Raw genomic sequence first — 57501 nt, forward strand, 5'->3', positions numbered from 1 at the left:
CACCATGGCCTACCTGCTGGACCGGTGGCGTACGAAGACGGAGGTGACGATGTGGGACGCAACCCTGCCGGACGAGCCGGTCACGTTCGTCGGCATCGACGCGCCGGAGGGCCTGCCGGACGGCTCGGAGGTCTACACTCTGGATCGGCTCGGGGAGCTGATCCCCGGGTAGGCCCGGGGAGCTGATCCCCGGCTGACGGCCGGCGGCAGCCGAGGCCATGCGGGCGCTTCCTCCTGTTCCGTTCGATTCGGGCACCTCCGCCACGGCGGGGGATCTGGCCTCCAGCACCCGCGCTCTCCTCGGCCCCGCCGGGCCCGGTGCTTCCCTCGGCCCCGCCGCGCCCGGCCGCTCGGCGCTGACCCGCCCCGCCTGCGGCGGGGCGGGTCAGCAGCGCGCCACGTAGCTGGAGTCGTAGACGTAGGTCAACGTGGCGTAGGAGAACCACTCCCGGTGCCAGTACCGGAACGTGGCGGTCGGGGTGATCCCCCGGGTGGGCACCCAGCGTTGCCCGACGTACCGCTCGACGACCGACGAGGACGTCAGGTCGCTGAAGCTGGTGCAGTACGCGGTGCCGGAGGCAGCGGTCGCCGTGAGCGTCGTGCTGGAGACCAGGTCGCTGGCCGAACACTGGGCCACCAGGCTGCTCTGGTAGTACAGGACGGATCCGGTCGCTTCCTGCGCCATCCAGTACCGGTAGCTGTGGCCGCTGTTGCTCCGGCTTCCGATCAACGTCCAGTTCGTGCCGATCAACGGGTTGGCGGGGTTCGGCGCGTAGAACGCGCTGGAGGTGCAGTACGGGGGCGTCTGGACGACGGGTCCGGCGTGCGCGGGGGTCGCCGCCACCGTGGGGACGACCAGCCCAAGGACCAGCCCGAGCACCAGCAGGAGGGCCGGTGGGCGACGGTGCGGACGGGACGCGGACAGGACCTGGTGGGGGGACATGGACCACCTCCATGACGGGGTCGCCGGCTCGGCTTCGGCGATGACGTCGCCCGACCACCTGTCGGAGGTGGCGTCGCCCGCCCGGCCGTCGGCCGGTGACGTCGCCCGGCCGCCGGTCGGCGGCGGACTCCGCCGGCTCGGCTTTCGGCACCGGGATCGCCACCACGAGGGTAGGGATTCCGGCCGCCCCGGCGGGATCCGCTGACGGTGATCCGACAGCCGGCCGGGCGGTACCGGCTGCCCGGTACCGCCCGGTGGACACGCGGGTTCAGACCGCGAAGCAGTTCGGGGTGATCGACCGGTCGGCCAGGGCGTCCTGGACCATCGTGTACGTGGTGCCGTCGAGCACCAGCCCGAGGTGTCCGACGATGCGCAGCGGGCACCAGGTCTGCACCAGCGCGTTGACCGCCCCGTCGGCCAGGGTGGCGTTCTGGGTGGGGCGCACCAGCTCGTCCTGGAGGGTCCGGATCGTGGTGTAGCGGACGCTGCCCGGCGTGTCGTCCCCGGCGTTCAGGTCGTTGAGGAACGCCGAGCCGATGGTCATCTGCTGGCAGGCCACGATGCCGACGCAGTTGCCGAGGCCGAGGAACTTGGCGATGTCGGCGACGTACGTGCCGTAGTGCGGGCTGCCGAGGGTGATCAGCCGGCCGACCGAGCCGGTGCCGCCGAGGTTCTTCAGGTAGTACCGGGAGACCAGACCGCCCTCGGAGTGGGCGACCAGGTCCACTTTGGCCGCGCCGGTGTTCGCCCGCACCTGGGCGACGTACCCGCTGAACGCGCGGGCCGAGGCGGCGATGTCGCCGAGGCCGAGGTTCGGCAGCTGGTAGATGCTGACCCGGTGGCCGTCGCCGCGCAGCCGGGCGGCGAGCGGTTCGTACGCGACCGCGACGCCGGACAGCCCGCCGACCACGATGACCGGGTTGGTGGCGTACGTGCCGACGCCGGCGGCGGCCCGGTCGGCCGGGGCGGCCTGCTCGGCTGGCCCGGCCTTGTCGGCTGTCGCGGCCCGCTCAGGTGCAGGTGCGGGGGCGGCGCTGGCGGCGGTGGCAGTGGCGGCGACCAGCAACGCGGCGGCGGTCGTGGCGGTGACGAGGATCTTTCGGAGCAGCATGGCTGCACCCTCCGGTGGGGGTGGTCCCGGTGGTGGCGGGAGGTGACGGGGGACATCCGATCGATCGTGGACAACATGATGCCCGTCATAATTCGCGCACGTCAATGGCAAGTTACGCCCGGGTAACCGGAGGTTTCAGAACACGACCCACCGTGGGCCCGCCCCACACGGCAGCTCACCCACCAGACGAGCCAGCCGCTACTCGCCCTCTGCGGAACGGATCTCGTCCGCGATTGCCGCCAGTGAACCCCGCCCGGGAACAAACCACCGCGTCGTACCCTGAACAGCTCTCGGCGGGTCTCCCGGTGCAGACCTCAGCATCTGCATGGTCAGCCCGGTCGGCGTGTACTGCTTGCCGTCTGCGGCCCACAGGAGGGGACGACGACGGTCATTGACCCAGGTCGCCTGACCCCGGCGGGGATTCTCGGCGATCCATGGCAGCAGCGTCTTCCGCTCAGGACCCGTCACCGGCCGGAACTCCACCGGCGCCCCCTCGGCAAGAAGGCCGGAGTTGACGATGACGGTCACCGCCGCCGCCTTCCGTTCGCCCTCCTTGGGCGACGAGCTGTACTCCGGGGGCAGGCTGGGCCGCGGTTCGTCGCCGGCGAGGGACCGAAGCGCCAAGGCGACCAACTCCCGACACTTCTGCGGATGCCGGAAGGTGACCAAAGCGGAGCTGCTCGGATACTGTTCGTCAAAGTGGTGGATGAGCCAGGCGAGGGCCGCGTCCGCCAGTTCAGACACCTGCTCCAGCACCCGCTCCCAGTTGACATCCCGTTCGTCGATGGACGGGGTCACGAGACGTTGCATCACTAAATGGGCGACGAGCAGGTCGCCATGCTCGGCGACCTGCGCCGCCCGTCCCTCCCGGCCCCGGTTCCCCTCGGCCAGGTGAGCCTGCACCGTACGGAGCATGAGAACCAACCGCCAGACCCGGTAAGCGCTGGGCTGCGGGTTGAAGATCAGGTGATAGCTGCCGTGCGCCCCGAACTCCCAGAGCAGCTCCTGGTTCTGCTTGGCCCGCATGGCCAGTTCCGGATTGCGGTGAGCGCAGGACATGGCGATGGCGGCCTCCAGCACGGAGCATCCAGCTTCCGGCAGGGGGTCGCCTTCGCCGCGCTTGTAGACGTACGTCTTGTGCAGGGAGAGCGAGAAGTCGTCCCGCAGTCTGGCCTGCCGCTCGTCGAGGGCCGCGTAGTCCCGCGCCTGCACCTGGTTCTGGGTGTTGGTCGCTTGCGTCACCTCGGTGGCGAAGCCGGGTGGGCAGTCCTCCAGCGAGATGACGCGCACCCACACCCGGCCGACACCGGAGACCTCGGGGGTCTGCTGGACGCCCGCATGGATCGCGGCGACCGTCTGCGCCCCGTTCACCACGCTGACGCCGTCCAGCTCGAAGTCTCCGGGACCACCGACGGTGTTGGCGAACTTGGCCGTCCTGCGCACCGCGTCACACAGTACGGTGATGCCGTTGTTGAAATACCAGAAGTTCTGAGGTTGCTTCACCAGGGTCTCGACGATGCTCCGGTTGACGGTGGTCAGGCCGAGAGACGTCCGGAGGTTCTTGCCGAACAGACGGTCACCGTGTTTGTCGTACCAGGCGGCCACCTCGCCGACGTACATCGTCCCGTAGTACGCCTTGAAGGGTTCAGGTACCGAGGCGCAGCCGTCGACCCGGGCCGTGAGGTTGATCTTCGGCTCCCCGATGCCGGCCCGGACGAAATCGTGGAAGTCACCCAGACCGAGCACCTTCAGGTCGGTCATCGGCTTAGTTTCCTCGCACGCCTGCTCGAAGACCAGGTTGACGACATCGGCCAGTACGGGACGACCGAGCAGTGCGACCACCAGGGTGATCTTGACGTCCCCCTTGCTGAAGACCTTGTCCACCCGGTCCGCCAGAGCCTGGAACCGCTTGTTGAACCGCGCGTAGTCCTCCCTCAGCAGCAGGTCGAACCCCTGCTTGAACTTAAGAGCGCTGCCCTGGTCCAACGAGGCGTTCCCGCCGTCACTCCACTTGGCCTGGACCAGCCAGACGTGCGGCACATCCTCGCTGACCGCGACAGCGTCGATTCCCCAGTCGTCGAAGCCGTCGATCACCGACTCGGCAGCCTCCGCGAGTCCCATGCCAGTCAGGTTGTGCACCGCCATCGCGGCCAGGGCACGCGACAGGAACGACTGTTCCCGATGCCGTTCGGGGGCCTTCTCATCGAGATCGCTCAGATCGATGTGCTGCTCGAACTGACGCACGAGTGCTTCTCGAACATGACGTACCTGAAGGGGGTTCACCTCGATGCCTTCCAAGGTCGACAGAGCGCTCTAGACGTCCAGGTCATTGATCAGGAACTTGTCGTGTCTTTGCCGGTGGTGCCGGCGAGCGCCTCGGCGATGGCGGCGAACTCGCGTAGGGCGGCCTGGAGGTCCTCCACGATCTCCTGGGCGATCACCTCGGGCGGCAGCAGCGCGTCGGCGTCCTCCAGGGAGGCGTCCTTGAGCCAGGTGATGTCCAGGTTGACCTTGTCCCGGGCGATCAGCTCGTCGTACGTGAAGGGCTTGAAGCGCTCGGTCTCCACCCGCTCGGCCCGGTCTTTGCCGGGCAGGTAGCAGTCCACGAAGTCCTGGAGATGTTCCCGGCGCAGCGGGTTCTGCTTGAGGGTGAAGTGCTGGTTGGTGCGGAAGTCGTACACCCAGAGCACGCTCGTCCAGGGTTCCTCGCGGGCGCGTTTGCGCTCGAAGAACAGCACGTTGGCCTTGACCCCACCGGCGTAGAAGATCCCGGTGGGCAGCCGCAGCATGGTGTGCAGGTCGTACTGTTTGAGCAGCCGGCGACGGATGGTCTCCCCCGCGCCGCCCTCGAAGAGCACGTTGTCCGGCAGGACGACCGCCGCCCGTCCGTTGATCTCCAGCAGCGACGCGATGTGCTGGACGAAGTTGAGCTGCTTGTTGGCGGTGGTGGTCCAGAAGTCGGGGCGCTCGACCGCGCCGTCGCCCCGGTCGGCGGCCCGACCATCCTGCCCGACCATCCGGATCGAGGAGCTACGACCGAACGGCGGGTTCGCCAACACCAGGGTGTACCGACGGCTCGGCTCCCGGCCGAGCGCGTCCCCCACCGTGATCAGCGAGTCGCCGCCGGGCGTACCGATGCCGTGCAGCAGCATGTTCATCGCCGCCAGCCGGGCCGTCCCCTCGACCAGCTCGGTGCCGGTGATCGCGTCGCGGGCGAGCTTCCGCCGCTGGTCGGGGGTGAGCGCGCTGCCGTGCTGGCTCTGGATGTGGTCGAACGCGGCCAGCAGGAACCCGCCGGTTCCGCAGGCCGGGTCGGTGATGGTGTCGTCCGGGGTGGGCAGCACGCAGTCGACCATCGCGGTGGTCAGCGCGCGCGGAGTGAAGTACTGCCCCGCGCCGGACTTCGCGTCCTCCGCGCCTTTGGCGAGCAGTTCCTCGTAGGCGTCGCCCTTGACGTCGACCCCGGCCTGCGACCAGTTCTCCTTGTCGATCAGGTCCACGATCAGCCGCTTGAGCTTGGCCGGGTCCTGGATCCTGTTCTGTGCCTTCCGGAAGATCGTGCCGAGCGTGCCGCTCTGCTTGCCTAGCTCGGTGAGGATGTGCCGGTACTGCGCCTCCAGGTTGACGCCCTCGGCGTCAAGCAGCGTCTGCCAGCTCAGCTCGTCCGGCACGATCTGCTCGGGGCGGAACTTCCGGTTGGCCCGCTCGTCGGCCATCTTTAGGAACAACAGAAACGTCAACTGCTCGACGTAGTCGATGGTCGAGACGCCGTCGTCGCGCAGCACGTCGCAGTAGTTCCAGAGCTTCTGCACCAAGCGGCGCGAATCCACAGTGCTCACAGCGGCAAGGTCTCCTGCTGGTAGTCGTCGCCGGTCACCCTGGTCGGTGGTGCCGGCAACTCTTTCTTCCTACGCGGGGCGCGGTTCCGCTGCTTCGGTATCCTGACAGCCCGCTCAGCCCTGATCCGCGCCAACAACTCCGACGCCGGCTCGTCGTCCGGATCCTGCGGCACCAACCGCCCAGAGAACGCCTCGGCCAGCAAAGATTTCCGCAGTGCGGCAATGCGCCTTTCCCCGTCTTCGATTTCCTTGCGAAGCCGCTCGACGCCAGCAAGCTGCTCGTTCACCCGCGCAACAATTTCCCTCTGTTCATCGAGGGGAGGCACCGGAAACTCGACGGCCTTGAACCGTCCGGCAGACAGGTGCGCGATGTTCGTGGTGATGCGAAGCTCACGGATGTAGCGCCCGGTGTGCATGTGGCGACGGAACACCAGTAACGCCCACTCGGGATCCACGCCGGGACCAGCTCGGAAACGAAGAAGACTGTTAGTGAAGGCAACTTCTTCGGGCGCCCCCCTGTAGATCGCCGGACGGCCGAGGTATTCGGGACTCTGCCCCTCGTTGAGGAGGATGTCCCCCTCACGCAGGCGAAACTTCTCGAAGACCTCCGGCGGAAAGTCCATCTCCATGACGTCCGAGACGTCGATCCGGCCCTCGAAGACGTTGGCGACCCGCAGATACGGCCGCATGTGCGGGCCGGTGTGCCAGTCAGGGTGGCGCTGCCGCCCCAGATCCACGGCCCCGGCCTCACCCACGGAAACACATCGCCAGTTCCCCGGCAGGTTAAGCGGGATCGCTTCGGCCAGAATCGCCTTCGTCAAAGTTCTCAACCGCCGCCCCGAAAGCAACAGCGCATCAAGGCCGGATTCGAGGCCAGAAAGCTGTCCGTCGAGAAGGGCGACTACCCGGCGCTGCTCGGCGAGGGACGGAAGCGGTATCCTCCAGGAGGACAAGCGACCTGCCCCAATGTGGTGGATTCCAACTCCGCGAGAATGCTCGACGAAGGCACCCCTCATGGCCTCGAACCGGAGAAGATTAAGAAGATACTTCGGATCCGGCCCCCAACTTCGAACCCGCAATAAAGTATTCTGAAAGCAGCAGCCTTCTATCTCATCGTTCCAGAGCGCAGGCTTTCCCACCTCGCCAGGACTTCCAGACGCCTCACTCAAGACGATATCCCCTGGACGCAGGCGATAGACTTCAACCTCTTCATCGGTGAAGTTCATCTCCTTGACATCATCCAGCTTGAGCCCGTTCCAGCCCACATTCGCCGCTCTAAGGTAGGGCCGCATTTGGGTGCCCGTATGGTTCTTTGGCGAGCGCTGACGACCGAGGCGGACTTCGGCTACCTCATCAAGCCGCGCCCACTCCCAGCCGGTTGGAAGGTCGGTCACGCGGTCAGCTCCTGGTTGAGTTCGTCCAGCAACGGCTCGGCGCGATCACCGAAGGTGTGGGCGTACCCGTCGATGCCGCCGCGTTCGGTGAACGGTGCGCCGTCCAGGTCGTCCGGCGTGATCTCCACGCTGACCGCTATCACGTTCTTGATCCTTTCCAGCCACCACACCTGGTCGGCGGTGAAGGTGGCCCCTGACTGTTCCTGTCGCAGCAGCCAGCCCCGGAAACGTTCCTCGACCTGGCTCCGGTATGGACGGAGCTCCTGGTCGAGTCCCAACTCGTACCGCACCAGGGAGACCAGGTCGGTCACACCGCGCGGCCCGGGTGCCTCCGCCGTCCGTCCAAGCTGGACGTAAGCCTGCCACAGCGAATCCGGGGTCCACACCTGCGGGGGTCGGGCGATCCGGGCAGCCAGTTCCTTGATCTGCTGGTAGCCGATCCGGCCCTTGCCCTCGTAGAAGACCTGGAGGGCGGTGATCTCGTCGCGGTGCTGTTCCAGGTACTCCCGGAAGCTGCTCCGGGTCATCCTGGCGCGTTCCTCGGCGGGCACGCCGGCCGCCGAGATCAGCCGGTCCTGGTTCACCTCGTCGTAGGTGATGTCGTGCGAGCGCCGGATCTCCAGGATGCGGTCCCGCAGCCGGGGGTTCGCGGCCAGCGGGCGCAGCGCCCCGGCCAGCAGGTCACGTACGGCTTCCGGCCCGGCCGCCTTCGCCGGGTTCAACTGTTCCGGGGCGACCGCGTCGACCAGGCCGCGCACGATCCCGGTCAGCGGCTGCCCGCCCAGGTCGGCGAGTTCCTGCCGTTCGTCGTCGGTGAGCTGCTGGTTGAGCCGGGCCAGCCGGGCGGCGAGGGTGGCCACCTCGTTGGCGTCGGCGGTGAGCGTGCCGGCCTTGCGGAGCAGGTCCCGCAGCGAGATCTGCTGTTCGGTGTGCCGTTGCAGGGGCACCGCCTCGTCCAGGTCGGCCTCGGTCACGCCGACCGCGTCGACGATGACGAAGCGGTCCTTGACCTGGGCGTCCGGGGTGACCGCCTGGAAGTCGGCGGGGTCGATGGTCCGCGCGCCCCGGCCTTTCATCTGCTCGAAGTAGGTGGCGGTACGCACCGGCCGGAGGAAGAACACGCACTCCAGCGGCTTCACGTCGGTGCCGGTGGCGATCATGTCGACGGTGACCGCGATCCGCAGTTCGGGGCTGTTACGGAACGCCTGGAGCAGCATCTCCGGGTACCGCGCGGAGTAGGTGATCTTCTGTGCGAAGTCGTTGCCCCGGCCGAAGAGCAGCCGGACCATCTGCACGATCTCCTCGGCGTGGTTGTCGTCCCGGGCGAAGATCAGGGTCTTCGGCACCGTGTTCCGACCGGGGAAGATCTCGGTGAACAGCTTGTCCCGGAAGGTCTCCAGCACCAGCTTGAGCTGCCCTTTCGAGATGACCGACTTACCGACCTGCTCCCCGCCGTAGGTGAAGTCGTCCTCCAGCTCCTGGTAGCGCTCGGCCCGGGTGCGCCGGTCCCGCATCGGTACCACCGTGCCGGCCTCGATCTTCTCCCCGCCCTCGGTGATCGCGGTCTTGATCCGGTACACGTCGAAGCCGACGTTGACCCCGTCGGCGACCGCCTCCTCGTAGCTGTACTGCGACACCAGGTTCTGCTGGAAGAAGCCGAGGGTCTGCTTGACCGGCGTGGCGGTCAGCCCGACCACGAAGGCGTCGAAGTACTCGATCACCGCCCGCCACTTGCCGTAGATCGAGCGGTGGCACTCGTCCACCACGATCAGGTCGAACGTCTCCGGCGGGATGCGCGGGTTGTAGGCGACCTCGGCCGGTGCGTCCAGGTCGTAGCTGTCGTACGCGGCGTCGTCGGTGTCCGCTTCCGGCAGCTCGACGCCGCGCAGCGCCCCGTACAGGCGCTGGATCGTGGAGATCACCACCGTGGAGGAGTCGACCAGGCCGGCCCCGGTGAGCCGGTCGACGGGGAACAGTTCGGTGAACTTCCGCCCGTCGTCCGGGGTCTGGTAGCCCGCGTACTCCCGCAGGGTCTGCCGGCCGAGGTTGTTCCGGTCGACCAGGAACAGGATCCGGCCGGCGCGGGCGTGCCGGAGCAGCCGGTAACTGGCGGTCACGGCGGTGAAGGTCTTCCCCGCCCCGGTGGCCATCTGCACCAGCGCACGCGGCCGGTCGTCGGCGAGCGCCCGTTCCAGTCCATCGACCGCGTCGGCCTGGGCCGGGCGCAGGCCGAGCCGGTCCAGCGCCGGCATCCGCCGCAGCCGGGCCCGCAACGTCGGCGCGTCCGGGTCGCCCTCCGCCTCCCGCATCCAGCGCTTGAGGGTCTCCGGCTGGTGGAAGGCGAAGACCTCCCGGGTACGCGGGAACGGGTCGAGCCCGTTGACGAAGGTGGTCTCGGTGCCGGTGGCGACGTACCCGAACGGCAGCGGCCTGTCCCGCAGCCAGGCGTTGAGCTTCTGCTCGCGGGTGAGCCCCTTCTGGTACCGGTCGAGCTGCGCTTCCGCGCCGCGCGGCGCGGTGCCCTCCCGCTTGGCCTCGATCACTCCGACCAGGCGCTGGTCGACGTAGAGCAGGTAGTCGGCCCGGCCGGTCGCCAGGGTCACCTCCCGGACGGCGACGCCCCCACTGTCCGCAAACAGGTTGAGGTCACGCTCGTCCTGCACCTCCCAGCCGGCGGCGCGGAGCTGACGGTCGATCTCCTCGCGGGTCTGCGCCTCGTTCAACGGCTCCCGGGACGCCCGGCGGGCGCGGGCGATGAACTCCTCCCGTCGGGCCGCCGACACCTTCGCCGCCGGCCGGTCCTCGAACGCCCGTTCCGCCGCCTGGGCGGCCGGCTCCAGCTTCGCCACCAGCTCGGCCGCCGCACCCCGACGGGCGTCCGCCTCGCGGACCGCCCGCTGCGCGTCCGCCGTCGCGTCGGCACGGGCCTGCGCCAGCGACGGCTTGTCGGCCAGCAGCAGCTTCGTCTCGGCCAGTTCGCGCTGGTAGCGGTCGAGCTCCGCCTGGAGGCCCTCCGCGACGCTCGCCGGCACCTGCCGGGGCTGCGGCGTGGGCGGGACGAAACCGATCGGGGTACGGTCACCGGTCAGCGCGCGGTGGAACCAGACGCCCAGATCGAAGCAGGTACGCAGCAGTTCCAGCGCCTGACGTACCTCACTGAGGTGGTCGTGGACGGCCTGGTTGCCGGTGTCGCGGAGCCGGTCGAAGGCGGCGTAGACGTTCGGGGTGAGCGTGCCGTCGGCGTACAGCGCCTCCACCCGGTGGTAGAAGCTGCTGCTCTGGGGCTTGGCGGATGTGCGGTGCACCAGGTCACGGGCGAGCACGTCACCGAACGCCCGCGCCTTGAACATCGCCGACTGCGCGTCCAGGTAGACGAGCAGCTCAGCACCTGCTCCGTACCAGACCAGCAGCGGATGATCCGCCAAGAAACCGAAGTTGGCGGACTGTTCCGCCAGACGCCTGACCTGCCGAGGATCCACGACTCTCCACGTCCACTGTGAACGATGAACAGTCCAGACTAGAGAGTTGATCTCGGATCCGCTGTCCCCCGAATGGGGGTCAGAACCGTGCCACCACCCGTGACAGTCATCCCGCCACGGGGCGCACCGCCTGCACCACGGCGGCAAGCTCCTGCGCGTCGACCGCCTCGGGGGCGGCGAGGACGTTCACCCCGACACCCGGTTCGACCAGCCAGTACGCCTCGGTCGCCCCGATCAGGCCGGACAGGTCACCGTGCCGGAACTCGGTCAGCGTCGGGTCGTCGGCGGCCCGCTCGTGGTATCCGGCCAGGAAATCGCCCAGGTCGGCGAGGGTGGCGAGACGGTCACCGCGCAGCACGTGCACCCGCAGGTCGACGCTGGCGCCCTCGGCGGTCTCCCGCTCCCACATCCGGGACGCGAAGCGGACGTCGTCCCACTCGGTGGCGAAGTCCGTCACCAGGTCACCGACGCCGGCCGGCACGTACCCGACCCGGAACCCGTCCAGCTCCCCACCCGACCGCTCCACCACGCCACTCTCCCCGCAGCTCGCCCGACCGCCACGATCGGCTCAAGCCACCACTGTAGACCTTAGGTACTGACCGTCCAGATGGGACGGGAACAGTCCACGATCTGCGGCTGCCTCAGTTCAGCCCGCCGCCTCGGCCCGATCAAGGTAGTTCCACCACTTCTCGTCGTCACGCCGGTTGGATGACAGCAAATCAGCCGCGCAGACGAACGCGAGAATGATGATGTTCTCGGCCGGCACCGCACCCACGAACGGCTCACCACGCACCAGGCGCGACAGGAAGGTTGTCACTTCTGCCAGAGTCGATTCGGCCCAGCCCTCGTCAGCGACGATCTCGTCCGCGACTTCCTGAACGTGCTGCTTTGCCGGGTCGGCACCCTGGACGGCCTCCGCCAACGCCTGGCGTTAGGCGTCAATCGCTCCGACCAACGCGCCGGCACCCGCGCCCTCCCGTGCACCGGCGACAAGAGTCCGAGCCTCGGTGACGTCCTGGGCGGCAGCCGCCGTCTTGGCGCGCGCCTCGTCCAACTTCTGCGAGGCGGTCGACAGTCTCGCGATCATCTCCGCCGCGCTGCTCAGACGCCCTCCCCTGGTTCAGCCGAAATCCAGCCAGGCCCACCCACCACCTTGACCACCACGCAGCGTATGGGATCGATCATCAACAGGCCGCCCGGTGATGGAAGCACGACTTCAGGCGCCAACGTCAGCCGATCGTGGTGGTGAACTGCCTCAAGGGGAGGGCCATTGGCCACCAAGATCAGCCCGCATCCTGCCCATTCAGACGCCGAACGCGACCGGCGAAGGCACTCCAGCCGGTGTGATCAACACGAGGTGCGGGTATCTCGGGGCATCCGCCCCGCACGGATAGGCCGACCTGGCCGCAACTGCGCCGGGCACCAAGAACCCATCCTCCCCGGGCTGAACGAGGAGGCGAGGGGCAGCGAGCAAACGACGCGCAGCCCGGCTAACGCTCAGCCACGTACACGCCTACACCAGGCACGCCGACAACGAGACCTTCCGCTTTCAAGGTCAACATGGCGTTGCGCACGACGATCGACGACACGCCGTGGATCTGGCAGAGCTGAGCCGTGCTCGGCAGCTTCTCACCGGGCGACAGCTCACCTGAGGCAATCTGCTTGCGAATGTGGTCGGCAAGCTCGGCCCACTTCGGGCTTGGTGGCATGGCGATACTCCCTGGTCAGCACCGCCATTCGACCATCTCTCACCTTGTTATCGCAAGTGATAGCTTGACTGCGATAGCTTGTTATCGTAGGGTCCGAAATCGGCCGGCTCCCTGGTCAGCGCCGTGGAGTTGGTCAGTTCCCCGCAATGAGCGCCCGGTCGACCCGCTTCCCCCTGGTCGGCCGGGCGTGCCGGAGCCTGCCCGCACGCGGCCCAGCCCGATCCCTGTCCACGAGCGCAGCAAGGAGCAGACGGGAGACGTACCCATGGAACACCTGTCCGACTTCGCGTCCGCGCAGGACGTCGAAGACGCCGAGGACATCCTGTTCGCCCATCCCGCCCGTCGGGTGGCCCGCTGGGTCTGCGGCTGCGGCGAGGAGTACCCCTGCCCCGAGGTGCGCTTCGCGCTGCTGGTCAAGGGGACCACCAGGAAAGACGCCGCGTGAACCGGGGCCACTTCACCTCGTACGCGCAGCAGCGGATCGACGACGCGCGGCGCGACCTGGCCGCGCACCGGACCGTCCGGTACACCGGGGTCTGCCGGCAGTGCGGGCGGCCCGGTCCCTGCGACGAGCAGCGCGCCGCGCGACAGCGGCTCGTGTACTACACCACCCGGTTGCCGGACGAGACGGTCGACGAGTTGCGCACCGCCTGGCTGGCGCTGATCGCGGCGAACGACCGGGCCGGCGCGTATCTGCACGGGGCCAGCCGCTGGCCGGGGCGACGGCTGCCCTGGCAGGACGCGGTGACCGAGTGTTGGCGGGCGCTCGGGGCGGTCCACGCCGGGCTGGCCGAGGCGCGTGCCGACCCGGCCACCCCGGGTGGCCCGACCAGTGTGCTGGCCGGGCTGGGGCTGGCCCGCGCCGACGCGGACCGGGCCGCCGCGTTGGCCGCGCGGGTGCGGCGGCGGCTCGGCGCGGCCGAGGACCTGCTGCGGCGTACCGGACGAACGGACGCCCTGATCGCGGCCCGGCGGTTCGCGGCGGCGGGCCGGCGGTTGGACCTGGTCGCCGCGCGGCTCGCGGTGGGCGCGCGACACATCGACCGGTACACAGCGGGACTGGCCGGCACACCGGAGCCGGCCCGGCCGGTGCCGAGGGTGGCCCCGGCCCTGCCGGAGGAGATCGCGGCCGGAGTACGGGCGGCGACCCGCCTGGTGCGGGCCCGTCGCCGTCGGGAACGGCCCGGCTGGTGGAGACGAACCATCGCGATGGAGGAACGATCATGAAGAGTGCCGAGGCGGCCCTGCGCAGTCTGGCCCACGGTCGGGTGGACCGGCACGACCGGCGGGTACGCGGCTTCGCCGACGACGAGTGGCGGCGGTACGCGGACCTGCTGGCCGGGGCGTTGCTGGTGTCCGCGCGGCGGCGGTTCGGGCCGGAACCGGACCGGGGGCCGCTGATCCGGTTCGTGGCCTCGGCCCGGGAGCGGTACGACACCACCGGCCTGGAGGTGGACCCGACCCGGGCCGAGGCGATCCTGCTGGCGGCGATCGGGGAGGGGCCGGGCCCGCCCGAGGACGCCGCCACGTTGACCGCCCGGACCCTGCTGCTGCTCGGGCTGCTGGAGGACGAGGGGATGCCGGCCGACGCCCTCGACGACCTGCTTACCTCGGCCTGGACCACCGCCGAAGGTGCCCCGACCACCACCGGCGGCGCAGCCCCGACCACCGCTGAAGCGGCGACGGAAGACGGCCCGGCGGCCGAGCGTCCCTGATGGAACGGTCGGCCGCCGGGCCCGGGGGTGGTGGTAGGAGGTTCGAGGGGGTGGCGGCTCCAGAGTCAGCCGGTGACGGCGTTCAGGGCGGGCAGGTAGCCGTAGCGGTAGCCGTCGGCGTTCGGGTGGTACGCCTCGATCAGCCCGGTCACGTCCTTGATCCACGGGCTGCTGGCGCAGACGCCGTGGCCGGCGAAGTAGGACCGGGTGTCGGCGAAGGTGGCGCCGGCCGCGGCGGCCCGGCCGGCGGTGACCGAGGCGAGCAGGTCGGCCGCCTCGTTGATCTTCGTACGCTTGGTGCTGCTCATGGCGAGCGCGCCGCACCAGCCGGTCTCGAACAGGCGGGGGTAGCCGAGCACGATCAGCCGGGCGTTCGGGGCCCGGCTGCGGATCGCCGCGTAGGTGGCGTCGAGCCGGCCGGGCAGTACGGTGGTGGTGAACGTCCTGGCCTCGTCGACCCGCCGCACGCAGTCCGACTCGCTGCTGAACCGGCAGGTGGACATGATGTCGGCGAAGCCGGCGTCGTTGCCGCCGATGGTGATGGTGACCAGGGTGGTGCTGGTGCTCAACGGACCGAGCTGGTTGTTGAGCACGTCGGCGGTGACCGCGCCACCGCAGGCCGGGAACGCGAAGCTGGTCACCTGGTGCTGGGCGGCCCACAGCGGGGCGTACGAACGGTCGCTGCGCAGGCAGGTGGACAGGTCGTAGTCGCCGGCACCGACGCCGGAGGAGTACGAGTCACCGAGGGCGACATAGTGCACGGCGGTGGCGCCGGGGGCGGCCCGGGTGGCGGCGGAGGCAGCGGCGGCCGGGACGAGCACGACCCCGAGCACGGCCGCGAGCAGGGCGGCCAGCAGGATGCGGGCGCGGGTGGGCGCACGGTGAGGCATGGACGGTCCTCCACGGGACGGGGGTGTGGTGGATTCCTTCAGCCGCGCGCGTGGCCAGGGTCCGGGGGCGGTTACCAGGCGGTAATGCTATCGAAACATGCGCATGTGCGAAAGCTCACCACAAGGGAATTCACCGCGTCGGGGCGCATTTCGCGTCCTCCTGCCAGGTGTCGGCCACCCCGCAGTGGAACACCTCCGCCGGCGGGACGGACACGTCGGGCAGCCGCTCCACCCGCATCAACGCCAGCCGCTTGCGCTCCGGCACCCCGGTCGTCACGTCCACCCGGATCAGACCGGAGATGCCCTGGTAGCCCTCCCCGTCGATCTGGCGCAGCACCTCGGCGTGCACCCCGACCGGGTTGATCCGCGCCGGGTCCCAGCGGGGCTCGGCGTCGGCGTGGTGCAGTCGGGTGGCCAGGCTTTCCACCGCGCGGACCATCATCATCGCGGCGTCGTAGGCGAGGCTGACCCGTTCGCCGGCCGGCTCGCCGCCGTCCGTCGTGCAACGCGGGCGTTCCAGCAGGTCGTCGCTGGAGATCCAGCGCAGGAAGGTGGCCCGGGCGTCGTCCCGGCCGCTCGCCGCGGCGGCCCGCAGCCGCGCGCAGGTCGCCAGGGACGCCTTCGACACGTACGTCACGGGAATGTTGCCCGGCGCGTCCCGGCGCAGCCGGGGGTTCGCCATGTACCGGTTGACCGAGTCGTTGCCGACCAGGTTGCGGGGCGGGTTGTTCGGGCAGTCCCGGTTCAGGGCCCGGAGGAACTCCGGGAACTCCGACCAGCGGCCGGCGAAGACCAGCATGCCGGCGTAGCCGCACTCCGTACCCATCGCGGTGCCGGTGGTCCACTTAGCCGGGGTACGCAGCCGGTCGCCGAAGCTCTTCTCCAGGCCCCGCACCAGGGTGCTCACGTAGACGTCCTCGTCCAGCGAGCTGCCCTCCCCCGTCGTGTAGTACACGTGGACGTCGGTGAGCCGGCGGTACCGCGCGTACTCCTCGAACAGTCGCACCTGCTCGGTGTTCGGCGCGGACACCTGGATGTAGAGGCGCGACCGGCTGCCGATGCCGTCCCCGGACAGGGTCGGCGCGATCACCGGCAGGCCGACCCGGTTGAGTTCGCCGATCGCCTCGGCGGTGTTGGTGCGGCTGTCCACCAGACCGACCACGCCGAGCACCGTCCGGTCGTCGTGGGCCAGCTCGGCCAGCATCCGTACGGCCAGGTCGGCGTGGGCCATCTGCGCACCGCCGTTGGCGACGACCACCCGCAGCAGGGGCGCGCCGTCCACCCCGGCCGTCGCCTGGAGGAGCGCGTACTGGGCGGTCGCCATCCCCTCCAGTTCCTCCCGTTCGGAGACGTACGACTCCTCGTCGAAACCGGTCCGGTTGCCGGTGAGGGCACCCAGGTACACCAGGGTGAGGAAGGGGCGGCGACGGTCGCTGTCGGCCCAGGCTTCCTCGGCACGCCGGTTCTGCTCGAAGATCCGCCGCTGGACGGCCCGCAGCCGGTCCTGCCCCCGGTCGGCGTTGAACACCTGCCGCCCGCTGTCGCTGTACCCGATGCACTCGTCGCCGACCAGACGCACCGACACCCCGCCTGCGGGCGCGGGCAGGCAGCCCGGCCCCCACCGGCCGGTCACCCAGAAGCCCGCCCCGACCAGCAGCAGCAGGCACAGCGCGGCGGGCAGGAACCGGCGGGCCCACCAGGGCGGGGCCGGGGCGGCGAAGCCACCCGGCGCATCCCGCAGCTGGTACTCGCCGGCCTCCGCGCCCACCTGGACGGGGAGCAGCCAGGCCGCAGGTCGGCGCATCCGCCGGGCCTCCGGCACCGTCCCGGCCCACTCCTCGTACGCCTCCTCGGCCCCGGTGAGCGGGTAGGTGGTGTCCGTACCCGGTGGCGGTTGCGTGCCGGTGGCGACCACCAGCAGCGGGTCGTTGCGGCCGGTCTCGTTGCGGACGTCGTTGAGCAGCCGGACCAGGGTGTGCGTGGGGGTGCCGGCGTCGGCGTGTTCCAGCAGCAGCACCGGCGAGGCGGTCCGCCGCCAGTCGGACGGCCGCCAGGGTCGCCGCCGGTACGCCCGGCGCAGGTCCTCGAGGAAGGCGTGCAGGAGCAGCTTGTCGACCTGGTCGGGCTGCTCGCTGTCGCGCCAGCCGGCGTTGAGCCGCTCGGCGAACCCGAGGAAGGTGACCGACTGCCGGGGGGCGAGGTACTGCTGCCGCATGAACCACGAATAGGGTCGGCCCAGCACCGGTAGCAGGCCGGAGACCGCCACCCGGAACACCACGTTCGGTACCGCGAACCGGACCAGCCAGAACACCGCCTGCGAGACGAGGGTGGTGGCGTCCCCGCCGGCAGCCACGGGCTCACCGGTGGCGCCCGTGCCGCGCCGTTCCCGGAGCCGCTGGACCAGGCCGGCGCGGCTGTCGCCGGCGTCCACGCCGAAACTCAGGCTCTGGTGCGTCAGCCAGTCGGCGAGCAGGTAGTGCCGGAACCGGAACCGGGCCGCCCCGAACGCCTCGACGGCGAGCTGCCGGTGCAGTTCCCGCAGCACCGCCGGGAAGTCGGTACCGTCCGGCAGACTCCGGGCTTCGATGACGGCGTACGGCACCCGGCGCTGCCGGTCCTGGCCGAGGAACCGCCGCAGCAGGGCCAGCAGGCCGTCGCCCTCCGGGCCGGCCACCAGCCAGAACACCGGCAGTCGCCGATCGGTGCGCCGGGGGCGGCGCAGCAGCCGGGCCACCAGTCTGAGGAACTCCACTCCCCCGTCGGGGAGCCGGACCCGGCCCGCGGGTGTCTGCTCCCGGGTCGCCGCCTTCCGCACGGGGCACCTCCAGCCGTCGCCACTGTGACCGGTCGCGCACACAGTGTCGTCTGCCGGAGCAACCCCGGCTGCCCCACCCCGCCCCGGAGGGCGGGGTGGGGCCGGGGTCAGCGGGCGGCGAGCGGGCGGGTGGCGGGGGTGACCGGGGTGGGCAGCGGGGTCACCCCGCCCAGGTACGCGTGGATCGCGGCAGCGGCGGCCCGGCCCTCGGCGATCGCCCAGACGATCAGGGACGCGCCCCGGTGCATGTCACCGGCGACGAAGACCCCGTCGGCGTCGGTCTGCCAGTCGGGGCGGGCGTCCACCGCGCCCCGACCGTTGCGGGTCACCCCGAACTGGTCGAGCAGCGGCTGCACCTCGGTGCCCTCGAAGCCGATCGCCAGCAGCACCAGGTCCGCCGGGAGTTCCCGCTCGGAGCCGGGCAGCGGGGTGACGATCCGCCGGCCGTCGCGCTTCTCCACGGTCACCTCGGCGATCCGGACGCCCTTGACCTGCCCGGTGCCGTCGTCGACGAACTCCTGCACGGCGACCGCGAAGACCCGCTCGCCGCCCTCCTCGTGCGCCGGGTAGTTGCGCAGCAGCCACGGCCAGGTCGGCCACGGGTCACGGGCGGCGTCCCGGCTGTGCGGCGGCTCCGGGTACAGGTCGAGCTGGTGGATGCCGGCCGCGCCCTGCCGGTGGGCCACGCCGAGGCAGTCCGCGGCGGTGTCCCCACCACCGATGATCACGACGTGCCTGCCGGCCGCGTCGACCGGGGCCGCCTCGGCCAGCCCGGCGACCACCCGGTTCGCCGCCACCAGGTGCTCCATCGCCTGGTGCACGCCGCGCAGGCCGCGCCCCGGGGTATCCGGGGTGTCCCGGCCGGCGAGCGCGCCGCAGGCCAGCAGCACCGCGTCGTACTCGGACCGGAGCTGCTCGGCGGTGACGTCCACCCCGACGTTCACGCCGGTACGGAACACCACCCCCTCGGCGGTCAGCTGGGCCAGCCGCCGGTCGATGTGCTCCTTCTCCAGCTTGAAGTCGGGGATGCCGTACCGGAGCAGGCCGCCGATGCGGTCGTCCCGCTCGTACACGGTGACCGCGTGCCCGGCGCGGGCCAGTTGCTGCGCGGCGGCCAGGCCGGCCGGGCCGGAACCGACCACCGCGACCCGCCGCCCGGTCGGCGCGGGCAGTGCCGCCGGGGTGACCAGGCCCCGGTCGAAGGCGGCGTTGGCGATCTCCACCTCGACCTGCTTGATGGTCACCGGGTCGTCGGCGATGCCGAGCACGCAGGCCGCCTCGCAGGGGGCCGGGCAGAGCCGCCCGGTGAACTCGGGGAAGTTGTTGGTGGCGTGCAGCGACGCCACCGCCGCCGGCCACTCCCCGGTCCGGACCAGGTCGTTCCAGTCCGGGATGCGGTTGCCCAGCGGACAGCCGTCGTGGCAGAACGGGATGCCGCAGTCCATGCACCGGGTGGCCTGCTCACGGACCAGGCCCTCCTCGGCCGGCGGGTACACCTCCCGCCAGTCGCTGATCCGCACCGGCACCGGACGGCGGTCGGGCATCCGCCTCGGGTAGCGCAGGAAACCGTTCGGGTCAGGCACGAGCCACCTCCTGGGCCGCCGCCGTCCGGCTCGCCGACACCGCCGGCGCGGACAGCGCGGTCATCACCGCATCGTCGACGTCGCGGCCGGCGGCTTCGGCGGCCCGCATGATGTCCAGCACCCGCCGGTAGTCCCGGGGGACCACCGCGGTGAACTCCGCCACCGCCTCCGGCCACCGCTTGAGCAGGTCCTCGGCGACCGTCGAGCCGGTCTCGGCGACGTGCCGGCGGAGCAGGTCGTGCAGCAGCTCGCGCTCCTCCTCGCGCAGCGGGGCGAGGTCCACCAGCTCGGTGTTGACCCGGCGCCGGTCGAGCTGGTGCACGAAGGCGGTACCGCCGGACATGCCGGCGGCGAAGTTGCGTCCGGTCCGGCCCAGCACGACCACCGTGCCGCCGGTCATGTACTCGCAGCCGTGGTCGCCGACGCCCTCGACGACCGCGGTCGCGCCGGAGTTGCGGACCGCGAACCGCTCCCCCACCCGGCCGCGCAGGAACACCTCACCGCCGGTGGCCCCGTACAGGATGGTGTTTCCGGCGATGATCTGGTCCTCGGCGCGCTCGCCGGGCCGGGCGTCGGCGGCGACGAACGGGGCGGCGGCGTCCGGGGCGACGACGATCCGCCCACCGGAGAGCCCCTTGGCCACGTAGTCGTTGGCGTCGCCGTGCAGCCGCAGGGTGACCCCGGACGGCAGGAACGCGCCGAACGACTGGCCGGCGGTGCCGCGCAGCACGAACTCGACGGTGTCGTCGGGCAGGCCCCGACCGCCGTGCCGACGGGTCACCTCGCCGCCGAGCATCGCGCCGACGCTGCGGTGCTCGTTGCGCACCGCCACCTCCACCCGGACCGGGGTGCCGTCGCGCAGCGCCGGCTGGGCGAGCCGGATCAGCTCGTTGTCCAGGGCGTGTTCGAGGCCGTGGTCCTGGGCGCGGACGCCGCGCCGGACCGCGTCCGCCGGCAGCTCCGGCAGGTGCAGCACCCGGCCCAGGTCGAGCCCGTGGGCCTTCCAGTGCGTGACGGCCGGGGTGACGTCGAGCAGTTCCACCTGCCCGATCGCCTCCTCGATGCTGCGCAGGCCCAGTTCGGCCAGGTAGCCGCGGACCTCCTCGGCGAGGAACAGGAAGAAGTTCTCCACGAACTCGGGTCGGCCGGTGAACCGTTCGCGCAGCACCGGGTTCTGGGTGGCGATGCCGACCGGACAGGTGTCCAGGTGGCAGACCCGCATCATCACGCAGCCCTCGACGATCAGCGGGGCGGTGGCGAAGCCGAACTCCTCCGCGCCGAGCAGCGCCGCGACCAGCACGTCCCGGCCGGTCTTGAGCTGCCCGTCGACCTGCACGGTGACCCGGTCGCGGAGCTTGTTGATCAGCAGGGTCTGCTGCGCCTCGGCCAGGCCCAGCTCCCAGGGGGTGCCGGCGTGCTTGAGCGAGTTGAGCGGGGACGCGCCGGTGCCGCCGTCGTGGCCGGAGATCAGGATGACGTCGGCCTTGAGCTTGGCGACGCCGGCCGCGACGGTGCCCACGCCGACCTCGCTGACCAGCTTGACGTGTACCCGGGCGGCCGGGTTGACGCACTTCAGGTCGTGGACGAGCTGGGCGAGGTCCTCGATGGAGTAGATGTCGTGGTGCGGCGGCGGGGAGATCAGGCCGACGCCGGGGGTGGCGTGCCGGGTCCGGGCGATCCACGGCCAGACCTTGTTGCCGGGGAGCTGACCGCCCTCGCCGGGCTTCGCGCCCTGGGCCATCTTGATCTGGAGGTCGTCGGCGTTGACCAGGTACTCGCTGGTCACGCCGAACCGGCCGCTGGCGATCTGCTTGACGGCGGAGCGGCGGACCGGGTCGTAGAGGCGTTCCGGGTCCTCGCCGCCCTCGCCGGTGTTGGACTTGCCGCCGAGGCGGTTCATCGCCACCGCGAGGGTCTCGTGCGCCTCGGCGGAGATCGAGCCGTACGACATGGCGCCGGTGGCGAACCGCTTGACGATCTCGCTGGCCGGTTCGACCTCGTCGATCGGCACCGGGGGCCGGACGCCGGTGCGCAGGGTGAACAGGCCGCGCAGTGAGCCGGCCCGGGCGGCCAGCTCGTCGACCTTGGCGGTGTACTCGCGGAACACGTCGTACTGCCGGCTGCGGGTGGCGTGCTGGAGCAGGAAGACCGTCTCCGGGTTGAACAGGTGCAGCTCGCCCTCGCGCCGCCACTGGTACTCGCCGCCCACCTCCAGCCGGGCCGAGGCCGGGGTGCCCGGCGTGGGCCAGGCCAGCGCGTGCCGGGCGGCGATCTCGGTGTGGACGCCGTCCAGGTCGACCCCGCCGATGGTGCTCGGGGTGCCCCGGAAGTACCGCTCGACCAGGCGGGAGTCCAGGCCGACGGCCTCGAACACCTGCGCCCCGCAGTACGACGAGACGGTGGAGATGCCCATCTTCGACATGATCTTCAGGACGCCCTTGCCGAGCGCCTTGACGTAGTTGCGGACCGCCTTGGCCGGCTCGACGCCGGGCAGCGCCCCCGTGTTGATCATGTCTTCGACGGACTCGAAGGCCAGGTACGGGTTGACCGCCGCCGCGCCGTACCCGATCAGCACCGCCGCGTGGTGCACCTCCCGGCAGTCACCGGACTCCACCACCAGCGCGACCTGGGTACGGGTCTGCTCGCGGACGAGGTGCTGGTGCACGGCGGCGGTGAGCAGCAGCGACGGGATCGGGGCCAGGTCGGCGTTGGAGTCCCGGTCGGAGAGCACCAGGATCCGGACGCCGTCCTCGATCGCCTCGGAGACGTGCCGGCAGATCTCGGTCAGCCGGGCCTTGATGCCGGCCCCGCCGTCGCGGATCTTGTAGAGGCCGGAGACCCGGACCGCCTTGAAGCCGGGCAGGTCGCCGTCCTCGTCCACGGAGAGCAGCTTGGCCAGCTCGTCGTTGTCGATCACCGGGTACGGCAGCACGATCTGCCGGCAGCTCGCCGGCCCCGGGTCGAGCAGGTTGCCCTCCGGGCCGATGGTCATCTGGAGGCTGGTGACCAGTTCCTCCCGGATGGCGTCCAGCGGCGGGTTGGTGACCTGGGCGAAAAGCTGGTGGAAGTAGTCGTAGAGCAGCCGCGGCCGGGTGGACAGCGGGGAGATCGGGGTGTCCGTGCCCATCGAGCCGAGCGGCTCCGCGCCGGTCCGCGCCATCGGCGCGAGCAGGATCTTCAGCTCCTCCTCGGTGTAGCCGAAGGTCTGCTGCCGGCGACGCACCGAGTCGTGGGTGTAGACGATGTGCTCGCGGGCCGGCAGGTCGGCCAGGTCGATCAGCCCGGCGTGCAGCCAGTCGCCGTACGGGTTCTCCGCGGCCAGCTCGGCCTTGATCTCGTCGTCGTGCACGATCCGGCCGGCGACCGTGTCGACCAGGAACATCCTGCCCGGCTGGAGCCGCCCCTTGGCGACCACCCGGGCCGGGTCCAGGTCGAGTACGCCCGCCTCGCTGCCCAGCACCACCAGCCCGTCGGCGGTCCGCCACCAGCGTCCCGGACGCAGGCCGTTGCGGTCCAGCACCGCGCCGACGACCGACCCGTCGGTGAAGGCGACCGAGGCCGGGCCGTCCCAGGGCTCCATCAGGCTGGCGTGGAACCGGTAGAAGGCCCGCTTGTCGGCGGCCATGTCCGGGTCGTTCTCCCACGCCTCGGGGATCATCATCAGCACCGCGTGCGGCAGGCTCCGCCCGGCCAGGTGCAGCAGCTCCAGCACCTCGTCGAAGTTCGCCGAGTCGGAGGCGGCCGGGGTGCAGACCGGGAACAACCGGCGAATGTTGCCGGGCAGGTTCGGGGTGCGCAGGAGGGCCTCGCGGGCCTGCATCCAGTTCCGGTTGCCGCGGATCGTGTTGATCTCGCCGTTGTGCGCGATCAGCCGGTACGGGTGGGCCAGCGGCCAGGACGGGAAGGTGTTCGTGGAGAACCGGGAGTGCACCAGGGCGATGGCGCTGGTGACCCGCTCGTCCCGCAGGTCCGGGTAGTAGGCCGGAAGCTGGTCGGGGGTGAGCATGCCCTTGTAGACCATGGTGCGCCCGGACAGCGACGGGAAGTACGCCGGCACGCCCCGCTCGGCGGTCTCCCGCTCGGTCTGCTTACGGACGCAGAACACCACCCGGTCCAGGTCGAGCCCGCTCAGCGGGGAGCCGGCCGGGCCGTCCGGCGAGTCGGTGAGCCGGTGCGCGGCGAGGAAGATCTGCCGGACCCGGGGCATCGCCGCCAGGGCGGTCTCGCCCAGGTCGGCCGAGTCGACCGGCACGTCCCGCCAGCCGAGCACGTCGGCCCCCTCGACCAGGGCGTACTTCTCCAGCACCTGGCGGGCGCGGGCCTCACCGGCGTCGTCGTCGGGAAGGAAGACCAGGCCGGTGGCGTACTGGCCGGCGGGCGGGAGCGGGAAGTCGACCACGGCCCGGAAGAACGCGTCCGGGACCTGGATCATGATGCCGGCGCCGTCGCCGGTGTTCGGTTCCGCGCCCCGGGCGCCCCGGTGGTCGAGCCGGCAGAGCGCGCCGAGACCGTTGGCGACGACCTGGTGGGAGCGCCGGCCGTGCAGATCCGCCACGAAGGCCACGCCGCAGGCGTCGTGCTCCTGCGCCGGGTCGTACAGCCCCTCGGCGGGGGCACCCGGACCGGTGTGCGGGCGCGCGCCGGCGGGCGGGGCGGTCTGCGGGTGGGGAGGGTACGGAAAGGCCACCGGGCCTCCTGTCGTCGCTCAGGCGTGAACACGGTGGGGACGACGTCGGCCCTCGAGGGTCTATTGAGTCTACGTTAGGTCGCGACACGCAAGGCCAGGAAGGATTGATCACACTTCCAACATCTGAGACGTGTAGTCTCGCGCGGTGGATCACGTACCCGCTGAGACGTTCGACCGGTTGGAACGCTTCTACGACGCGGTACCCCGGGACGGGGCCCACCCGGAGACCATCGGCGCACTGGTGCTCTTTGTCCGGGATGGTGCCGGATGGCCGTTCTATGCGCGCCCCCGGCTCGACTCCGACCGGACGCCGTCCCTCGCCGACATCAACGACGTCCGGGCCCGGCAACGCGAACTGGGCCTGCCCGAGGCGTTCGAGTGGGTGCACGAGAACAGCCCCGACCTGCTGGCCGTGGCCCGCTCGGCCGGGCTGAGCGTGCTGGAGGCCCCGCTACTGGTGCTGGACCCGGCGGCCCTGCCGGACCCGGCCGGCCTCACCGACGTGCCGGTGCGGCTGCTGGACCCGGCCGAGCCGGACTTCGCCGCGCAGGTGGCGGTACGGCGGGCCGTGGCGGCGGTCGGGTTCGGCGCGGCCGGCACCGCCCCCGGCGACGCCGGCCCGGCCGAGCGGGACGCCGCCATCAGTGAGCTGGATCTCGCCGCCGTGGAGGAGGAGGGCTCCCGGATCGCGGACGGCCGGCGGCTCTCCGCCATCGCCGCCACCCCCACCGACGGCGCCCTGGCCAGCGGCATGGCCATGCGGGTCGACGACGTCGCCGAGATCGCCGGGGTGGCGACCCTGCCGGTGGCCCGCCGCCGGGGGCTCGGCGCGGCGGTCACCGCCACCCTCGCCCGCGCCCTGCTGGACGCCGGCACCGACCTGGTCTTCCTCTCCGCCGGCAGCGAGGACATCGCCCGGGTCTACGTGCGGGTCGGCTTCCGCCGGATCGGCACCGCCTGCATCGCCGAACCCGCCGCCCTGCTCCCCTGACCGCCGACCGGCGGGCCGGTCGGCCGGGACTGGACGATCAGCTCGACGAGGACGGGGGCCGCCACTGGGCGGCCGTCGAGGCGGCGTGCCCGAGCAGCCGGGTGGTGATCGGGCCGAGCGCCGCGTCCCGGGCCCGCAGCGCCAGCCGGCCCCGGGTCTGCAGCACCGCCGACATCCGCCGGGTCTGCCGGACCACGCTGGCCGCCCTCGGACGACGCGTCCGGTCGTAGCCGGCGACGGCGTCCGGCAGCCGGGTCTCCCGCAGCAGGGACGCCAGGGTCGCCGCGTCCTCGAACGCCAGGCAGGTGCCCTGCCCCAGGTGCGGGGGCATCGCGTGCGCGGCGTCGCCGAGCAGCACCACCCCACCCGGGCCGGACCGGAAGGCGTACTGGCGGGGCAGCGGGCGCAGCTCCCGGACCTCCTGCTGGACCAGGTCGGCGGGCTCGGTGGCGGCCAGCAACTCGCCGACCGGGGCCGGCCAGCCGGCGAACCAACGGCGCAGCAGGGCGAGCTGGGTCTCCGGTGGCTCCGGCCGGGACGCGCCCGCCGCGGTCGCCATCCAGTAGATGCCGCCCCGGCTGGTCCCCCCGGCGGAGCCGCGCTCACCCAGCGACGCCGACACGAACCGGTAGCCGGCCCCCAGGGTCTCCCCGCCGACCGGCCGGTCGGCGGGCAGCCGGGGTGCGCGGTACCAGGGGATCACCGCCCGCCAGGTGGCGCTGCCGGAGGCCACCACCCCGGCCTCGGGGGCGAGCCGCCGACGGATCTCGCTGTCCACCCCGTCCGCCGCGACCACCAGGTCCGCCTCGTAGTGCCGGTGGCCGTCCCCGACCGACGGACGATCGTCGCCACCGGCCCGCACCGTCCGTACCGTCACCCCGGTACGCAGGTCGACCCGGTCACCGAGGCCGGCGACCAGGGCGTCGTGCAGGTCCTCGCGGTGCACCACGACCGGCATCCGCTCGGGTGGCGTGGGACGCGGCTGCACCAGCCAGTGCCCGTCCGGGCGACGGATGCCACCGTCGGGCAGCGGGGTGGCGATCGCCTCCAGCCCGGCCCCGAGCCCCAACGCGCGCAGCGCCCGGACCCCGTTGGGCCACAGCACCACGGCGGTCGGCTCGGGGCGGACCCGGTCGGCACGTTCGAGGAGGGTGACCTGCCAGCCGGAACGGGCCAGCGCGCCGGCGGCCGCCAGGCCGCCGACCCCGGCCCCCACCACCACGGCGGTACGCACGGCCATGACCGTCAGCGGTCGCGGTCGGCGGGACGGGCACCGGCCTCCGGTGGACCCGACCGGTCGGCGGCGTCCTCCCCGCTGACCGGGGCCGACTCACGCTCCGGTTCGTCCGGCTCGGGCCCGGCCGGGCCGGACGCGTCCGGTTCCGTGGCGGGTTCGTCGGGCAGCGTGCCGGTCTCCCGGTACCTCCGGAACCGCTCCTCGTCGACCACCCGGTACCCCTGCGGGGCCGCCGGGTCGGGGGCGGAGCCGGTACGGGAGAGGTCGACCTGGGAGACGTCCCCGCCACCGACGGCCGGGGCCGGGGCGGCGGCCGGGATCGGGACCAGGTACTCGCGCGGGCCCCGCGCCTGGAGGAAGTAGGCCAGCGCGCCGAGGAAGACCAGCACCGAGGTCCAGACGTTGATGCGTACGCCGAGAATCTGGGTGGCGTCGTCGGTACGCATCAGCTCGATCCAGAACCGGCCGGCGGTGTAGCCCATCACGTACAGCGCGAAGGCCCGGCCGCGCCCCAGCCGGAACCGTCGGTCGACGGCGAACACCAGCAGGGCCACCCCGACGTTCCAGAGTGCCTCGTAGGCGAAGGTCGGGTGGTAGAGACCCGGTTCGAGGATCGGTTGCCCGGCCTCGTCCCGCACCGCCTGACCCGGGTTCTGCGGGTCCATCCGGTGGATCTCCAACCCCCACGGCAGGGTGGTCCGCCCGCCGTACAGCTCGTTGTTGAACCAGTTGCCGAGCCGGCCCACGGCCTGGGCCAGCGGCAGCCCCGGGGCGAGCGCGTCGGCCACCACGGTGAGCGGGATGCCGAGCTGGCGGGCGGCGATCCAGGCACCGACCGCGCCACCGGCGACGGCCCCCCAGATGCCGAGACCGCCGTTCCAGATGGCGAACGCCTTGAGCGGGTCACCGCCGGTGCCGAAGTAGTTCCCGGGGGAGGTGATCACGTGGTAGATCCGGGCCCCGACGATGCCGAACGGCACCGCCCACACGGCGATGTCCAGCACCGCGCCCGGGGCCACCCCCCGGCGGCGCAGCCGGTACTCGGTGACCAGACAGGCCACCACGATCCCGGCGACGATGCACAACGCGTACGCCCGGATCGGCACCGGGCCGAGCTGCCAGACGGCGGTGCTGGGACTGGGTAGGGCCGCCTGGGGAGTCAGCGAGGCGTAGGTCACGGGTGCACACGCTACCGCTGCGCCCGGCATCGGCGGCACCCCGGTCCGGTGCCGGACGCCGACGGGAGTCAGCTACGGCCGGTACGGACGCCCTCGGCGAGTTCGGCGGAGAGGGTACGCAACGCGGTCAGGCCGGCGGCCTGATCGGACGCGTCGAGCAGGCAACGGATCAGCGCGCTGCCCACGATCACCCCGTCGGCGTACCCGCCCACGGTGCCGGCCTGCGCCCCGGTGCCGACGCCGAGCCCGACCCCGACCGGCAGGTCGGTGACCGCCCGCACCCGGGCGACCAGGGTCGGGGCGGCGTCCGAGGTCTGTGCCCGCGCCCCGGTCACCCCCATCACGGCGGTGGCGTAGACGAAGCCCCGGCAGTGCGCCACGGTCATCGCCAACCGGGCGTCGGTGGACGACGGCGACACCAGGAACGTCCGGTCCAGCCCGTGCGCGTCCGAGGCGGCCAGCCACTCGTCGGCCTCGTCCGGGATCAGGTCCGGGGTGATCAGGCCGGTGCCCCCGGCGGCGGCGAGGTCCCGGGCGAACGCGTCCACGCCGTACTGCTCGACCGGGTTCCAGTAGGTCATCGTCACCACCGGAGCGCCGGTGGCCGCGACCGCCTCGACGATGCGCAGCGTGTCGGCGACCCGGACCCCGCCGGCGAGAGCGATGTCGCTGGCCTTCTGGATGACCGGGCCGTCCATCACCGGGTCGGAGTACGGGATCTCCACCTCGATCACGTCGACGCCGGCCTCGACCATGGCGGTCATCGCGGCGATGCTGCCCTCGACCGTCGGGAAGCCGGCCGGCATGCAGCCGATCAGCAGGGCCCGCCCGTCGGCCCGCGCCTTGTCGAAGGCGACCCCGATCCGACTCACGCTGTCACTCCTTGTCGAGGATGCCGAAGTAGCCACCGGCGGTGTGGACGTCCTTGTCGCCCCGACCGGAGAGGTTGACCACGATGACCGGTTCCCGGCCCAGTTCGGCGGCGAGCCGGGGGGCGATCTTCATCGCGCCGGCCAGGGCGTGCGCGCTCTCGATCGCCGGGATGATCCCCTCGGTCCGGCAGAGCAGCTCGAACGCGGCCATCGCCTCGTCGTCGGTGACCGGCTCGTACCTGGCCCGGCCGGTGTCGTGCAACCAGGCGTGCTCCGGGCCGACGCCCGGGTAGTCCAGCCCGGCGGAGATCGAGTGCGACTCCACGGTCTGCCCGTCGGCGTCCTGAAGGACGTACGTGCGGGTGCCGTGCAGCACGCCCGACGTACCGCCGGTGATGCTGGCGGCGTGCCGGCCGGTGTCGACGCCGTCCCCGCCGGCCTCGAAGCCGTACAGCCGGACGTCGGCGTCCCCGACGAAGGCGTGGAAGATGCCGAGCGCGTTCGAACCGCCGCCGACGCAGGCAGCGACCGCGTCCGGCAGCGCGCCGGTACGGTCCAGGCACTGCTGGCGCGCCTCGTCGCCGATGCCCCGGACGAAGTCCCGGACCATCGCCGGGAACGGGTGCGGGCCGGCGGCGGTACCGATCAGGTAGTGGGTGTCGTCGACGTTGGCGACCCAGTCGCGCATCGCCTCGTTCATCGCGTCCTTGAGGGTGCGCGACCCGTTGGTGACCGGCACGACGGTGGCCCCGAGCATCCGCATCCGGGCCACGTTGAGCGCCTGCCGCTCGGTGTCGACCTGGCCCATGTAGACCACGCACTCCAGGTCGAACAGGGCGGCGGCGGTGGCGGTGGCGACCCCGTGCTGCCCGGCCCCGGTCTCGGCGATCACCCGGGTCTTGCCCATCCGCCGGGTGAGCAGCGCCTGACCGAGCACGTTACGGACCTTGTGCGCCCCGGTGTGGTTGAGGTCCTCCCGCTTGAGCAGCACCCGCGCGCCCACCTTCGCGGAGAACCGCTCGGCGACGTACAGCCGTGACGGGGTGCCGGCGTACTCGCGCAGCAACGCGTCGAACTCGGCCAGGAACTCCTCGTCGCCCATCGCCTTGCGCCACGCCGCGTCCAGCTCGTCCAGCGCGGCCACCAGGGCCTCCGGGACGAACCGGCCGCCGAAGCGGCCGTAGTGGCCGGCGCTGTCGGGGACGGGACCGGCGGTGCCGGCCGGCGCGTTGCCGCTCATGCGGGTCCTCTCGCTGCTCGGGTCAGCCGGTACGGGTCAGCGCACCGGTCGCGGGGTGGCCGGGTGGTTGCCGGCGTTGACCAGCTCCGACACCGCCTCGCGGGGGCTCTTCTGGGTGACCAGCCCTTCGCCGACCAGGACGGCGTCCGCGCCGGCGGAGGCGTACCGGATGAGGTCGTGCGGCCCGCGCACGCCGGACTCGGCGATCTTGACGACGCTGCTCGGCAGCCCCGGCGCGATCCGCTCGAACACCGACCGGTCGACCTCGAGGGTGCGCAGGTCACGGGCGTTGACCCCGATCACCTGGGCGCCGGCCTCCAGGGCCCGGTCGGCCTCCTCCTCGTCGTGCACCTCGACCAGCGCGGTCATCCCGAGCGACTCGATCCGCTCGAGCAGCCCGACCAGGGCGTTCTGCTCCAGGGCCGCGACGATCAGCAGGACCAGGTCGGCCCCGTGCGCGCGGGCCTCGTGCACCTGGTAGCTGGAGACCACGAAGTCCTTGCGCAGGACCGGGATCTGCACCGCCGCGCGTACGGCGGCCAGGTCGTCGAGGGAACCGCCGAAGTAGCGGCCCTCGGTCAGCACGCTGATCGCCCGGGCCCCACCGGCCGCGTACTCCCCGGCCAGGTCGGCGGGGTCGGCGATCTCGGCGAGCTGCCCCCGCGACGGGGAGGAGCGTTTCACCTCGGCGATCACCGCCACGCCGGGTCGCCGCAGGGCGGCGTACGCGTCCAGCGGGGGCGGGGCCGCGGCGGCCAGTTCGCGGATCCGCTCCAGCGGGATCTGCTCCTGCCGTCGGGCGACGTCCTCGCGTACGCCAGCCAGAATCTCGTCGAGCACGCTGGCGGGCGCCGCCGGACCGGCTTCGTCCCCCTCCGCGTGCGCATGCTCAGCAGTCACCAACGGACTCCCCTCTCCGGGTGTCATGGGCCGATGCTAGGTGGCGCCGCTCGACCCCAGGTGGGGGGGTATGGCGCGCCTCACGAGATGGGCTGGGGCATAATGACCGACCTCCGGTGAGCGGAAAATCACCCCACGCGATCGGCCCAGTAGAGCACCGCGACCACGCCACCGCTCACCCCCACCCAAGCCATCGATCGCCCTCATCATCATGACATCTTGTCGGGCAGGTTGCCGAAGTAAGGCCGACCGCCGGGCCCGTGGGACGGCGACGCCGGCCGCCGGTGCGATCCGGATCCCGGCGCGGGTGTGCTCCACCTCCGGTACGGGCTGTGCCCCGGGCCGTCGCGGGTGTGATCCAGATCAAGGACGAACGGCCCTGAGCACGGCGTTCACCCCCACGCAGTGTTGATGCGGCGGTTATCACGGCGAAACGTGAAACCGGGAGCATCGGTGTCGGGCAGACTCGGATCCGGGCCCGCCCCACCGACGCCACGACCCTCGTTGCGGAGTGATCATGAGTACTGGCCAACCGACGTCGACCATCGGACTCACCACGATCTCCCGAACGGTCGCCTCGCTCGCCGTCGGGGTGGTGCACACCCTGGAGCGGGCCGTGGTCGGCGAGGAGCGGATGCGGACCGCCCGGGGCAACGCCTGGGAAGCCGTCTGCGCGGACCGCGCCCGCGCCGCCCGGCGGGCCGAACTGGACCGGTTGGCCGCGGAACTCGCCGCCACCCGGCCGGCGACGACCCGACCGGAGACCGCGCGCCCGGACGCGACGCGGGCCGGCACGACGCGGCCGGACCGGCCCCGGTCCGCCCACGCCACGGTGACCGCCCCGCACCCGGCCACCGGCCGGCAACCGGTCAGCTGACCGTCGGGTCCTCGCCCCGGTCCAGCGCGTCCCAGGTGTCGGTGGTCCCCCGGCTCCCGACCGGCGCGGTCGGGCCGCTCGGGGCGGTGTCCCGGGCCGACCGCTCGTAACGGGCGCCCATCGCCGGCCAGCGCCGGCCACACCAGCCGGTCCACACCCCGCCGGCTGCCGCCAGCACCCCGCCGACCAGGCACAACGCCGGCCACTGTCGGTGGACCGCACCGTCGAGGTCGGCCAGCAGGCCGTACCCGCCGCCGGCCGCCACGGCCACGCCGAGAGCCGCGATCAGCCCGCCGACGAGCTGCCGCAGCCGCCCCCGGGTGGCGAGCACCGCGCCCGCGCCGGCCAACGCGACCACCGCGACCGCCGGCAACCAGGGCAGCAGGGCCGCCCCGGAGCGGTCCTCCCGTAGCGCCGGCAGCGGCACCGGCCGGGCGGTCAGCTCGACCGCCCAGGTCCGGGTCGCCGCCCACAGCGCCAGGCCCGCCCCGGCCAGGCAGAGCAGCGTCGCGTACGTCAGCTCGCGCCGCCCGGCCGACGGCGACGGCGACGGCGACGGCGACGGCGACGGCGGGAAGGAACCGGTCATCGGTTCTGCCCTCCGTTCCCGACTGCGGGGCTCCGCTGCGCTGCACTCCTCGCGCTCACCGGGCCGCCCGGAGGGTTTCGGCGGCGGCGATCGCGGCGAGCACCGCCGCCGCCTTGTCGCGGGTCTCCCGGTCCTCGGCGGCGGGATCAGAATCGGCCACGATCCCGGCACCGGCCTGGACGTACGCCCAGCCGTCCCGGATCAGCGCGGTCCGGATCGCGATCGCCATGTCCAGGTCGCCACCGAACCCGAAGTAGCCGACCGTGCCGCCGTAGAGGCCCCGGCGGACCGGCTCCAACTCCTCGATGATCTCCATGGCCCGGACCTTCGGCGCGCCGGAGAGGGTACCGGCCGGGAAGGTCGCGGCGAGCGCGTCGAAGGCGGTGCGGTCCTCCCGCAGCGTGCCGACCACGGTCGAGACGATGTGCATGACGTGGCTGTACCGCTCGACCGTGGCGAACTCGGGCACCTCGACCGTGCCCGGCCGGCAGACCCGACCCAGGTCGTTACGGCCCAGGTCGACCAGCATGACGTGCTCGGCCCGCTCCTTCGGGTCGGCCAGCAGTTCGGCGGCCAGCCGGGCGTCGTGCTCGGGGTCGACGCCACGCGGCCGGGTGCCGGCGATCGGGTGCAGCAGGGCCCGCCGCTGCCCGTCCTCGGTGCCGGTGACCTTGAGGTGCACCTCCGGCGACGAGCCGACGATGTCGAACCCGTCGAAGCGCAGCAGGTACATGTACGGGCTGGGGTTGGTGGTGCGCAGCACCCGGTAGACGTCCAGCGGGTCGGCGTCGGTCCGCCGTTCGAACCGTTGGGCGAGGACGATCTGGAAGCACTCCCCGGCCCGGATCGCCTCCTTGGCCTCCTCGACGGCCTTCTGGTAGCTCCCCTCCGGGGTACGGCAGCCCACCTCGCCGACCGGCGGCCGGTCGACCGTGGAGATCATCGGCGGGATCGGCCGGGACAGCGCCGAGGTCATCGCGTCGAGCCGACCGATCGCGTGGTGGTACGCCTCGGCCACCCGGTCCGCCCGGTCCGGCTCGTCGAACGGGGGCAGCACCGCGTTGGCGATGAGGATCGCCGAGCCCTCGTAGTGGTCCAGGACCACCAGGTCGGTGGCGAGCATCAGGCCCAACTCGGGCACCCGGAGGTCGTCCTCGGTGCGGGTGGGCAGCTTCTCGAAGCGGCGGATCAGGTCGTACCCGAGGTAGCCGACCATGCCCCCGGTCAGCGGAGGCATGCCGCTGGCCGGGTCGAACGCCGGCCCGGCCAGCGCGGCGACCGTGTCGCGCAGCACCCGCGCCGGGTCGCCGGTGGTGGGCAGGCCGGCCGGCGGCTGCCCGAGCCAGGTGGCGACGCCGTCCCGCTCGACCAGGGTGGCGCTGCTGCGCACTCCGATGAAGGAGTACCGGGACCAGGCCAGCCCGGCCGACCCGACGCCCTGTTCGGCGGACTCCAGCAGGAAGGTGCCCGGCCCACCGGCGAGCTTGCGGTACACCCCGACCGGGGTCTCGGCGTCGGCCAGCAGCCGACGGGTGACCGGGACGACCCGCCAGCGGGACGCCAGGTCGGTGAAGGCGGCCTGGTCCGGGCTCACCACGCCGTCGGTCATCGGACCTCCACCCCGTCCCCGGAGACCGGGAGCTCGTCGAAGAAGCAGCTCCGCTGGCCGGTGTGGCAGGCCGGGCCGACCTGGTCGACGCTGACCAGCAGCGCGTCGCCGTCGCAGTCCAGGGCCACCGCGCGGACGTACTGGTGGTGGCCGGAGGTGGCGCCCTTGACCCAGTACTCCTGGCGGCTGCGGGACCAGTAGGTGGCCCGTCCGGTGGTCAGGGTGCGGTGCAGCGCCTCGTCGTCCATCCAGGCGACCATCAGCACCTCGCCGGAGTCGTGCTGACGGACCACGGCGGCGACCAGGCCGTCGGCCGAGCGGCGCAGCCGGGCCGCGATGGCCGGGTCGAGCCGGGACGGACGGACCGGCGTCGGGCGGTGCGGAGGGGCGGTGGCGCCGGTCACCGGCGCGTCAGGTACGGGCACAGTGACCCATTGTTCCGCACCCGGCGCGGAGCCCCCAGTCGCGTCCCGCCCGATGGCCCGGCCGCTGGCCCGGCCGAGGGTCAGGCCGAGGGTCAGGCCGGCCGGTCCCGACCGGTCGACGGCCCCGGCACGTCGCGCCGACCCACCCGGCACGTCGGGCTTGCTGACCCGGCGCGTCGGGCCGGCTGACCCGGCGCGCTGATCGGAACCGGTCGCCGAGGCCGAGCCCACGTATCCCTCGTTGTGCCCGGCGAGGATGTCATCTAGCGTTGAGTTCATCGGGTGATGAATTTGGAGGGCGCGATGGAACACGCGATCGCCCTGCGCGACCTGGTGGTGGACCGGGGCCGGCGTCGGGTGCTGGACGGGGTCAGCTGTGCGGTGCCCCGGGGCTCGGTGACCGGGCTGCTCGGCCCCAGCGGCAGCGGCAAGACCACACTGATGCGGGCCGTCGTCGGGGTGCAGACCCTCACCGGCGGCACGGTGACCGTGCTCGGCCGGCCGGCCGGCACGCCCGCCCTGCGGCACCGGGTCGGCTACCTCACCCAGGCGCCGAGCGTCTACGCCGACCTGACCGTCCGGGAGAACGCCCGCTACTTCGCCGCCGTGCACGGCCGGGGCCGCGCCGACGCCGACCGGGCGGTCGCCGACGTCGGGCTCGCCGACGCTGCCGGACAGGTGGTCGGCACCCTCTCCGGCGGCCAGCGCAGCCGGGCCTCGCTGGCCTGCGTCCTGGTCGGCCGCCCGGAGCTGGTGGTGCTCGACGAGCCGACCGTCGGGCAGGACCCGGTGCTCCGCGCCGACCTGTGGGCCCGGTTCCACGACCTGGCCGCCGGTGGCACCACCCTGCTGGTCTCCAGCCACGTGATGGACGAGGCCGCCCGCTGCGACCGGCTGCTGCTGATCCGGGCGGGCCGGCTGCTCGCCGACGACACCCCCGACGGGGTACGCGCCCGGGCCGGGGTGGCCGACCTGGACGAGGCGTTCCTGCGCCTGATCCGGGCCGCCGCAGGCGGAGAGGAGACCCGGTGAACCCCCGGATCGTCGCGGCCACCGCCGGGCGGGTGCTGCGTCAGCTCCGCCACGACCGGCGGACCATCGCGCTGCTGCTGGTGGTGCCCGGCGTGCTGCTGGCGCTGGTGCACTTCATGTACGCCGAGCAGCCCACCCCGCCCGGCCAGCCGTCCACCTTCGACCAGGTCGCCCTGGTCATGCTCGGGTTCTTCCCGTTCACCATCATGTTCCTGGTGACCAGCATCGCGATGCTGCGCGAACGCACCTCCGGGACGCTGGAGCGGCTGCTCACCACCCCGCTGGCCAAGCTCGACCTGCTCCTCGGGTACGGCATCGCGTTCGGGCTGGCCGCCGCGGCGCAGGCCGTGGTGGCCTCGGTGGTCGCGTACGGGCTACTCGGTCTGGACACCGCGGGCAGCGCCGGGCTGGTGATCACCATCGCCGTGGTCACCGCGCTGCTCGGGATGGCGCTGGGGCTGCTGGGCAGCGCCTTCGCCCGTACCGAGTTCCAGGCCGTACAGTTCATGCCGGTCGTGGTGATCCCCCAGTTGCTGCTCTGCGGGCTCTTCGTGGCCCGTGACCAGATGGCCGGGTGGCTCCAGGCGGTCAGCGACGCGCTGCCGCTGTCGTACGCGGTCGAGGCGTTGCAGCAGGTCGGCGCGTACGCCGAGCCCACCGCGACGATGTGGCGGGACCTGGCCGTGGTGGCCGGGTCGGCGCTGCTGGCGCTGGTGCTCGCGGCGGCCACGCTGCGCCGCCGCACCGACTGACGGCGGACGGCCGGCGAGCGACAGGCGAAGGGCGGCGATGAGGGCACGGACCGGACGGCGACCCGGCAACCCGGACACCCGGGAGGCGATCCTCCGGGCGGCGCGGACGGCGTTCGCCGAGCGCGGCTTCGACGCGGCCTCCATCCGGGCCATCGCCACCGCGGCGGGCGTGGACCCGGCCCTCGTGCACCACTACTTCGGCAGCAAGGACAAGCTGTTCCTGGCGGCGATGAACGCGCCGGTCGACCCGGCGGCGCTGCTGCCCGGTGTGCTCGACGGCGACCCGGACCACATCGGGGAGCGGCTGGTCCGGATGTTCCTCGGGGTGTGGGACTCCCCCGCCGGGGTGGCCGGGGTGGCCCTGCTGCGCTCGGCGGTGACCACCGAGTGGACCGCCCGGCTGCTGCGGGAGTTCCTGGTCACCCAGGTGCTGCGCCGGGTGCTCCAGCATCTGGGGGCCGACCCGGCCGAGTTGCCGCTGCGTGGTTCGCTGGCCGCCGCCCAGATGGCCGGGTTGGTGCTGATGCGGTACGTCATCAAGCTCGAACCGCTGGCCTCCGCGCCGCCCGAGACCGTGGTGGCGGCGGTCGGGCCGGCCGTGCAGCGCTACCTCACCGGGCCCCTGGCCGGTGTGTTTCCGCATCCGCCGGCCGGCTCTCCGTAGGTGCCCCGCCGGGGGTGGCGGGCCGGGGACGGCTACCGGCGGCGGTCGGCGGGGCAGGCCGGACGTTCGTGCCGGCAGAGCAGCGGGTGCAGCAGCCGGGCCAGGTCGCGGTGGTCGGTCACCGGCCGGGGGAACGCCAGCCGGGCCCGCCGTCGCGTGCCCGGCCCGCCGAACGCCACCACCAGGCCGTACCGGTCGAGCCGGACCACCCGGGGAGCCGCCTCGTCGGGCCGGTCCGCGAGCGGCCCCAACTGCCGACGCAGGTAACCGGCCACCTGCTCGGCGTGGTGCAGGGCGAGGTCGGCCAGGAGGGCGCCCTCCACCGGGTGCAGCGGGTCCGGCTCGGCCGCCGCGTAGTCGTCGCCCGCGATCCGGTGGACGTCCCCGGCGGTCTCCAGCCGGGCCTCGGCCACCTCGAACCGGTACAACCGGAACCGGGTGCCGACGTCGAGCAGGTCACCGGTCGGTTCGACCGCCGCGAAGTCCACCGCGGCGTGGCGTGCCGCCTCCCCGGCCAGCGGAGTCGCCCAGCCGGAGACCCAGGCCCGCCCGAGCGGGGGCGCGCCGGCCGCCGGTGGCAGGTCGAGCACGTCGAGCACCACCGCGACGGCCCGGTCCGTGCCGGCCGGGGGGAGCACGGCGGCCAGGTCGCTGACCACCGGCACCAGCATCAGCACCCGACCGTCCGGGTCGGTGACGTGCCGGACCTGGTACGGCCCGGGCCGGTGCGCCAGGTGCACCAGCCCGGGAAGGCAACCGGCGACCAGGGTCCGGACGGTCTCGGCACTGCTCGGCCGCATCGCCGCCTCCTCCTTGAGAAAGGTTAGGCTAACCTAACCAGGAGGTTAGAGCACCGGTCCCCTGCCGTCCAGCGGCACGCCGGGACACGTCACCGGGTCTGCTCCAGCCAGGACGCGTAGAGCAGCCCGTACACCGAGCCCGGATCGCGGACCAGCTCGTCGTGCGGGCCCCGCTGCACCACCCGGCCCCGGTCCACCACGATCACCTCGTCGGCCGACTGGGCGGTGGAGAGCCGGTGCGCGATGGCCAGGGTGGTCCGGCCCCGGGTCACCGCGTCCAGGGTCCTCTGCAGCCGCACCTCGGTGGCCGGGTCGACCGCGCTGGTCGCCTCGTCCAGCACCAACAGGTCCGGGTCGGCCACGTACGCCCGGGCCAACGCGACGAGCTGCCGCTCCCCCACGCTGAGCGCCTCGCCCCGCTCACCGACCGGAGTGTCCAGCCCGGACGGCAGCCCCTCCAGCCAGTCGACCAGCCCCAACTCGGTGAAGGCCGCGACGAGCTGCCCGTCGGTCAACTCCGGACGGGCGAAACGGACATTCTCCCCCACCGTGGCGTCGAAGAGGAAACCGTCCTGCGGGACCATCACCACCCGCGACCGCAGCGAGTCGAACCGCACCCGCTCCAACGGCACGCCGGACAGCAGGACCGTACCGGTGGTCGGGTCCATCAACCGGGTGAGCAGCTTGGCGAAGGTGGTCTTGCCGCTGCCGGTCTCGCCCACCACCGCCACCCGGGTCTTCGCCGCGATCTCCAGATCGATGTCGTGCAGCACCGGCGGACCGCCCGGATACGCGAACCCCACCCCGGCGAACCGCACGTCCAACGGCCCCGGCGGCAGCTCCCGGCCCTGCTCCCCCGGGTCGGCGACGTCCGGCTTCATGTCCAGCACGTCCAGCACCCGCCGCCACCCGGCGATCGCGTTCTGCGCCTCGTTGAGCACCTCGGTGGCGATCTGCACCGGCTGGATGAACAGGGTCACCAGGAACAGGAAGGCGGTGATCTGGCCGACCGACAGGGTCCGGTCCGCGCCGAGCGTCACCCCGACCACCACCACCCCGGCCAGCGCCAGCCCGGCCGCGATCTCCCCGACCGAACTGCCCAGGATGCTGAACCGGATGGCCCGCTGCTGCGCCCGCCGGTGGCTGTCGATCGCCTCGTCCAGCCGGCGGGCGGTCCGGGCCGACACCCCGTACGCCCGGATCACCGGCGCGCCGACCACGCTCTCCGCGATCGCCGCGAGCAGCGCCCCCATCCGCTGCCGGACCACCCCGTACGCCCGACCGAGATGCCGCTGCAACGTCCGGATCAGCAGCACGGCCGGCAGGAAGGCGACGAACACCACCAGCGTCAACTGCCAGGAGTACACGAACATCACCACGGTGGTGACCAGGAGCTGACCCAGGTTGATCAGCAGGATCACACCGCCCCACTGCAGGAACTGGGTGATCTGGTCCACGTCGCTGGTCACCCGGGACACCAGGGAACCCCGCCGCTCGGACTGCTGGTGCAGCATGGACAGGTCGTGCACGTGCCGGAACGCCCGGGTCCGGACGTTCGCCAGAGCCGTCTCACTGACCGTGAACAGCCGGCGCATCATCAGGTAACCGCAGAACGTGGTGACCACCAGGGTCGCCGCGGTCACCACCACCACCGTGCCGACCACCCCCAGGTCGATGCCGCCCACCAGGCCCCGGTCGATGCCCTGCTGCACGGCGACCGGCACGGCCGCCCGCCCCACCATGTAGACCAGCGCCAGGGCCATCGTCGCCGCCAGGCCGACCCGCAGCTCCGGGGAGAGCGCCAACCCCCGACGCAGCGTCCGCCAGGCCGTCTCGTCCGGCTCGGTCACCGGCCGGCCCGGGCTACCCGACGACTTCCGCTCATCCGTGGTCACCGTCACCGGACCGACCTCTCGTCCACGACTGCGGGGCTCCGCTGCGCTGCGCTCCTCGCGCTCACCGGGCCCACCTTCCGTTCGCGACTGCGGGGCTCCGCTGCGCTGCGCTCCTCGCGCTCACCTGTCCAACTCCACTTCGAGGCCGGTGGCCACCGGGACCACCGGCGGATCCTGGTACGTCCGGGGCTCCTCACGGTCGTTCTCGGCCTGCTCGTACGCGGTGACCAGGTCCACGTAGCCGGGCACGGTGGCGAGCAGCTCGGTGTGCGTGCCCCGGGCCACCACCCGCCCCTGCTCCACGTAGATCACCTCGTCGGCGAGGGCGATGGTGGCCCGCCGGTACGCCACCACCAGGATCGAGGTCCCGGCGCCGGTACCGTCGGCCGGCGCCGACCGCAGACCGGCCAGGATGGCCGCCTCCACCCGGGGGTCGACCGCGCTCGTCGCGTCGTCGAGCACCAGCAGCCGGGGCCGGCCGGCGAGCGCGCGGGCCAGCGTGAGGCGCTGCCGTTGGCCGCCCGACAGCGAGGTGCCCCGCTCCCCCACCATGGTGTCCAGCCCGTCGGGCAGGGCGGCGACGAACCCGTCCGCCTCGGCCAGCCGCAGCGCCGCCCAGACGTCGTCGTCGCCGATGCCGGGCCGGTCCAGGGTGATGTTGGCGCGTACCGTGTCGTCGAAGACGAACGGCACCTGGGCGACCAGCGCGATCGTGTCGGCCAGTGACGCGGCGGTCAGCCGGCGCAGGTCGACACCGTCGAGCGTGACGGTGCCGGAGTCCGGGTCGACCAGCCGCACCGCCAGGGCGGTGATGGTGGACTTGCCGGACCCGGTCGGCCCGACCAGGGCGACCGTCCGCCCGGCCGGCACGGTGAAGGTGACCTCGCCGAGCACCTGGGTGCCGGGCAGGTGCGCCTCGGCCGGCTCGTAGTGGAACGACACGTCGGCGAAGGCGAGCGTGGCGGCCCCGCCGCCGGCCCGGTCGAGCACCTGGTCGCCGTACGCCATCTCGCCGGTCGCGTCGAGCACCTGCCGCACCCGGTCCCAGCCGGCGACGCTGCGCGGCAGCTCGGCCAGGACCCAGCCGATCGCCCGCACCGGCACCGCCAGCACGGTGAACAGGAACGCCACGCTGACCAGTTCGGCGACGGTGATCGCCTGCTGGTTGAGCCGGATCGCGCCGACCACCAGCACGGCCAGGGTGCCCAGGCTGGGCAGGGTCTCCAGCAGCGGGTCGAACAGACCGCGCAGCCGGCCGACGGAGATCAACGCGTCACGCAGCTCACCGGCGCGGGCGGCGAACCGGCGGGTCTCCTCCGCCTCCCGGCCCATGGTCTTGACCACCAGCGCGCCGTCGAAGCTCTCGTGGGCGATCCCGCTGACCTCGGCCCGGAGCCGCTGGGCGCGGGCCTGCCGGGGGGCCATCCGGCGGGAGTAGACCACGTTGAGGGTGAACAGGGCCGGGAAGACGGCCACGCCGACCAGGGCGAGCGCCCAGTCGGTGACGAAGAGCGCGCCCACCGCGCCGACCACCATCACCAACGTGCCGACCGCGAACGGCAGCGGCGCGATCGGGTACCAGGCCGCCTCGACGTCGGAGTTGGCGTTGGACAGCAGGGTGCCGGTGGCGTGCCGCTGGTGCCAGGACAGCGGCAGGTCCAGGTAGCGCCGGGTGACCCGGCGGCGGTAGGCGGCCTGGAGACGGTACTGCATGTAGCCGGCCCCGAGCCGCCGGCCGAAGATGCCGACCACCCGCAGCAGGCTGATCCCGAACAGGGCCACCGCGGCCAGCGCCAGCACGCCGACCTCCACCGACCCACTGGCGACCGACGGCACCACCACGTCGCCGACCACCGCACCGACCACGTACGCGCTGCCGATCACCATCGCCCCGAAGAGCACGCTGCCGGTGACCGCCACCGCGAAGATCCGTGGTTGTTCCCGGATGGCCCGACCGAGGACCCGCAGCCCTCGGGCGAGCACCTCCGTACTCGTCTTGCTCGACAACTCAACATCCCCCGCCGTAAGCCGCCATTATCTCCCTTCATCCTTACCGCTCGCCGGCGGCCGCGCCGACCGGGGTGCGGAATCGCGCACGTTCGCCGGTACGCCGTCGGCGAAACGGGCCGGGTCGGGCGGGGCGGCCTACCATCGGGAACATGTCGCGGTACGCCCTCACGGAGCGCCAGGCGCTCGCCGACCTCATGCTGACCCTCGGTCCGGACGCCCCGACGCTCAACGAGGGTTGGACGACCCGGGACCTCGCCGCCCACCTGGTGGTCCGCGAGCGCCGACCGGACGCGGCGGGCGGCATCCTGCTGCCGCCGCTGCGCGGTTACGCCGAACGGGTCCGGCTGCGGCTCGCCGCCCGGCCGTGGGCGGACCTGGTGGCGCAGGTGCGTCGGCCGCCGGTCTGGAGCCCGCTGAGCAACCCGCTGACCGACGAGCTGGTCAACACCATGGAGTTCTTCATCCACCACGAGGACGTCCGGCGTGCCGCCCCGGACTGGCAGCCCCGGGAGCTGCCGGCCGGGCTGCCCGCGGCGCTGTGGCGGCGGGTCGCCCCGCTGGGTCGGTTCGCGTTGCGCCGGTTTCCGGCGAGCCTGCTCGTGCAGGCTCCCGGGCACGGGGAGTTCCGGTGCGGGCGGGGCGGCGAGGCGCTGCGGGTGGTCGGTGTGCCGGGCGAGCTGACCCTCTTCCTGTCCGGGCGGCAGCGGGCGGCCCGGGTACAGCTCGACGGGCCGGCCGCCCTGGCCGAGCGGTTGCGGACCGCCCCGCTGGCCCTCTGACCGTCCCGCCGGCCCGGGACCGTCCGACCGGACCGTCCGACCGGACCGTCCGACCGCTGACCGACCCGGGACGAAACCCAAAGATCAGGTCCGATATCTTGCCCGGTATTGATCGTCGGTCCGCCCCACCCGGGACGGCGTCGCAGGGGGGCATGCCATGCGGAGCTTCGCCGTTTCAGCGCTGCGGGAGCCGCCTTTTCCGGGCCAGCGGCACCCCCGGGTGGACGAGGTGGCCCGGGCCAGCGCCGAGTGGGCGGCCGGGATCGGTCTGACCGGTTGCGCCGAGAGCCGGCACCGGCTCGCCGGGGCGGCCGTCGCCGACCTGGCCGGGCGGGCCTGCCCGGAGGCCCCGGTCGACCGGCTCCGGCTGCTGACCGATCTGATCACCTGGCTGTTCGCGGTGGACGACGCCTGCGACGAGGACGGGTTGGGCACCGCGCCGACCCGGTTGGCGCCCACCGTGGCGGGCCTGCTCGACGTGCTCGACCTGCGCGGCGAGCCGGTGCCGTCGGCCCTGCTCGGCACGACCGGGCCGCGCGGGGTCGCGCTGCACGACCTGTGCCGCCGGGTCCGCGCGCAGGCGCCGCCGACGGCGCTGCTGGTGTTCTGCGGGCAGCTGCGGGAGTACCTGCTGGCGTTGCTGTGGGAGGCGGCCAACCGGGAGCACCGGCGGGTGCCGGGGGTGGCCGAGTACGTGCAGATGCGCCGGCACACCGGCGGGGTGCACCCGAGCTTCACGCTCACCGACCTGGCGTACGACGGGCCGGGGACGGCCGACCGGACGGACCCGGCGCTGGCCGCGTTGGAGACCCTCGCCGCAGACCTGGTCTGCTGGTGCAACGACGTCTTCTCCTACCGCAAGGAGGGCCGGCTGACCGGTGACGGGCACAACCTGGTCACCGCTATCGCCGGCGAGCAGGGCCGCCCCGAGCAGGCCGCCCTGCTGGCGGCGGCCGACCTGTTCAACCGGTCCCTGGCCGCGTACACCGAGCGGGAGACGGCGCTGCTGCGGACGGCGGACCCGGCGACCCGGCGGTTCGCCACGTCCCGCCGCCGCTGGATCCGGGCCACCTACGACTGGTCGGTCAGCGCGGCCCGGTACGCCTGACCATGCCGGTTGGACCGGTGTGTCGGCCCCGGGGCTAGCCGATCGTCGGGTGGACGCAATACCCTCTGGTAACCGCAGATCCCGTGACCCCGGTCACTTCTCCACCCCCTGAAGGCGGCTACAACGATGGCTCTCGATGTACCGTACCGTTCCATTCCCGACATGTTCCTCAAGCGTGTGGCCGCCACCCCGGACCGCCACGCCTTCGCCCATCCCGCCCCCGACGACTCGGGACCGGTCTGGCTGACCTGGGAACAGGTGGGGCACCGGGCCAAGGCGGTCGCCGCCGGGCTGCACGGGCTGGGCGTCGGCCACGAGGACCGGGTGGCGATCCTGGCGAACACCCGACTGGACTGGGTGATCGCCGACCTCGGGATCATGTGCGCCGGCGGGGCCACCACCACCGTCTACCCGACCACCGAGCCGGAGGACACCTGCTACATCGTCGCCGACTCCGGCTCCCGGGTGCTGTTCGCCGAGAACCCGGCCCAGGCCGCCAAGATCGCCGGCGCGGACCTGCCCGCACTGACCCACGTGGTCCTCTTCGACGGTGCCGCCGACCCGGCCGCCGCCGTTCCCCAGCTCACCCTCGCCGAGCTGGAGGAGCAGGGCGCACGGGCACTGGCCGCCGAACCGGGCCTGGTCGACGGGATCGTCGCCGGCCTGGAACCGGACCACCTGGCCACGCTGATCTACACCTCGGGCACCACCGGGCGACCGAAGGGCGTCGAGCTGCTGCACGGCGGCTGGTGCTGGGAGGGCGTCGCCCAGGCCGACGTCGGGCTGCTGCGCGCCGACGACCTCCAGTACCTCTGGCTGCCGCTGTCCCACTCGTTCGGCAAGACCCTGCTCTGCGGGGCGACCCACGTCGGCCTGCCGACCTACGTCGACGGCCGGGTGGACAAGCTGGTCGACCTGCTGTCGGTGGTCCGCCCGACGCTGATGTGCGGCGCGCCCCGGGTGTTCGAGAAGGTCTACAACAAGTCGGTCACCACCGCGCAGGACGCCGGCGGCGCGAAGGCGAAGATCTTCGCCTGGGCGGTGCGGACCGGCAAGGAGAAGGTCGCGCTGGAACAGGCCGGCAAGCCCGTCCCGGCCGGGCTGAAGCTGCGTCACCGGATCGCCGAGAAGCTGGTCTTCAGCAAGATCCAGGCCCGGCTCGGTGGCCGGATCCGGGTGCTGGTCTCCGGGGCCGCGCCGCTCAGCGCCGAGATCGCCACCTTCTTCGCCGCCGCGAACCTGCCGATCTCCGAGGGGTACGGCCTCACCGAGACCAGCGCCGGGAACTTCGTCAACCGGCCGGGCGGGCTGCGCATCGGCACCGTCGGGCAGGCGATGGGCGACCTGGAGTGCACGATCGACACGGACGGGGAGATCCTGCTGCGCGGCCGGCCGGTGATGCGCGGCTACCACAACCTGCCGGAGGAGACCGCCGCCGCGTTCACCGAGGACGGATTCTTCCGGACCGGGGACATCGGCACCCTCGACGCCGACGGCTACCTGCGCATCACCGACCGGAAGAAGGACCTGGTCAAGACCTCCGGCGGCAAGTACGTCGCGCCGTCGCACATCGAGGGCATGTTCAAGGCGATCTGCCCGTACACCTCGCAGGTGGTGGTGATCGGGCAGGCCCGCAACTACTGCACCATGCTGGTCACCCTGGACCCGGACGCGGTCCGGACCTGGGCCTCCGGTGGCCCGCTGGAGGGACGCGACTACACCGCCATCGTCACCTCGCCGCAGGCGCAGGAGATGGTCGAGGGGTACGTCGCCGAGCTCAACGGCCGGCTCAACCGCTGGGAGACCATCAAGAAGGTCACCATCCTGCCGCGCGACCTCACCATCGAGGACGGGGAGATCACCCCGTCGTTGAAGATCAAGCGACGCGGGGTGGAGGCCAACTTCGCCGCCGAGATCGACAAGATGTACGACGGCGCGCTCGAGAAGATCTGACCGGCGGCACCCGGAGGTGGGCGCTGGCCGGCCAGCGCCCACCCGTCCACCCACCCGGTCAGCGGCGGCCGTGCCGGAAGGTGACGGCCGCCTCCTCCACCACCTGCTGCTCCAGCATGGCCAGGCCACGGGCACGGCTCCGCAACGCCCGGTTGGTGGCCAGTTCCACCACCACCAGCGCGGTACAGCAGACGGACACCACGGTCAGCGCCACCATCGCCCGGTCGGCCAGCGGTGACACCGCGGCCAGCCCGGCGGCGGCGAGCAGGTACCCGTACCGGAGCCGGCCCAGCGCGCGGAACTCGATCACGGCCAGCGCCAGCAGGAACAGCGCCACGCCACCGAAGAGCATCAGCAGGTCCAGCCCGCCCAGGACGTCCGGACGAGCCGCGGCCGGGCCGGTCACGTCGGCGAGCAGCCGCTTGAGCCCCAGGGCGAACGCGATGACGGCCACGATCAGGGGCAGGTGCAGGTACGTGTAGGCGTCCCGGGCCAGGGGCGCGGGCACCCCGTCCCCGGGGCCGTGCAGCACCTGCTCGAGCACGTAGGCCAGGGTGTCGAAGTACAGCCACCAGAGCATCGCGATGCTGGCCAGCCCGAGCACCGCCGCCGAGATGATGGTCCAGGTGATCGGCCGCCCGACCCGCTCGCTGGTGCTGGTACCCAGGGAGATCATCGACTCGCCCAGCGCCACCAGCACGATCAGCGCGTGCCGTTCCGCCCAGTGCCCGGGCGAGCCCAGCCGGAACCCGGTCCGCCCGACCAGGAAGCCGGTGGCGTACTGGACCAGCAGGGCCAGGACCCAGAGCCCGAGCTGCCAGTGCGGCACCGCCTCCGGGGCGAGGACCCGGGTGGCCGGCAACAGACCGGCAGCCAGGATCAGCACCGACCCGAGCACGGTGGGGACGACCAGCGACAGCATCCGGCGCACCGGCACCACCCCGGCCAGGACCCGCCACGCCAGCGGGGCCTGGACCAGCCAGGTGAGCAGGTACGCGGTGGCGAAGACCAACGGACCGAACAGGCCGCCCGGCTCGTCGACGAACGCGGTGGCGGTGGTCAGGGTGAGCACCAGGACCGCCGACATGACCAGGAACCCGACCAGCGGCAGCACCCCCTGGTCGGCCCGGAGCACGTTGCCGAGCACCGCGAAGCCGGTCCAGCACCACCAGAGCAGGGCCAGCACGAGCAGCGCCTCCACCAGCGTCCGGACGGTGAGATCGGCGGCGGCCAACGTGGTCACGTTCACGAACGCGAAGACGAAGACGAGGTCGTAGAAGAGTTCGAGGCGGGTGACCCGCGTGCCGGGTCCGCCCCGGACGAGGAGTCGACGCACAGCCACCTGGGCAGTCTCCCAGCCGGACCGGCGCGGGACCGGCGCTTGCCGCTTTCCCCATGGACGGCCGGTGTCCGCCGGCCGTACCGTCCCGCCCGGTCAGGCGATGACGGACGGTTCCGGCCACTGCTGCCGGCCGACCCGGTCCAGGTCGTAGCGGACCGCGGCGATCCGCTGCACCGCCTCGACCAGGTCGGCGACGGGCAGCGTGAACGGCAGCCGGAGGAAACGCTCCAGGGTGCCGTCCAGCCCGAACCGGGGCCCGGGGGCGAGGCGTACCCCGACCTCCTCGGCGGCGCGGGCCAGGGCGCTGGAGACCGGGCCGTCCAGCTCGGCCCAGAGCGTCACCCCGCCGCGCGGCACGGTCACCCGCCACTGCGGCAGCCGGTCGGCCAACGCGGCCAGCAGCGCGTCCCGCTGGACGGCGAGCAGGGCCCGGCGGGCCGCCACGATGGTCGACGCGTCGGCGAGCAGGTGCACCGCGACGAGCTGTTCGAGCACCGGGCTGGCCATGTCCACCCCGATCCGGGCCGCGGCGAGGCGCTGCACCTGCGGGGCCGAGGCCCGTACCCAGCCGATGCGCAGGCCACCCCAGTACGGCTTGCTCATCCCGCCGATGGTGACCACCCGGGAGTGCCGGTCGAAGGTCGCGGTCGGCGGGGGCAGCGGCGTGCCGTCCAGCGGCAGGTCGACGAAGGACTCGTCGACGACCAGGTCGGTGCCGGCGGCGTGGGCCGCGGCGACCACCCGCTCCCGCAGCCCGACCGGCATCAGGTGACCCGTCGGGTTCTGGAAGTCCGGGATCAGGTACGCCAGCTTCGGCCGGGACTGGCGGAGGCTGCCCAGCAGCAGCTCGGCGTCCCACCCGTCGTCGACGGCGAGTCCGTGGGTGGCGATCCGGGCCCGCCGCGCGGCGAGCGCGGCCAGCGCGTTCGGGTACGTCGGCGACTCCACGAGCACGCTGCCCCCGGGTGGCAGCGCCAGCCGTAACACCAGGTCCAGCGCGTGCTGGGTGCCGTTGGTGACCATGATCTGCTCGGGGCTGGTGGGCAGGCCCCGGGCGCCGTAGGCGTGCGCGATCGCCTCGCGCAGCTCGATGATGCCGGTCGGGTGGTACCCGGCGCTGCCGAGGTAGCGGGGCAGGTCCTCGGCGGCGGCCCGGGTCGCCGGGACCAGCTCCGGTGGGGCGGCCAGCGCGGCGATGCCCAGATCGATCATGTCCAGGTCGTCCTGCGGGGTCCACAGGCCCGAGCTGGCCACCCGGTGCCCGCCGGGCAGCACGGTCCAGCTCCCCGCCCCGCGCCGGCTGGTCAGGTGCCCGCTCTCGCGCAGTTCCCGGTACGCGGCGGTGACCGTGGTACGGCTGATCCGCAGCGCCTCGGCGAGTTCCCGCTCGGCGGGCAGCCGGACCCCCAGCGGCAGCCGGCCGTCGGCGAGCAGCCCGCGGACGGCGGCGGCGAGCGCGGCGTAGTCGGGGTGGCGGCGACGGCCCGGCAGGGCATGCCACTGCCCGAGCAGACGGGCCAGTTGCCCGCCACGGACCTGGCTCGTCATAGCCACTCCTCCCCGATTGGCCCTCTCCCACCGGCAGAATTGGCATCTAGGTTGGCATGCATGGCTCTGATTGGCAACCTGATCGACCGTCCGGCACGCCGGCTGACCCAGCTCTACGCCGGACTGGTCCTCTACGGCGTCAGCATGGCCCTGATGATCACCTCGGAGCTGGGCCTGGACCCGTGGGACGTCTTCCACCAGGGCCTGTCCCGACGTACCGGGCTGTCGTTCGGCACGGTCACCATCGCCGTCGGCGCGCTGGTGCTGCTGCTCTGGATCCCGCTGCGACAGCGCCCCGGTCTCGGCACGGTGAGCAACGTCGTGGTCATCGGCCTGGTGGTGGACGCCACCCTCGCGGTGCTGCCCGAGGCGCGTCCACTGGCCGTCCGGGGCGTACTGCTGGTCGCCGGCATCGTGCTCAACGGCCTGGCCACCGCCTGCTACCTCGGTGCCCGGCTCGGTCCGGGGCCGCGCGACGGGCTGATGACCGGGTACGTCGCCCGGCATCCGGGCCGGTCGGTCCGGCTGGTCCGGACCGTCATCGAGGTGGTCGTGCTGGCCCTGGGCTGGGTACTGGGCGGCACGGTCGGGATCGGCACGGTGGCCTACGCCCTCGCGATCGGCCCGCTGACCCAGGCGTTCCTGCCGGCCCTCACCGTGGCCCCGGCCGACGCGCCGGCCCGACCACGGACCGGACCCGTCTGAGCTGGGCCGCCCGGGAGCCGGAAACCGGATGTTTTACTCCGGGCCGCTCAGCCGGCATCATTTCCCCATGGGGGCTGAGGGATGGCGTTGGTCGGACGCCTGGATCTTCGTGTCACTGGTCATCGCCAGCGGTGCCGGGCGGCACCGGCGGGCCGCGTCGAGCCGGCGTCCCGAAGGGGTACGCCTCACCGACGTGCTCTCCACCGCCAACCACCTCAACCAGGCGATTCCCGAACGGCACGAGGTGGAGTCGGCGGTCCGGCGGCTGGCCGGGGCCGGTCTGGTCAGCGTCACCGACGGCTGGTTCCGGATCACGCCGGCCGGCGAGCAGCTCTGGCGGACCCGGCCGAACGCCGGCCTCTCCACCGCCGTGGACACCGTGCAGACCGCGCTCGGCCGGCGGCACGCCCCCGGCCAGGCCGACTGGGAGCTGGCCGAGGACGAGCACGCCGCCGCCGTCCACGAGTACGTCAAGCGGTCCATCCCGACGCCGCGTCGCTCGCCGGAGGGTGGCGGCCCGGGGCACGACCGGCACTGACACACCGCCCGGCCCGGCACCGTGGCGTCGGCTGCTCCCGGGTCAGGCCGCCGGAGCGGCGACCCGGCGGACCGGGTGCCCGGCGGCGTGCAGCGCGTCCTTGACCTCGCCGATGCTCAGCTCCCCGAAGTGGAAGACACTGGCCGCGAGGACCGCGTCGGCCCCCGCCGCGACGGCCGGCGGGAAGTGCGCCACCGCGCCCGCGCCGCCGGAGGCGATCACCGGTACGTCGACCACCGCCCGGACCTGCGTGATCAGCTCCAGGTCGAAGCCGGCCTTGGTGCCGTCGGCGTCCATCGAGTTGAGCAGGATCTCCCCCGCGCCGAGCTGCGCCACCCGGTGCGCCCACTCCACCGCGTCCAGGCCGGTGCCCCGCCGGCCGCCGTGCGTGGTCACCTCGAACCCGCTGCCGGTGGCACCCGCCGGGGCGCGCCGCACGTCCAGCGAGAGCACCAGCACCTGCCGGCCGAACCGCTCGGCGATCTCGGCGATCAGCTCCGGCCGGGCGATCGCGGCGGTGTTCACCCCGACCTTGTCCGCCCCGGCCCGCAGCAGCACGTCCACGTCGCTGACACTGCGCACACCGCCGCCGACGGTCAGCGGGATGAAGACCGTCTCGGCGGTCCGGCGGACCACGTCGAGCATGGTGCCCCGGTCGTCCGAGGAGGCGGTCACGTCGAGGAAGGTCAGCTCGTCCGCGCCGGCCCGGTCGTACGCCGAGGCCAGTTCCACCGGGTCACCGGCGTCCCGCAGGTCGACGAAGTTGACCCCCTTGACCACCCGTCCGGCGTCCACGTCCAGACAGGGAATCACCCGTACCGCCACCGTCATGCCGCGAGCCTACCGGCCGGCGGGGCCGGGCCGACCGGACCGGTCCGGCGTCGGGACGGGGACCGGTCCGTCCCGGGTGTCCGCCGGGGCGGGCGGCGGGCTCCAGGTGTCCGCCGGGGCGACCGGCGGGATCCGGGGCACCGGCGCGGGTGACCGGTGCCCCGGAGCACGCCTCAGAGGCGGACGAGCATCTTGCCCAGGTTCTGGCCGCGCAGCAGGCCGAGGAACGCCTCGGGGGCGTTCTCGATGCCGTCGACCACCGTCTCGTCGTGGTGCAGCCGACCGTCGCGCAGCCAGCCGGACATCTCGGTGACGAACTGGTCGCGTAGGTGGTTGTGCGAGTTGACCAGGAACCCGCGCAGGGTGAGCTGCTTACCGATGACCAGGGCGAGGTTGCGCGGCGCGGCCGGCGGTTCGCTGTCGTTGTACTGGGCGATCATGCCGCAGATCGCCGCCCGGCCGTGCGGGCGCAGCGCGCCGATGGCCGCCTCCAGGTGGTCGCCGCCGACGTTGTCGAAGTACACGTCGATGCCGTCCGGGGCGGCGGCCCGCAGCGAGTCGCGGACCGGGGCGTCGTGGTAGTCGAACGCGGCGTCGAAGCCCAACTCCCGGAGCCGCTCGACCTTGGCCGGCGAGCCGGCGCTGCCGACCACCCGGGCCGCCCCCTTGAGCTTGGCGATCTGCCCGACCAGGCTGCCGACCGAGCCGGCGGCGGCGGAGACGAAGACCGTCTCGCCCGCGCGCATCCCGCCGACCTCCAGCAGCCCGGCGTACGCGGTGAGCCCGGTCAACCCGAGCACGCCCAGGTACGCGCCCACCGGGGCGAGCGTGGGGTCGACCTTCCGGGCGGCCTTCGCGTCCAGCAACGCGTACTCCCGCCAGCCGAGACCGTGCAGGACGACGTCACCGGGGGCGAACCCGTCCGCCCGGCTCTCGACGACCTCTCCGACCGCGCCACCGTCGAGCGGGGCGTCCAGCCGGAACGGCGGGACGTAGGACTTCACGTCGTTCATCCGGCCGCGCATGTACGGGTCGACGGACATGACCAGGTTGCGGACCACCAGTTGCCCGTCGGCGGCGGTGGGGACGTCCGTGGTGACCAGGCGGAAGTTCTCCGCGGTCGGCCAGCCCTGCGGCCGGGAGGCGAGGTGGATCTCCCGGTTGCCGCTCACCGGGCGTCCCGGACGGTGAGGGTGACGTCGACGTTGCCCCGGGTGGCGTTGGAGTACGGGCAGACCTGGTGGGCGCGGGCGACCAGGTCCTCGGCGGCGGCCCGGTCCACCGCGGGCAGGTCGACGCGCAGGGTGACGGCGAGACCGAAGCCGCCGCTGCCGTTCGGGCCGATGCCGACCTCGGCGTCGACCGTGGAGCCGGTGGTGTCGGCCTTGGCCTGTCGGGCGACCAGGCGCAGCGCGGAGTGGAAGCAGGCGGCGTACCCGGCGGCGAAGAGCTGCTCGGGGTTGGCCGCGCCGCCGGCGCCACCCATCTCCTTGGGAATGGCCAGGTCGAGGTCGAGGGTGCCGTCGGAGGTGCGGACGCGCCCGTCGCGGCCGTCGCCGGTGGCGTGGGCCGAGGCGGTGTAGAGCACCTGCATGGGGATCACTTCTCCTTGGCTCGGTGGATGGTCTCGGTGACCCGGGTGAGGGTGTCGCGGAGCGTCACCAGTTCGTCGAGGGTGAGACCGGTGGCGGCGGCCACCCGGTGCGGCACCTCGCAGGCCCGCTCGCGCAGCGCCCGACCGGCGTCGGTCAGCACGATCCGGACCCGCCGTTCGTCGTCGACCGCCCGGTGCCGGGCCACCAGCCCGGCCGCCTCCAGCCGCTTCAGCAGCGGGGAGAGGGTGCCGGAGTCGAGCCGCAGCTCGGCACCGAGCGCGGAGACGGTGGGGGCGTCCGCGTCGTGCTCCCAGAGCACCAGCAGGACCAGGTACTGCGGGTAGGTCAGCCCCAGCTCGTCGAGGATCGGCCGGTAGACGTCGGTGACCGCCCGGGACGCGGCGTAGAGCGCGAAGCACACCTGCCGACGCAGCTCCAGGTCATCACTCACCGGTAAAACATAGCGCGCAATTTAGTTGTGCACAACTTGAATGGGTGCGGGAACACCACGGCCTGAACGGGTGCGGGTGCCCCACGGCCGGCCTGGCCGCCCGGCTGGTCCCCGCCCCCGATCCGATCCGGGCCCCTCCTACGCCCGAGGCGTCGGGAAGGGCCCGTCCGGCAACCGGCCGGTCAGGAACCGGCGAGCACCCGCAGCGCCTCGGCGACGGTGAACGCGCCCGCGTACAGCGCCTTGCCGGCGATCACACCCTCCACGCCGAGCGGCTCCAGGGTGGCCAGGGCACGGAGGTCGTCCAGGGTGGAGACGCCACCGGAGGCGATCACCGGGGCCTTGGTGCGGGCGCAGACCTCGCGGAGCAGGTCCAGGTTCGGCCCGCGCATGGTGCCGTCCTTGGTGATGTCGGTCACCACGTACCGCGACGCCCCGGCCGCGTCCAGCCGCTCCAGCACCTCGTACAGGTCGCCGCCGTCGCGGGTCCAGCCGCGCGCGGCGAGGGTACGGCCCCGGACGTCCAACCCGATCGCGACCCGGTCGCCGTACTCGCCGCAGATCCGGTCACACCACTCCGGGTCCTCCAGTGCGGCGGTGCCGATGTTCACCCGGGCCGCTCCGGTGGCCAGCGCGGCGCGCAGCGACGCGTCGTCCCGGATGCCGCCGGACAGTTCCACCCGCACGTCCAGCCGGCGTACCACCTCGGCGAGCAGCCCGGCGTTGCTGCCCCGACCGAAGGCCGCGTCGAGGTCGACCAGGTGGATCCACTCCGCGCCGTCGCGCTGCCAGGCCAGCGCGGCCTCCAGCGGGTCGCCGTAGGCGGTCTCGCTACCGGCGGCGCCCTGCACGAGGCGGACGGCCTGACCGTCGGCGACGTCCACGGCGGGCAGCAGGGTCAGACTCAACGTGTTCTCCTCGAATCAGGTACGACGGTGGATCAGGTACGACGGTCCAGGGCGATCACCACGATCGCCGGGAGGACGAGCAACAGCAGGACGATCAGCAGCACCCGCAGGGCGGGGTCCGGCACCAGCGTCCAGATCAGGGCCAGCACGGCCAGGGTCAGCACCACGATGCCGGCGCGTTCACCCCGGCTACGGCGGGCCAGCAGCCGGCCGGTACGCCGTCGGCGCGGCGTCAGCCGGCGTACCAGCGCCCGGCGACGGTCCCGGCGGGCCACCCGGCGGGCCCGGACGGCCTGCTGGCGCTCGCGTTCCGCCTCCCGGGCGGCACGGAGCCGGGCGCGTTCCTTGCTCACCGGCCGCTCCGGTCACCGGCGGCCGACCAGCCGCCCTGGTCACCGGCGGACGACCGGCCGCTCCGCGCGCCGAGGGCCAGGCCGGTCGACGGCCAGCCGGTCGCCCGGCCGTCGGTGGGTGGCGCGGCGGTCACAGCGTGGCCAACCAGTTGCGCAGCAGGGCCGCCCCGGTGTCGGCGGACTTCTCCGGGTGGAACTGGGCGGCCGACAACGCCCCCCGCTCCACGGCGGCCACGAAGTCCCCGCCGTGGTCGGCGGTCGTCACCAGCGCACCGGCGGCGGTCAGCGCGGCCACGTCGGCCACCCCGTACGAGTGGACGAAGTAGAACCGGCTGGCCCCGGGCAGACCGGCGAAGAGCGTGGAGCCGGCCGGCGGACGGACCGTGTTCCAGCCCATGTGCGGCAGCCGGGTGGCGGCCAACCGGGTCACCCCGCCGGGCAGCAGCCCGAGGCCCTTGGTCACCACCCCGTGCTCCTCGCCGTACCCGAACAGCACCTGCATGCCGACGCAGATACCGAGCACCGGACGGCCGGCGGCGACCCGGTCGGCGATGACCGGACCCGCACCGAGCGCCTCGATGCCGGCCATGCAGGCGGCGAAGGCACCCACCCCAGGCACCACCAGCCCGTCGGCGGCGGACGCGGCGGCCAGGTCGGCGGTGACCGTCACGTCGGCCCCGGCCCGCTCCAGCGCCCGCTCGGCCGACCGCAGGTTCCCCGAGCCGTAGTCGAGCACCACCACCCGGCTCACGACGACACCTCCGGCAGCAGCCACAGCACACCGGCGGCGGTGGCGAGCACGGCCAGCAGGGCGGTCACCACGACCGCGCCCTTCGGCGCGCCCTGCCGGTGCAGCGACCACACCCCGCCGATCAGGACGCCGCCGAGGATCAGCAGCAGCGACGGCAGCACGCCCGACATCAGCGGCCCACCGTCCGGGCCGGTACGCGACCGGGCCGCCCGCGGGCGACGCCCGCGCCGGCGGTCACAGGGCGCCCTTGGTGCTGGGCACCACACCCGCCGAGCGGGGGTCGACGGCGGTGGCCTCGCGCAGCGCCCGGGAGACCGCCTTGAACTGCGCCTCCACCACGTGGTGCGCGTCCGGGTGACCGCCCGGCCGGGCCGCCCGCAGCACGTCCACGTGCAGGGTGATCCGGGCCGCCTGACCGAACGACTCCCAGATGTGCCGGGTCATGCTGGTCGGGTAGACCGGCCCGATGTACGGGGCGAGCACCGGCTCGTCGTGCACCACGTACGGGCGGCCGGACAGGTCGACGGCGGCGCGGACCAGGACCTCGTCCATCGGGACGGTCGCCGAACCGTACCGCCGGATGCCGGCCTTGTCCCCCAGCGCCTGGTCGAACGCCGCGCCCAGGGCCAGCGCGGTGTCCTCCATGGTGTGATGGGCGTCGATCTCCAGGTCACCGACGGTCCGTACGGTCAGGTCGAAGCCGCCGTGCCGGGCGATCTGGTGCAGCATGTGGTCGTAGAAGCCGACGCCGGTGCTGATCTCCGCCGCGCCGGTGCCGTCCAGGTCGATCTCGACCAGGACCTTGGTCTCCTTGGTGATCCGCTCCACCCGGGCGGTCCGACTCATGCTGGATAACCTTTCGTTCGCGGCTGCGGGGCTCGCAGGACCGGCTCACTCCTCGCGCTCACGGACATTCTCCATCGCGGTGAGGAAGGCGTCCGTCTCGGCGGGGGTGCCGGCGGTGACCCGCAGCCAGCCGGGCAGGCCGACGTCGCGGACCAGCACCCCGGCGTCGAGCAGGGTGCGCCAGGCCGCCGTCTGGTCCCCGCCGACGGCGAACAGCACGAAGTTGGCGTCGCTGTCGGCGACCCGGAAACCCCGCCCGCGCAGGGTGGTGACGATCCGGTCCCGCTGTTCCATGATCGCGGTCACCGTGCCGAGCAGCGCGTCCCGGTGCGCCAGGGCCGCGCGGGCGGCGGCCTGGGTCAGCGCCGAGAGATGGTACGGCAGCCGGACGAGCTGCACCGCCGCCACCACCGCCGGGTCGGCGGCCAGGTAGCCCAGCCGGCCGCCGGCGAAGCCGAACGCCTTGCTCATCGTCCGGGTCACCACCAGCCGGGGGTGGCCGGGCAGCACCGCGAGGGCGTTGGCCGTGCCGGGCCGGGCGAACTCGGCGTACGCCTCGTCGACCACCACCATGCCGGGGGCCACCTCGGCGACGGCGGCCACCACCTCGGGATCGAGGGCGGTGCCGGTCGGGTTGTTCGGGGAGCAGAGGAAGACCACGTCCGGCCGGTGCTCGCGGACCTGGGCGACCGCGTCGTCGACGGTCAGCCCGAAGTCCGCGTCACGCCGGGCCGGCTGCCAGCCGGTGCCGGTGCCCAGCGCCAGCAGCGGGTACATCGAGTACGCCGGGGTGAAGCCCAGCGCCAACCGCCCGGGGCCACCGAACGCCTGCAGGAGCTGCTGCTGGATCTCGTTGGAGCCGTTGGCCGCCCACACCTGGTCGGCGGTCAACCCGTGGCCCAGGTACCCGGCCAGGTCGGTGCGGAGCGCCACCGCGTCCCGGTCCGGGTACCGGTTGAGGTCGCGCAGCTCGGCGGCGAGCGCCTTGCCGATCGCCTCGACCACCGGCTCGGGTACCGGGTACGAGTTCTCGTTGGTGTTCAGCCGCACCGGGACGTCCAGTTGCGGTGCCCCGTACGGCGACAGTCCGCGCAGGTCGTCGCGGATGGGCAGGTCGTCGAGGGTGGTCACGACAGCCCGCCCGGGAAGCGGGCGGTGACCGCCTGACCGTGCGCGGGCAGGTCCTCCACCCCGGCCAGGGTCACCACGTGCGGGGCCACCTCGCGCAGCGCCGCCTCGGTGTACTCCACCAGGTGCACGCCGCGCAGGAAGGACTGCACGGACAGCCCGGAGGAGTGCCGGGCGCAGCCGCCGGTGGGCAGCACGTGGTTGGAGCCGGCGCAGTAGTCGCCGAGCGACACCGGCGACCACGGGCCGACGAAGACCGCCCCGGCGTTGCGGACCCGTAGCGCCCACTCGCGGGCGTTCTCGGTCTGGATCTCCAGGTGCTCGGCGGCGTACGCGTCGACCACCCGTAGTCCGGCCTCCAGGTCGTCGACCAGCACGGTGCCGCTCTGCTCGCCGCGCAGCGCCGTGCCGATCCGCTCGACGTGCTTGGCGGCGGGCACCTGCCGGGCCAGTTCCGCGTCGACCGCGTCGGCCAGTGCCACCGACGGGGTGACCAGCACGCTCGCCGCCAGCGGGTCGTGTTCGGCCTGGCTGATCAGGTCGGCGGCGACGTGCGCCGGGTCGGCGGTGTGGTCGGCGAGAATGGCGATCTCGGTCGGCCCGGCCTCGGCGTCGATGCCGACCACCCCGCGCAGCAGCCGCTTCGCGGCGGTCACCCAGATGTTGCCCGGCCCGGTGATCATGTCGACCGGGTCGCAGGCGGTGGTGCCGTCGGCGTCGGTGGTGGAGCCGTACGCCAGCATCGCCACCGCCTGCGCGCCACCGACGGCGTACACCTCGTCCACGCCGAGCAGCGCGCACGCGGCCAGCACCCGGGCGTCGGGCAGGCCGTCGTTGTCCCGCTGCGGCGGGCTCGCCACGACCAGCGAGCGGACCCCGGCCGCCTGGGCCGGCACCACGTTCATCACCACGGTCGACGGGTACATGGCCAGCCCACCGGGGACGTACAGGCCGACCCGGTCGACCGGCAGCCAGCGTTCGGTGACCGTACCGCCGGGCACCACCCGGGTGGTGTGGTCGGTACGGCGCTGGTCGTCGTGCACCCGGCGGGCCCGGGCGATCGACTCCAGCAGCGCGGCGCGTACCGCCGGATCGAGCGTGCCCTCGGCGGCGGCGATCGTCTCGGCGGGCACCCGGAGCCGGGCCGGGGCCACCCCGTCGAAGCGTTCGCTGGCCTCCCGGATCGCGTGGTACCCATGCTCCCGGACCGCCTCCACGAGCGGACGGATCCGCTCGACCGCCACGGAGACGTCGAGTTGGGCACGGGGCAGCAGGCGGCGCGGGTCCCGGGTGCTCCCGCGCAGGTCGATCCGATTCAGCACACCCGCGAGTCTAGGCGGCCCGGCCGCGGACCCCCCGGGACCGTCCGCACGGCGGGACGGTGAGCCCGGCCACGCCGTCCGGTGGGGCTTCGCGGGCCAGCCACGCC

The 57501-nt window shown here is 72.9% G+C and carries 52 protein-coding genes and 1 pseudogene (1 of these 53 only partly in view); 14 read left to right on the top strand and 39 right to left on the bottom strand.

The window, feature by feature from the left end:
- On the top strand, positions 1–172 hold the end of the coding sequence (locus PVK37_RS28120; protein ID WP_275030842.1) for a TerD family protein. Its footprint begins 1988 nt before the window's first position; only the last 172 of its 2160 coding nucleotides appear in the window; its start codon lies beyond the left edge, outside the window; its stop codon occupies positions 170–172.
- Between the two features lie 213 nt (positions 173–385).
- Here PVK37_RS28120 and PVK37_RS28125 read toward each other — a convergent pair whose 3' ends face one another.
- The 10 genes from PVK37_RS28125 to PVK37_RS28170 all read right to left on the bottom strand — a co-directional run bounded on the left by PVK37_RS28125 (position 386) and on the right by PVK37_RS28170 (position 12475).
- Complete coding sequence (locus PVK37_RS28125; RefSeq protein ID WP_275030843.1) at positions 386–943, bottom strand: hypothetical protein; 558 nt, start codon at positions 941–943, stop codon at positions 386–388.
- 268 nt (positions 944–1211) lie between these two features.
- A complete protein-coding gene (locus tag PVK37_RS28130; protein ID WP_275030844.1) occupies positions 1212–2054 on the bottom strand; it encodes a lipase family alpha/beta hydrolase in 843 nt (280 codons plus the stop codon).
- Positions 2055–2252: 198 nt separating this feature from the next.
- Positions 2253–4298 carry an AIPR family protein gene (locus tag PVK37_RS28135; protein WP_275030845.1) on the bottom strand — a complete coding sequence of 682 codons (2046 nt, stop codon included), beginning with the start codon at positions 4296–4298 and terminating at the stop codon, positions 2253–2255.
- Between the two features lie 89 nt (positions 4299–4387).
- Entirely contained in the window at positions 4388–5893 is a 1506-nt protein-coding gene (locus tag PVK37_RS28140; protein ID WP_275030846.1) for a type I restriction-modification system subunit M, read from the bottom strand.
- Positions 5890–7287: a restriction endonuclease subunit S gene (locus PVK37_RS28145; RefSeq protein ID WP_275030847.1), complete on the bottom strand. Its 1398-nt coding sequence runs from the start codon at positions 7285–7287 to the stop codon at positions 5890–5892. The genes PVK37_RS28140 and PVK37_RS28145 overlap by 4 nt, the downstream gene beginning before the upstream one ends.
- Positions 7284–10712: a type I restriction-modification enzyme R subunit C-terminal domain-containing protein gene (locus PVK37_RS28150; RefSeq protein ID WP_275030848.1), complete on the bottom strand. Its 3429-nt coding sequence runs from the start codon at positions 10710–10712 to the stop codon at positions 7284–7286. Before PVK37_RS28150 ends, PVK37_RS28145 begins: the two co-directional genes overlap by 4 nt.
- A 160-nt stretch (positions 10713–10872) precedes the next feature.
- A complete protein-coding gene (locus PVK37_RS28155) occupies positions 10873–11295 on the bottom strand; it encodes a hypothetical protein (protein WP_275030849.1) in 423 nt (140 codons plus the stop codon).
- A 117-nt stretch (positions 11296–11412) separates the two neighbouring features.
- Positions 11413–11688, bottom strand: coding sequence for a hypothetical protein (locus tag PVK37_RS28160; protein ID WP_275030850.1), 276 nt, complete (start codon positions 11686–11688; stop codon positions 11413–11415).
- Positions 11689–11697: 9 nt separating this feature from the next.
- Complete coding sequence (locus PVK37_RS28165) at positions 11698–11853, bottom strand: DUF6244 family protein (protein WP_275030851.1); 156 nt, start codon at positions 11851–11853, stop codon at positions 11698–11700.
- 403 nt (positions 11854–12256) lie between these two features.
- Positions 12257–12475 (bottom strand): winged helix-turn-helix domain-containing protein, encoded by a 219-nt coding sequence (locus PVK37_RS28170; RefSeq protein ID WP_275030852.1) that lies wholly within the window; start codon positions 12473–12475, stop codon positions 12257–12259.
- Between the two features lie 265 nt (positions 12476–12740).
- On the opposite strand from PVK37_RS28170, the gene PVK37_RS28175 reads away from it, so the two are divergent.
- Genes PVK37_RS28175 through PVK37_RS28185 form a run of 3 tightly spaced genes read left to right on the top strand, consistent with a single transcriptional unit; the run spans position 12741 to position 14190 of the window.
- Positions 12741–12920 (top strand): hypothetical protein, encoded by a 180-nt coding sequence (locus PVK37_RS28175; RefSeq protein ID WP_275030853.1) that lies wholly within the window; start codon positions 12741–12743, stop codon positions 12918–12920.
- Entirely contained in the window at positions 12917–13702 is a 786-nt protein-coding gene (locus PVK37_RS28180) for a hypothetical protein (protein WP_275030854.1), read from the top strand. The genes PVK37_RS28175 and PVK37_RS28180 overlap by 4 nt, the downstream gene beginning before the upstream one ends.
- Positions 13699–14190 carry a hypothetical protein gene (locus PVK37_RS28185; protein ID WP_275030855.1) on the top strand — a complete coding sequence of 164 codons (492 nt, stop codon included), beginning with the start codon at positions 13699–13701 and terminating at the stop codon, positions 14188–14190. The genes PVK37_RS28180 and PVK37_RS28185 overlap by 4 nt, the downstream gene beginning before the upstream one ends.
- A gap of 65 nt (positions 14191–14255) precedes the next feature.
- Here the strand turns inward: PVK37_RS28185 and PVK37_RS28190 are convergent, their stop codons facing one another.
- The 4 genes from PVK37_RS28190 to gltB form a co-directional block, all read right to left on the bottom strand.
- The gene (locus PVK37_RS28190) at positions 14256–15080 is read right to left on the bottom strand and encodes an SGNH/GDSL hydrolase family protein (protein WP_275030856.1); all 825 of its coding nucleotides are present in this window, start codon (positions 15078–15080) and stop codon (positions 14256–14258) included.
- Between the two features lie 130 nt (positions 15081–15210).
- Entirely contained in the window at positions 15211–17895 is a 2685-nt protein-coding gene (locus tag PVK37_RS28195) for a type 1 periplasmic-binding domain-containing protein (RefSeq protein ID WP_275030857.1), read from the bottom strand.
- 107 nt (positions 17896–18002) lie between these two features.
- A complete protein-coding gene (locus PVK37_RS28200; protein WP_275030858.1) occupies positions 18003–19478 on the bottom strand; it encodes a glutamate synthase subunit beta in 1476 nt (491 codons plus the stop codon).
- Positions 19471–24165 (bottom strand): glutamate synthase large subunit, encoded by a 4695-nt coding sequence (gltB, locus tag PVK37_RS28205; protein ID WP_423790964.1) that lies wholly within the window; start codon positions 24163–24165, stop codon positions 19471–19473. The genes PVK37_RS28200 and gltB overlap by 8 nt, the downstream gene beginning before the upstream one ends.
- A gap of 145 nt (positions 24166–24310) precedes the next feature.
- Between gltB and PVK37_RS28210 the strand changes: the two genes are divergently transcribed.
- Positions 24311–25156: a GNAT family N-acetyltransferase gene (locus tag PVK37_RS28210; RefSeq protein ID WP_275030859.1), complete on the top strand. Its 846-nt coding sequence runs from the start codon at positions 24311–24313 to the stop codon at positions 25154–25156.
- Between the two features lie 37 nt (positions 25157–25193).
- On the opposite strand, the gene PVK37_RS28215 is transcribed toward PVK37_RS28210, so the two are convergent.
- The 5 genes from PVK37_RS28215 to trpC form a co-directional block, all read right to left on the bottom strand.
- A complete protein-coding gene (locus PVK37_RS28215) occupies positions 25194–26390 on the bottom strand; it encodes an FAD-dependent oxidoreductase (RefSeq protein WP_275035252.1) in 1197 nt (398 codons plus the stop codon).
- A gap of 11 nt (positions 26391–26401) precedes the next feature.
- On the bottom strand, positions 26402–27571 hold the full coding sequence (gene lgt / locus PVK37_RS28220; RefSeq protein ID WP_275030860.1) for a prolipoprotein diacylglyceryl transferase: 1170 nt from the start codon (positions 27569–27571) through the stop codon (positions 26402–26404).
- A gap of 68 nt (positions 27572–27639) precedes the next feature.
- Positions 27640–28443, bottom strand: coding sequence for a tryptophan synthase subunit alpha (gene trpA / locus PVK37_RS28225; protein ID WP_275030861.1), 804 nt, complete (start codon positions 28441–28443; stop codon positions 27640–27642).
- Between the two features lie 4 nt (positions 28444–28447).
- Complete coding sequence (gene trpB, locus PVK37_RS28230; RefSeq protein WP_275030862.1) at positions 28448–29683, bottom strand: tryptophan synthase subunit beta; 1236 nt, start codon at positions 29681–29683, stop codon at positions 28448–28450.
- Between the two features lie 36 nt (positions 29684–29719).
- Entirely contained in the window at positions 29720–30523 is an 804-nt protein-coding gene (gene trpC / locus PVK37_RS28235) for an indole-3-glycerol phosphate synthase TrpC (protein WP_275035253.1), read from the bottom strand.
- Between the two features lie 577 nt (positions 30524–31100).
- Here trpC and PVK37_RS28240 point away from each other — a divergent pair.
- Positions 31101–31325: pseudogene (locus PVK37_RS28240) on the top strand (hypothetical protein); the annotation flags it as partial.
- Between the two features lie 127 nt (positions 31326–31452).
- On the opposite strand, the gene PVK37_RS28245 reads toward PVK37_RS28240, so the two are convergent.
- Genes PVK37_RS28245 through hisI form a run of 3 tightly spaced genes read right to left on the bottom strand, consistent with a single transcriptional unit; the run spans position 31453 to position 34083 of the window.
- Positions 31453–32049 carry a Trp biosynthesis-associated membrane protein gene (locus tag PVK37_RS28245; RefSeq protein ID WP_275030863.1) on the bottom strand — a complete coding sequence of 199 codons (597 nt, stop codon included), beginning with the start codon at positions 32047–32049 and terminating at the stop codon, positions 31453–31455.
- Positions 32050–32104: 55 nt separating this feature from the next.
- Positions 32105–33658: an anthranilate synthase component I gene (locus tag PVK37_RS28250; protein ID WP_275030864.1), complete on the bottom strand. Its 1554-nt coding sequence runs from the start codon at positions 33656–33658 to the stop codon at positions 32105–32107.
- On the bottom strand, positions 33655–34083 hold the full coding sequence (gene hisI / locus PVK37_RS28255; RefSeq protein ID WP_275030865.1) for a phosphoribosyl-AMP cyclohydrolase: 429 nt from the start codon (positions 34081–34083) through the stop codon (positions 33655–33657). Before hisI ends, PVK37_RS28250 begins: the two co-directional genes overlap by 4 nt.
- Before the next feature lie 303 nt (positions 34084–34386).
- On the opposite strand from hisI, the gene PVK37_RS28260 reads away from it, so the two are divergent.
- Genes PVK37_RS28260 through PVK37_RS28270 form a run of 3 tightly spaced genes read left to right on the top strand, consistent with a single transcriptional unit; the run spans position 34387 to position 36531 of the window.
- Complete coding sequence (locus PVK37_RS28260; protein ID WP_275035254.1) at positions 34387–35115, top strand: ABC transporter ATP-binding protein; 729 nt, start codon at positions 34387–34389, stop codon at positions 35113–35115.
- Positions 35112–35867 (top strand): ABC transporter permease, encoded by a 756-nt coding sequence (locus PVK37_RS28265; protein ID WP_275030866.1) that lies wholly within the window; start codon positions 35112–35114, stop codon positions 35865–35867. The genes PVK37_RS28260 and PVK37_RS28265 overlap by 4 nt, the downstream gene beginning before the upstream one ends.
- 37 nt (positions 35868–35904) lie before the next feature.
- Positions 35905–36531: a TetR/AcrR family transcriptional regulator gene (locus tag PVK37_RS28270; RefSeq protein ID WP_275030867.1), complete on the top strand. Its 627-nt coding sequence runs from the start codon at positions 35905–35907 to the stop codon at positions 36529–36531.
- 32 nt (positions 36532–36563) lie between these two features.
- Here the strand turns inward: PVK37_RS28270 and PVK37_RS28275 are convergent, their stop codons facing one another.
- From PVK37_RS28275 to PVK37_RS28285, 3 genes are all read right to left on the bottom strand, one after another.
- Positions 36564–37331: a DUF2470 domain-containing protein gene (locus PVK37_RS28275; RefSeq protein ID WP_275030868.1), complete on the bottom strand. Its 768-nt coding sequence runs from the start codon at positions 37329–37331 to the stop codon at positions 36564–36566.
- An 89-nt stretch (positions 37332–37420) separates the two neighbouring features.
- The gene (locus PVK37_RS28280; RefSeq protein ID WP_275035255.1) at positions 37421–39181 is read right to left on the bottom strand and encodes an ABC transporter ATP-binding protein; all 1761 of its coding nucleotides are present in this window, start codon (positions 39179–39181) and stop codon (positions 37421–37423) included.
- Positions 39182–39346: 165 nt separating this feature from the next.
- On the bottom strand, positions 39347–41233 hold the full coding sequence (locus tag PVK37_RS28285; RefSeq protein WP_275030869.1) for an ABC transporter ATP-binding protein: 1887 nt from the start codon (positions 41231–41233) through the stop codon (positions 39347–39349).
- Between the two features lie 152 nt (positions 41234–41385).
- Between PVK37_RS28285 and PVK37_RS28290 the strand changes: the two genes are divergently transcribed.
- From PVK37_RS28290 to PVK37_RS28300, 3 genes are all read left to right on the top strand, one after another.
- On the top strand, positions 41386–42015 hold the full coding sequence (locus tag PVK37_RS28290; protein ID WP_275030870.1) for a TIGR03085 family metal-binding protein: 630 nt from the start codon (positions 41386–41388) through the stop codon (positions 42013–42015).
- A 157-nt stretch (positions 42016–42172) separates the two neighbouring features.
- Positions 42173–43123 carry a terpene synthase family protein gene (locus PVK37_RS28295; RefSeq protein ID WP_275030871.1) on the top strand — a complete coding sequence of 317 codons (951 nt, stop codon included), beginning with the start codon at positions 42173–42175 and terminating at the stop codon, positions 43121–43123.
- Positions 43124–43249: 126 nt separating this feature from the next.
- The gene (locus tag PVK37_RS28300) at positions 43250–45076 is read left to right on the top strand and encodes an AMP-dependent synthetase/ligase (protein WP_275030872.1); all 1827 of its coding nucleotides are present in this window, start codon (positions 43250–43252) and stop codon (positions 45074–45076) included.
- A gap of 58 nt (positions 45077–45134) precedes the next feature.
- Here the strand turns inward: PVK37_RS28300 and PVK37_RS28305 are convergent, their stop codons facing one another.
- Together PVK37_RS28305 and yczR are read right to left on the bottom strand one after the other, a co-directional pair.
- The gene (locus tag PVK37_RS28305) at positions 45135–46418 is read right to left on the bottom strand and encodes a low temperature requirement protein A (protein WP_275030873.1); all 1284 of its coding nucleotides are present in this window, start codon (positions 46416–46418) and stop codon (positions 45135–45137) included.
- Between the two features lie 93 nt (positions 46419–46511).
- Positions 46512–47966 carry a MocR-like transcription factor YczR gene (gene yczR, locus PVK37_RS28310; protein ID WP_275030874.1) on the bottom strand — a complete coding sequence of 485 codons (1455 nt, stop codon included), beginning with the start codon at positions 47964–47966 and terminating at the stop codon, positions 46512–46514.
- Between the two features lie 60 nt (positions 47967–48026).
- Here yczR and yczE point away from each other — a divergent pair, with 60 nt between their 5' ends.
- Together yczE and PVK37_RS28320 are read left to right on the top strand one after the other, a co-directional pair.
- Positions 48027–48671, top strand: coding sequence for a membrane protein YczE (yczE, locus tag PVK37_RS28315; RefSeq protein WP_275030875.1), 645 nt, complete (start codon positions 48027–48029; stop codon positions 48669–48671).
- Positions 48672–48738: 67 nt separating this feature from the next.
- Positions 48739–49209 carry a hypothetical protein gene (locus PVK37_RS28320; protein ID WP_275030876.1) on the top strand — a complete coding sequence of 157 codons (471 nt, stop codon included), beginning with the start codon at positions 48739–48741 and terminating at the stop codon, positions 49207–49209.
- A 42-nt stretch (positions 49210–49251) separates the two neighbouring features.
- Here the strand turns inward: PVK37_RS28320 and hisF are convergent, their stop codons facing one another.
- From hisF to hisD, 12 genes are all read right to left on the bottom strand, one after another.
- Positions 49252–50040: an imidazole glycerol phosphate synthase subunit HisF gene (gene hisF, locus PVK37_RS28325; RefSeq protein WP_275030877.1), complete on the bottom strand. Its 789-nt coding sequence runs from the start codon at positions 50038–50040 to the stop codon at positions 49252–49254.
- A gap of 173 nt (positions 50041–50213) precedes the next feature.
- On the bottom strand, positions 50214–51212 hold the full coding sequence (locus PVK37_RS28330) for an NADP-dependent oxidoreductase (RefSeq protein WP_275030878.1): 999 nt from the start codon (positions 51210–51212) through the stop codon (positions 50214–50216).
- A complete protein-coding gene (locus PVK37_RS28335; protein WP_275035256.1) occupies positions 51209–51634 on the bottom strand; it encodes an organic hydroperoxide resistance protein in 426 nt (141 codons plus the stop codon). Before PVK37_RS28335 ends, PVK37_RS28330 begins: the two co-directional genes overlap by 4 nt.
- 5 nt (positions 51635–51639) lie before the next feature.
- Entirely contained in the window at positions 51640–52086 is a 447-nt protein-coding gene (locus PVK37_RS28340) for a MarR family winged helix-turn-helix transcriptional regulator (RefSeq protein ID WP_275030879.1), read from the bottom strand.
- 182 nt (positions 52087–52268) lie between these two features.
- Entirely contained in the window at positions 52269–52994 is a 726-nt protein-coding gene (gene priA / locus PVK37_RS28345) for a bifunctional 1-(5-phosphoribosyl)-5-((5-phosphoribosylamino)methylideneamino)imidazole-4-carboxamide isomerase/phosphoribosylanthranilate isomerase PriA (RefSeq protein WP_275030880.1), read from the bottom strand.
- 32 nt (positions 52995–53026) lie between these two features.
- Positions 53027–53347 carry a hypothetical protein gene (locus PVK37_RS28350; protein ID WP_275030881.1) on the bottom strand — a complete coding sequence of 107 codons (321 nt, stop codon included), beginning with the start codon at positions 53345–53347 and terminating at the stop codon, positions 53027–53029.
- Complete coding sequence (locus PVK37_RS28355; protein ID WP_275030882.1) at positions 53344–53481, bottom strand: hypothetical protein; 138 nt, start codon at positions 53479–53481, stop codon at positions 53344–53346. Before PVK37_RS28355 ends, PVK37_RS28350 begins: the two co-directional genes overlap by 4 nt.
- A complete protein-coding gene (gene hisH, locus PVK37_RS28360; protein WP_275030883.1) occupies positions 53478–54098 on the bottom strand; it encodes an imidazole glycerol phosphate synthase subunit HisH in 621 nt (206 codons plus the stop codon). The genes PVK37_RS28355 and hisH overlap by 4 nt, the downstream gene beginning before the upstream one ends.
- Positions 54095–54268, bottom strand: a complete 174-nt coding sequence (locus PVK37_RS28365; protein WP_275030884.1) for a hypothetical protein — start codon at positions 54266–54268, stop codon at positions 54095–54097. The genes hisH and PVK37_RS28365 overlap by 4 nt, the downstream gene beginning before the upstream one ends.
- A gap of 64 nt (positions 54269–54332) precedes the next feature.
- Positions 54333–54944, bottom strand: a complete 612-nt coding sequence (hisB, locus tag PVK37_RS28370; protein WP_275030885.1) for an imidazoleglycerol-phosphate dehydratase HisB — start codon at positions 54942–54944, stop codon at positions 54333–54335.
- A 45-nt stretch (positions 54945–54989) separates the two neighbouring features.
- Complete coding sequence (locus PVK37_RS28375) at positions 54990–56075, bottom strand: histidinol-phosphate transaminase (protein WP_275030886.1); 1086 nt, start codon at positions 56073–56075, stop codon at positions 54990–54992.
- On the bottom strand, positions 56072–57394 hold the full coding sequence (gene hisD / locus PVK37_RS28380; protein WP_275030887.1) for a histidinol dehydrogenase: 1323 nt from the start codon (positions 57392–57394) through the stop codon (positions 56072–56074). Before hisD ends, PVK37_RS28375 begins: the two co-directional genes overlap by 4 nt.
- Positions 57395–57501: the final 107 nt, after the last annotated feature.

The sequence above is a fragment of the Micromonospora cathayae genome (genome assembly GCF_028993575.1).
Classification (GTDB): Bacteria; Actinomycetota; Actinomycetes; order Mycobacteriales; family Micromonosporaceae; genus Micromonospora; species Micromonospora cathayae.

What these genes read in the sequence shown, in the direction of transcription:
- yczR (WP_275030874.1), bottom strand. Translation starts at nt 47,966, where the DNA reads ATGACGAGCCAGGTCCGTGGCGGGCAACTGGCCCGTCTGCTCGGGCAG.
- PVK37_RS28365 (WP_275030884.1), bottom strand. Translation starts at nt 54,268, where the DNA reads ATGTCGGGCGTGCTGCCGTCGCTGCTGCTGATCCTCGGCGGCGTCCTG.
- PVK37_RS28250 (WP_275030864.1), bottom strand. Translation starts at nt 33,658, where the DNA reads ATGACCGACGGCGTGGTGAGCCCGGACCAGGCCGCCTTCACCGACCTG.
- PVK37_RS28125 (WP_275030843.1), bottom strand. Translation starts at nt 943, where the DNA reads ATGTCCCCCCACCAGGTCCTGTCCGCGTCCCGTCCGCACCGTCGCCCA.
- PVK37_RS28175 (WP_275030853.1), top strand. Translation starts at nt 12,741, where the DNA reads ATGGAACACCTGTCCGACTTCGCGTCCGCGCAGGACGTCGAAGACGCC.
- PVK37_RS28185 (WP_275030855.1), top strand. Translation starts at nt 13,699, where the DNA reads ATGAAGAGTGCCGAGGCGGCCCTGCGCAGTCTGGCCCACGGTCGGGTG.
- PVK37_RS28290 (WP_275030870.1), top strand. Translation starts at nt 41,386, where the DNA reads ATGTCGCGGTACGCCCTCACGGAGCGCCAGGCGCTCGCCGACCTCATG.
- PVK37_RS28245 (WP_275030863.1), bottom strand. Translation starts at nt 32,049, where the DNA reads ATGACCGGTTCCTTCCCGCCGTCGCCGTCGCCGTCGCCGTCGCCGTCG.
- PVK37_RS28320 (WP_275030876.1), top strand. Translation starts at nt 48,739, where the DNA reads ATGGGGGCTGAGGGATGGCGTTGGTCGGACGCCTGGATCTTCGTGTCA.
- hisB (WP_275030885.1), bottom strand. Translation starts at nt 54,944, where the DNA reads ATGAGTCGGACCGCCCGGGTGGAGCGGATCACCAAGGAGACCAAGGTC.
- PVK37_RS28130 (WP_275030844.1), bottom strand. Translation starts at nt 2,054, where the DNA reads ATGCTGCTCCGAAAGATCCTCGTCACCGCCACGACCGCCGCCGCGTTG.
- PVK37_RS28170 (WP_275030852.1), bottom strand. Translation starts at nt 12,475, where the DNA reads ATGCCACCAAGCCCGAAGTGGGCCGAGCTTGCCGACCACATTCGCAAG.
- hisF (WP_275030877.1), bottom strand. Translation starts at nt 50,040, where the DNA reads ATGACGGTGGCGGTACGGGTGATTCCCTGTCTGGACGTGGACGCCGGA.
- PVK37_RS28275 (WP_275030868.1), bottom strand. Translation starts at nt 37,331, where the DNA reads ATGCGGCCGAGCAGTGCCGAGACCGTCCGGACCCTGGTCGCCGGTTGC.
- PVK37_RS28165 (WP_275030851.1), bottom strand. Translation starts at nt 11,853, where the DNA reads ATGATCGCGAGACTGTCGACCGCCTCGCAGAAGTTGGACGAGGCGCGC.
- trpB (WP_275030862.1), bottom strand. Translation starts at nt 29,683, where the DNA reads ATGAGCGGCAACGCGCCGGCCGGCACCGCCGGTCCCGTCCCCGACAGC.
- PVK37_RS28300 (WP_275030872.1), top strand. Translation starts at nt 43,250, where the DNA reads ATGGCTCTCGATGTACCGTACCGTTCCATTCCCGACATGTTCCTCAAG.
- PVK37_RS28295 (WP_275030871.1), top strand. Translation starts at nt 42,173, where the DNA reads ATGCGGAGCTTCGCCGTTTCAGCGCTGCGGGAGCCGCCTTTTCCGGGC.
- PVK37_RS28260 (WP_275035254.1), top strand. Translation starts at nt 34,387, where the DNA reads ATGGAACACGCGATCGCCCTGCGCGACCTGGTGGTGGACCGGGGCCGG.
- yczE (WP_275030875.1), top strand. Translation starts at nt 48,027, where the DNA reads ATGGCTCTGATTGGCAACCTGATCGACCGTCCGGCACGCCGGCTGACC.
- PVK37_RS28190 (WP_275030856.1), bottom strand. Translation starts at nt 15,080, where the DNA reads ATGCCTCACCGTGCGCCCACCCGCGCCCGCATCCTGCTGGCCGCCCTG.
- PVK37_RS28270 (WP_275030867.1), top strand. Translation starts at nt 35,905, where the DNA reads ATGAGGGCACGGACCGGACGGCGACCCGGCAACCCGGACACCCGGGAG.
- PVK37_RS28335 (WP_275035256.1), bottom strand. Translation starts at nt 51,634, where the DNA reads ATGCAGGTGCTCTACACCGCCTCGGCCCACGCCACCGGCGACGGCCGC.